This is a genomic window from Vibrio sp. LB10LO1, from assembly GCF_010092875.1.
GTDB lineage: Bacteria > Pseudomonadota > Gammaproteobacteria > Enterobacterales > Vibrionaceae > Vibrio > Vibrio campbellii.
This window is the reverse complement of sequence record NZ_JAADJW010000012.1, coordinates 115,344-161,983: the sequence shown is the minus strand read 5'-3', so window position 1 is coordinate 161,983 and position 46,640 is coordinate 115,344. Positions and strand designations below refer to the sequence as shown.

General features: G+C 45.3%; 41 protein-coding genes and 2 pseudogenes (1 of these 43 only partly in view). 16 read left to right on the top strand and 27 right to left on the bottom strand.

The window, feature by feature from the left end; translation table 11 throughout:
* Positions 1 to 217 precede the first annotated feature (217 nt).
* Together GXP65_RS11350 and GXP65_RS11345 are read left to right on the top strand one after the other, a co-directional pair.
* Entirely contained in the window at positions 218 to 862 is a 645-nt protein-coding gene (locus GXP65_RS11350) for an alanyl-tRNA editing protein (RefSeq protein WP_162092826.1), read from the top strand.
* Positions 863 to 1,006: 144 nt separating this feature from the next.
* Complete coding sequence (locus GXP65_RS11345) at positions 1,007 to 1,426, top strand: cupin domain-containing protein (protein WP_005427570.1); 420 nt, start codon at positions 1,007 to 1,009, stop codon at positions 1,424 to 1,426.
* Between the two features lie 63 nt (positions 1,427 to 1,489).
* Here the strand turns inward: GXP65_RS11345 and GXP65_RS11340 are convergent, their stop codons facing one another.
* Positions 1,490 to 2,392, bottom strand: a complete 903-nt coding sequence (locus tag GXP65_RS11340) for a DMT family transporter (protein WP_162092825.1) — start codon at positions 2,390 to 2,392, stop codon at positions 1,490 to 1,492.
* 120 nt (positions 2,393 to 2,512) lie between these two features.
* Between GXP65_RS11340 and GXP65_RS11335 the strand changes: the two genes are divergently transcribed.
* A complete protein-coding gene (locus tag GXP65_RS11335) occupies positions 2,513 to 2,995 on the top strand; it encodes a MarR family transcriptional regulator (RefSeq protein WP_162092824.1) in 483 nt (160 codons plus the stop codon).
* Positions 2,996 to 3,077: 82 nt separating this feature from the next.
* Here the strand turns inward: GXP65_RS11335 and GXP65_RS11330 are convergent, their stop codons facing one another.
* Positions 3,078 to 3,548 carry a hypothetical protein gene (locus tag GXP65_RS11330; protein ID WP_050557392.1) on the bottom strand — a complete coding sequence of 157 codons (471 nt, stop codon included), beginning with the start codon at positions 3,546 to 3,548 and terminating at the stop codon, positions 3,078 to 3,080.
* 366 nt (positions 3,549 to 3,914) lie between these two features.
* Between GXP65_RS11330 and GXP65_RS11325 the strand changes: the two genes are divergently transcribed.
* From GXP65_RS11325 to GXP65_RS11300, 6 genes and pseudogenes are all read left to right on the top strand, one after another.
* The gene (locus GXP65_RS11325; RefSeq protein WP_005427632.1) at positions 3,915 to 4,349 is read left to right on the top strand and encodes an Mpo1-like protein; all 435 of its coding nucleotides are present in this window, start codon (positions 3,915 to 3,917) and stop codon (positions 4,347 to 4,349) included.
* A 74-nt stretch (positions 4,350 to 4,423) separates the two neighbouring features.
* A complete protein-coding gene (locus GXP65_RS11320) occupies positions 4,424 to 4,810 on the top strand; it encodes an MAPEG family protein (RefSeq protein WP_162092823.1) in 387 nt (128 codons plus the stop codon).
* 144 nt (positions 4,811 to 4,954) lie between these two features.
* Positions 4,955 to 5,502 (top strand): annotated as a pseudogene (gene cyaB, locus GXP65_RS11315) (class IV adenylate cyclase).
* Between the two features lie 138 nt (positions 5,503 to 5,640).
* Positions 5,641 to 5,970, top strand: a complete 330-nt coding sequence (locus tag GXP65_RS11310) for a hypothetical protein (RefSeq protein WP_038889788.1) — start codon at positions 5,641 to 5,643, stop codon at positions 5,968 to 5,970.
* Positions 5,971 to 6,185: 215 nt separating this feature from the next.
* A complete protein-coding gene (locus GXP65_RS11305) occupies positions 6,186 to 6,800 on the top strand; it encodes a sugar O-acetyltransferase (protein ID WP_162092822.1) in 615 nt (204 codons plus the stop codon).
* Between the two features lie 183 nt (positions 6,801 to 6,983).
* Positions 6,984 to 7,925: a DMT family transporter gene (locus tag GXP65_RS11300; protein WP_162092821.1), complete on the top strand. Its 942-nt coding sequence runs from the start codon at positions 6,984 to 6,986 to the stop codon at positions 7,923 to 7,925.
* Positions 7,926 to 8,003: 78 nt separating this feature from the next.
* Here the strand turns inward: GXP65_RS11300 and GXP65_RS11295 are convergent, their stop codons facing one another.
* The 3 genes from GXP65_RS11295 to GXP65_RS11285 are packed head-to-tail and all read right to left on the bottom strand — an operon-like array spanning position 8,004 to position 12,764.
* Positions 8,004 to 9,107, bottom strand: a complete 1,104-nt coding sequence (locus tag GXP65_RS11295) for a porin (protein ID WP_162092820.1) — start codon at positions 9,105 to 9,107, stop codon at positions 8,004 to 8,006.
* A gap of 1 nt (position 9,108) precedes the next feature.
* Positions 9,109 to 9,582, bottom strand: coding sequence for a hypothetical protein (locus tag GXP65_RS11290; protein WP_162092819.1), 474 nt, complete (start codon positions 9,580 to 9,582; stop codon positions 9,109 to 9,111).
* A 17-nt stretch (positions 9,583 to 9,599) separates the two neighbouring features.
* Positions 9,600 to 12,764, bottom strand: a complete 3,165-nt coding sequence (locus GXP65_RS11285; RefSeq protein WP_162860259.1) for a response regulator — start codon at positions 12,762 to 12,764, stop codon at positions 9,600 to 9,602.
* A 448-nt stretch (positions 12,765 to 13,212) separates the two neighbouring features.
* On the opposite strand from GXP65_RS11285, the gene GXP65_RS11280 reads away from it, so the two are divergent.
* Positions 13,213 to 14,751, top strand: a complete 1,539-nt coding sequence (locus GXP65_RS11280; protein WP_162092818.1) for a sensor domain-containing diguanylate cyclase — start codon at positions 13,213 to 13,215, stop codon at positions 14,749 to 14,751.
* Between the two features lie 52 nt (positions 14,752 to 14,803).
* Here the strand turns inward: GXP65_RS11280 and GXP65_RS11275 are convergent, their stop codons facing one another.
* Entirely contained in the window at positions 14,804 to 15,235 is a 432-nt protein-coding gene (locus tag GXP65_RS11275; protein ID WP_162092817.1) for a hypothetical protein, read from the bottom strand.
* Positions 15,236 to 15,519: 284 nt separating this feature from the next.
* On the opposite strand from GXP65_RS11275, the pseudogene GXP65_RS25255 reads away from it, so the two are divergent.
* The 3 genes and pseudogenes from GXP65_RS25255 (at position 15,520) to GXP65_RS11265 (ending at position 17,131) form a co-directional block, all read left to right on the top strand.
* Positions 15,520 to 15,704 (top strand): annotated as a pseudogene (locus GXP65_RS25255) (DUF6434 domain-containing protein).
* 3 nt (positions 15,705 to 15,707) lie between these two features.
* Positions 15,708 to 16,457: a class I SAM-dependent methyltransferase gene (locus GXP65_RS11270; protein ID WP_162092816.1), complete on the top strand. Its 750-nt coding sequence runs from the start codon at positions 15,708 to 15,710 to the stop codon at positions 16,455 to 16,457.
* 11 nt (positions 16,458 to 16,468) lie between these two features.
* Positions 16,469 to 17,131 (top strand): DNA alkylation repair protein, encoded by a 663-nt coding sequence (locus tag GXP65_RS11265; RefSeq protein WP_162092815.1) that lies wholly within the window; start codon positions 16,469 to 16,471, stop codon positions 17,129 to 17,131.
* 89 nt (positions 17,132 to 17,220) lie between these two features.
* Here GXP65_RS11265 and GXP65_RS11260 read toward each other — a convergent pair whose 3' ends face one another.
* Positions 17,221 to 21,621 (bottom strand): SslE/AcfD family lipoprotein zinc metalloprotease, encoded by a 4,401-nt coding sequence (locus tag GXP65_RS11260; RefSeq protein WP_162092814.1) that lies wholly within the window; start codon positions 21,619 to 21,621, stop codon positions 17,221 to 17,223.
* A gap of 313 nt (positions 21,622 to 21,934) precedes the next feature.
* Here GXP65_RS11260 and GXP65_RS11255 point away from each other — a divergent pair, with 313 nt between their 5' ends.
* Positions 21,935 to 22,324 carry an ATP-binding protein gene (locus GXP65_RS11255; RefSeq protein ID WP_162092813.1) on the top strand — a complete coding sequence of 130 codons (390 nt, stop codon included), beginning with the start codon at positions 21,935 to 21,937 and terminating at the stop codon, positions 22,322 to 22,324.
* A gap of 48 nt (positions 22,325 to 22,372) precedes the next feature.
* Here GXP65_RS11255 and GXP65_RS11250 read toward each other — a convergent pair whose 3' ends face one another.
* From GXP65_RS11250 to GXP65_RS11175, 16 genes are all read right to left on the bottom strand, one after another.
* The gene (locus GXP65_RS11250; RefSeq protein WP_045373919.1) at positions 22,373 to 23,011 is read right to left on the bottom strand and encodes a sugar transferase; all 639 of its coding nucleotides are present in this window, start codon (positions 23,009 to 23,011) and stop codon (positions 22,373 to 22,375) included.
* Positions 23,012 to 23,021: 10 nt separating this feature from the next.
* The gene (locus tag GXP65_RS11245; RefSeq protein WP_162092812.1) at positions 23,022 to 24,218 is read right to left on the bottom strand and encodes a glycosyltransferase family 2 protein; all 1,197 of its coding nucleotides are present in this window, start codon (positions 24,216 to 24,218) and stop codon (positions 23,022 to 23,024) included.
* The gene (locus GXP65_RS11240) at positions 24,215 to 25,327 is read right to left on the bottom strand and encodes a glycosyltransferase (RefSeq protein ID WP_162092811.1); all 1,113 of its coding nucleotides are present in this window, start codon (positions 25,325 to 25,327) and stop codon (positions 24,215 to 24,217) included. The genes GXP65_RS11245 and GXP65_RS11240 overlap by 4 nt, the downstream gene beginning before the upstream one ends.
* A 227-nt stretch (positions 25,328 to 25,554) precedes the next feature.
* Positions 25,555 to 26,982 carry a GNVR domain-containing protein gene (locus GXP65_RS11235; RefSeq protein ID WP_162092810.1) on the bottom strand — a complete coding sequence of 476 codons (1,428 nt, stop codon included), beginning with the start codon at positions 26,980 to 26,982 and terminating at the stop codon, positions 25,555 to 25,557.
* Positions 26,979 to 28,106, bottom strand: a complete 1,128-nt coding sequence (locus GXP65_RS11230) for a glycosyltransferase (RefSeq protein ID WP_162092809.1) — start codon at positions 28,104 to 28,106, stop codon at positions 26,979 to 26,981. The genes GXP65_RS11235 and GXP65_RS11230 overlap by 4 nt, the downstream gene beginning before the upstream one ends.
* Before the next feature lie 95 nt (positions 28,107 to 28,201).
* Positions 28,202 to 29,587 (bottom strand): O-antigen ligase family protein, encoded by a 1,386-nt coding sequence (locus GXP65_RS11225; RefSeq protein WP_045373932.1) that lies wholly within the window; start codon positions 29,585 to 29,587, stop codon positions 28,202 to 28,204.
* On the bottom strand, positions 29,584 to 31,005 hold the full coding sequence (locus GXP65_RS11220) for a lipopolysaccharide biosynthesis protein (protein ID WP_162092827.1): 1,422 nt from the start codon (positions 31,003 to 31,005) through the stop codon (positions 29,584 to 29,586). The genes GXP65_RS11225 and GXP65_RS11220 overlap by 4 nt, the downstream gene beginning before the upstream one ends.
* Complete coding sequence (locus tag GXP65_RS11215) at positions 30,998 to 32,170, bottom strand: glycosyltransferase family 4 protein (protein WP_162092808.1); 1,173 nt, start codon at positions 32,168 to 32,170, stop codon at positions 30,998 to 31,000. Before GXP65_RS11215 ends, GXP65_RS11220 begins: the two co-directional genes overlap by 8 nt.
* 10 nt (positions 32,171 to 32,180) lie before the next feature.
* Complete coding sequence (locus GXP65_RS11210; RefSeq protein ID WP_162092807.1) at positions 32,181 to 33,365, bottom strand: glycosyltransferase; 1,185 nt, start codon at positions 33,363 to 33,365, stop codon at positions 32,181 to 32,183.
* A 151-nt stretch (positions 33,366 to 33,516) separates the two neighbouring features.
* Positions 33,517 to 34,593, bottom strand: coding sequence for a glycosyltransferase (locus tag GXP65_RS11205; RefSeq protein ID WP_162092806.1), 1,077 nt, complete (start codon positions 34,591 to 34,593; stop codon positions 33,517 to 33,519).
* On the bottom strand, positions 34,568 to 36,109 hold the full coding sequence (locus tag GXP65_RS11200; RefSeq protein ID WP_162092805.1) for a sigma-54 dependent transcriptional regulator: 1,542 nt from the start codon (positions 36,107 to 36,109) through the stop codon (positions 34,568 to 34,570). The genes GXP65_RS11205 and GXP65_RS11200 overlap by 26 nt, the downstream gene beginning before the upstream one ends.
* 210 nt (positions 36,110 to 36,319) lie before the next feature.
* A complete protein-coding gene (locus GXP65_RS11195) occupies positions 36,320 to 36,703 on the bottom strand; it encodes an Hpt domain-containing protein (protein WP_045398545.1) in 384 nt (127 codons plus the stop codon).
* 12 nt (positions 36,704 to 36,715) lie between these two features.
* On the bottom strand, positions 36,716 to 37,405 hold the full coding sequence (locus GXP65_RS11190) for an AAA family ATPase (protein WP_162092804.1): 690 nt from the start codon (positions 37,403 to 37,405) through the stop codon (positions 36,716 to 36,718).
* A complete protein-coding gene (locus tag GXP65_RS11185) occupies positions 37,405 to 39,507 on the bottom strand; it encodes an SLBB domain-containing protein (protein ID WP_162092803.1) in 2,103 nt (700 codons plus the stop codon). Before GXP65_RS11185 ends, GXP65_RS11190 begins: the two co-directional genes overlap by 1 nt.
* The gene (locus GXP65_RS11180; protein ID WP_005427695.1) at positions 39,504 to 40,358 is read right to left on the bottom strand and encodes an OmpA family protein; all 855 of its coding nucleotides are present in this window, start codon (positions 40,356 to 40,358) and stop codon (positions 39,504 to 39,506) included. The genes GXP65_RS11185 and GXP65_RS11180 overlap by 4 nt, the downstream gene beginning before the upstream one ends.
* A gap of 25 nt (positions 40,359 to 40,383) precedes the next feature.
* The gene (locus GXP65_RS11175) at positions 40,384 to 40,704 is read right to left on the bottom strand and encodes an STAS domain-containing protein (protein WP_162092802.1); all 321 of its coding nucleotides are present in this window, start codon (positions 40,702 to 40,704) and stop codon (positions 40,384 to 40,386) included.
* A 314-nt stretch (positions 40,705 to 41,018) separates the two neighbouring features.
* Here GXP65_RS11175 and GXP65_RS11170 point away from each other — a divergent pair, with 314 nt between their 5' ends.
* Positions 41,019 to 41,861, top strand: coding sequence for a DNA ligase (locus GXP65_RS11170; RefSeq protein ID WP_162092801.1), 843 nt, complete (start codon positions 41,019 to 41,021; stop codon positions 41,859 to 41,861).
* 24 nt (positions 41,862 to 41,885) lie between these two features.
* On the opposite strand, the gene GXP65_RS11165 is transcribed toward GXP65_RS11170, so the two are convergent.
* Complete coding sequence (locus GXP65_RS11165) at positions 41,886 to 42,902, bottom strand: DUF3080 domain-containing protein (protein ID WP_162092800.1); 1,017 nt, start codon at positions 42,900 to 42,902, stop codon at positions 41,886 to 41,888.
* 120 nt (positions 42,903 to 43,022) lie between these two features.
* The gene (locus tag GXP65_RS11160; RefSeq protein ID WP_162092799.1) at positions 43,023 to 44,393 is read right to left on the bottom strand and encodes an MATE family efflux transporter; all 1,371 of its coding nucleotides are present in this window, start codon (positions 44,391 to 44,393) and stop codon (positions 43,023 to 43,025) included.
* Positions 44,394 to 44,674: 281 nt separating this feature from the next.
* Between GXP65_RS11160 and GXP65_RS11155 the strand changes: the two genes are divergently transcribed.
* Positions 44,675 to 45,286, top strand: coding sequence for a riboflavin synthase subunit alpha (locus tag GXP65_RS11155; protein WP_162092798.1), 612 nt, complete (start codon positions 44,675 to 44,677; stop codon positions 45,284 to 45,286).
* 108 nt (positions 45,287 to 45,394) lie between these two features.
* Here GXP65_RS11155 and GXP65_RS11150 read toward each other — a convergent pair whose 3' ends face one another.
* Together GXP65_RS11150 and GXP65_RS11145 are read right to left on the bottom strand one after the other, a co-directional pair.
* Complete coding sequence (locus tag GXP65_RS11150) at positions 45,395 to 45,589, bottom strand: CPXCG motif-containing cysteine-rich protein (RefSeq protein WP_005427574.1); 195 nt, start codon at positions 45,587 to 45,589, stop codon at positions 45,395 to 45,397.
* Positions 45,590 to 45,841: 252 nt separating this feature from the next.
* Positions 45,842 to 46,640, bottom strand: the 3' portion of a protein-coding gene (locus GXP65_RS11145; RefSeq protein ID WP_081233532.1) for a fructosamine kinase family protein. It continues 68 nt past the right edge of the window; 799 of the gene's 867 nt are visible here — the last part of the coding sequence; its start codon lies beyond the right edge, outside the window; the stop codon is at positions 45,842 to 45,844.

Here is a 46,640-nt window from a genome sequence, read left to right as displayed (position 1 = left end):
TCAGTAAGGATTGCTAAGTGATCAGATCACACACACTTGAAAGAGTTCAAAAAAAATCCCCAAGCTACAAGCTTGGGGATTTGTGTATAAGAGACAGGCCGATTCGGTGGGCATTTTTTATGGATGAAATCGGGCAGAGAATCACATAGGTGCGCTATGCATTGATATAAAACTCACCTAAAGTAGGGCATCACCACGATAAATTGCAGGGAAGGCAATGACGCACAAAGTATTTTGGGATGACCCGTATCGAGTTGAGTTGGAATCTACCGTATCTCTTGTGAACGGACCTTGTATCGAGTTAGAAGAAACCATCTTTTACGCCGAGTCTGGCGGTCAAGAAAGCGATGCAGGCACCATCGGTGGTATCCAAGTGATAAAGGCAGAGAAGCAAGGTCTATCCATTGTTTATACACTGGAACATGAGCCGAACTTTCAAGCTGGCGCAGTTGTGACCACGCAGATTGATTGGGCGCGTCGCTATGCTTTGATGAAACTGCACTTTGCAGCGGAAGTGATTCTTGAAGTCGTGACTCACCGTTTTCCTAAGATGACCAAAGTCGGTGCACACATTTCTGCCGACAAAAGCCGGATTGATTTTGAGTGGCACGAGAGCGTCAAACCACTGCTGCCAGAGCTGCAACAACAAGCTCAAAGTGTGATAGATTCTCACGCTGACATTATTAGTGAATTTTCTGATACCAGCGAACAGCGTCGCTACTGGAAAGTTGAGGGCTTTGCGCAAGTTCCGTGTGGCGGTACCCATTTAAAGAACACGTCGGAAGTTGGGCGTATTCAACTAAAACGAAAGAACATCGGCAAAGGCAAAGAGCGGATCGAAATCAGCCTAGAAGAAGAGTGATGCTCAGCTCAACAACAGAGTCGGCTGTTGCATCATGGGAGTAGGCTTCGCTGTTTCGCTCACACTTCTTCTCATCCGCTCGTCATCATCTTCCATCCTCTCTTACTGTTTAAGTAAAGGTTATTAATAAACAAGGAGAGAACTTTGAAACCGATTCAAACTGCAGTGATTGCACTTTCATTGGTGTTTAGCTTTGCATGGGCAGACACCCATTTGCCAGATTCAGTGGAGGCCGACGTAGTCCTCAAGACGACAACCAGCTGGGATGGCACTACCTTGCCTGAATACCCCAAAGGCCAACCTGAAGTCACTATTGTGAAAATTACCGTCCCGAAGGGCGTGCAGCTTCCAATGCACCAACATCCTGTCATTAATGCGGGCATAGTGCTGAAAGGGGAAATCACAGTCACGAAAAAGGATGAAGAGAAGATCGTACTGAAAGCCGGAGACGCAATTGCAGAAGTCGTCGACCAATGGCACTTTGGTGCAAATACGGGTGATGAGCCGGTAGAGATTTTGGTGTTTTACGCTGGTGTGAAAGATAAGCCGATAACGGTGAAATGAAGAATATAGAACCAAAAAGCCCGAGCACAAACTCGGGCTTTTTGTTTTTCGCTTTGTAGAGTGTTACAACTCACAAGGTTTTGCGTGATTGATGCTGCGTTTTTGTTTAAAGGACATCACCAGTTGTGGAACCAGCGACATCAGGATCATGCCTAGCATCAGGCTGTATTGAAGGGGAGTGAAGCTTTCGCCCATCAAGACTAAGCCAGAAACAATGCCAGCGACTGGGTTTGCGATACCACCGAAGGTAAAGTCCACCACCGACATGCGTTGCAATAGCCACACGTACATGCTGTAACCAAGCGCAGTGTTGAGTACGATAACCCACAATAAACCACCGACGTTTCCTAATGATGTGTTTTGTAGGGCGCTCACATACGGCTCTGGATCAAAGCTTGCGAAGATGGCTGCGGCGATAGAAAGAATGATACCGCCTAAGATGAGCTGCCATGTTAGCACCGTCCACCAGTGCATTCTTGCTCCAAGAGACTTAGTAACGCTACTGCCAATAACGATACACATAATTGCCGAGAGCATTGCAATTAAGCCAATGGGGTTAAGTGTGATCGAGCTAGGATCAAACAGGAACCATGCTAGTGCAATCAGCGCTGCGCCGCTTATCCCTTGAATCAAACTTGGTTGTCGTTTGTATACAACCCAGCCAAATAGCATCGCAAACACAGGGACAGAAATCATACCCACGCCAGAAATGGCAGAAGGCAAGGTCAACGCCATAACAAAGATGAGTCCGAAGAAGAGGGCGATATTGATTGTGCCTAGTACCAGTAAGATCTTCCAATCTTGTTTCTTTGGTAGTGATGGTTTGATAGCAAGCAACAAAAGTCCAGCCGGCAAAGCTCGCAGTGCGCCAAGCAACACTGGCGGCCAGTCTGGCAGAGTAAATTGTGTTACGGCGTAAGTGGTGCCCCAAAAGAACGCCGGAATCATCGCGAGTAAAATGTTCACATTAAATATCTTTACGTTGAGATAATTTATTGTAACGATACGTTTGAAATGACTTTTTGTAAAGTATCTTTATGTTAAGATTAATTTGTAAGTCAGAATGTCTTTGGAGATGAAAGGGTAATGGACGCAATTGACAGAGTGGTAAGCCAATGGGCTAAGGAAAAGCCGGAGCTCGACACTGAACCGATGGCGATCATGGGGCGCTTGATGAGAATCGCAAAGCACATGGAAAACCACGTCGCCGAACTGCACAAACGTTACGATCTCAAAATGGGCGAGTTTGATGTTTTAGCAACGCTGCGACGCAGTGGTCAGCCATATCGTTTAACGCCATCAGAGCTGATTTCATCCATGATGCTGACATCCGGTGCCATGACAAATAGGCTTGATAAGCTAGAGAAGAAAGGTCTAATCGCGCGTGAGCACAGTAAAGAAGATCGCCGTAGCGTCACTGTTGAACTCACAGCAAAAGGTTTCGAGCTCATTGACTCGCTGATAGAGCAGCACCTTCAAGCGCAACATGAGTTGATGGGGTCTTTGAGCGGTGCAGAAAAAGGGCAGGTTAATCAGGCGTTAAAACTTCTATTACCGCAGTATGAGTAAGCTGACGTTCGGAAAATTTAGCCCCTGAGGAGGGGCTAAATAGTATTGATGCAACAAGTAACTAAAGTCTTGAACAGCAGAACTATTTAACCTTAACTGCATCTGCCATCATTTTGTCTGTCGCATTTTCTAGAAGTACAACATTCAAGTTCTCAATATCTTGTCCATTCTTGGCCTCGATTGCCCACATTCCGCCTGTTGCAGGGTCAACAATCAACCAGCCGATCAGGCCACCCAAAAGAATATTGCCACCAATGTACCAACCACTTGCTGAAGAAGTTAATGGGATTATTTGGTTCTCGTAGCCAGCAGAAGAAACCTCAAGGTTGTAATTCGCTCCGTCGAAGAAACCATCAGAGCGTTCTAGATTGTAGAAAAGAGAGCCTTTTGACTGTGCAATGATGGAGCCGTTTGAGGAGAGCAGTTTGATGTCAGCTGACGAAGGAGTCGCTTTAACTGTCATGTTTTGAGTTGTACCGTTGATGATAGAACCACAGCCTGTTAACAACAAAGCGCTTAAGGTAGCGCTCAATAACATTTTGTTTTTGTTCAAAATATAACCTTGATCTAGTGGCGTGAAAATTGAGTGCAGATTCTAGACCAATGGATTGGTAATTTCTAATATGTTTTATATATATAAAATTAAATTATAAATACTTCGCGCCTATATTGGGAAAAGTGAGATTTGTCTCATTTGAAATCTATAGGAAACCATGGTGTTATTTCGTTGAGAAATTATATTGGATTGTCGAGTCTTTATAAGCGATTGTTTATCCCAAAATATTGCATTTTGAAATCAGAAACATAGTTTGTGCTTGGTCACAGATACTTTGTTTATTATCAATATCTTCAGGCAAAAACTCGCACCTTTAACTCGCACCGACTATATAAATGTTATAGCGATGTTAAAGGTGAAGTTATGCGTGCACTTTCTGAATGGTTAGAAGCCTACGGTGAAAGCCATCAAAACCCAATCAACCAAAAGATTCACAAGGTGGCGGTACCCGGCATCTTTTTATCCGTGGTTGGCTTGATTTGGTCCATTCCGCAGATTCCTTTATTTGGGTTCAATCTCAACTGGGTATGGGTTGTTGCGCTACCCGCGTGGATCTTTTACTACCGCCTTTCTCTAAGCGTATTTATTATGATGATTGGCTACACCGTTGCGTGTATCGGCCTGATCTGGTCGATGGACATACTCGGTTGGCCAGTCTTACAGATTTCGATGCTACTTTTTGGTGTGCTTTGGATTTTCCAGTTTATCGGGCACAAAATCGAAGGGAAGAAACCATCGTTTTTTGAAGACGTTCAGTTTTTACTGATTGGTCCTATTTGGGTGTTTCGTAAGCATTAATGAGATGAGCAAGAAGTTATGGGAATAAGGAGTTGCTAGACTTTAGGTAGTTCCCATTTTTATCGAGATCTATTATGCCTACCGCTCTGTTTGTTTTAGTTTTTGTTAGCGTCATTCCTTATGTACTTGCAGGTCTTGGTGGATATGCCAAGGTTCAGCAACTCGGTCATCTTGATAATCATCATCCACGCTTGCAGGAGAGGAAACTTAGTGGGCGTGCGGCGAGAATTATTGCTGCTCAATCCAATGCTTGGGAAGCGCTGGCTTTCTACACAGCTACAATTTTAACGGTGAGCTTGAGTGGCGTTCCTTGGTCTGACTTATCTATGCCAGCCATCATATTTGCTATAACGCGAATGGCGCATCCGGTTATGTACATCGCAGATATCGCTATTGGCCGAACCCTTGTCGTTATTGTGGGCGTGACAAGCTGTATTTATATGCTTTCTCTTGCGTTTTGATTTTAACGACGCGTTTGCACAAAGTTATCTTGTGCAGCATTTCGAATTACTAACCTATGTTACCATCTCGCTGGTTTTAGAAGTCCTTTAACGTTGCAAAGAACAACAAAAAGTCGAAGCGAACAGTTGTAGTGAGGTAGTCGCGTGAGTGCACAAGATCATTTTCTGGGGCAGTTTGAAGTTGAATTGAAATACAGAGTGAAAGACAAGCGAGCGTTTTTAACCGCGCTGAGCAGCCTACAGCACGAGGTGATGTTCGAAGATAACCAAGAATCAGATTGGTTTTACGATACCCCCGAGCGCAAACTAACCAACGAAAACAAAGCTTGGTGATTCGTGAAATTGAACCGTCTGGGATTAAGCTTTGGATTGTGAAAGGACCGGAAGAAGATCGTTGCGAAGCGACAGACATCACCAAGTCCCACGCAGCCAAAAGCATGTTGGAGAACATGGGGTATGAGGTGATTCTTCATACTAAGAAGGTTCGCAGCATCTACTTTGTCGGTGAATTCCATATCACGCTTGATCACCTTGAAGGTATTGGTTATTTCGCAGAATTCGCGATCATGACTGATGATGAAAGCGCACTAGGGCGTTACAAGCTAAAACTAGAGGCTCTAGCAGGCATGTTTGGTTTGGATGAGTCCAACCGAGAACTGCGCTCTTACAAACAAATATGGACCGCTCAGTAAAATCCCCGTCATTTCTTATTGGTCTAATAAGCAACTCCCTCCAATCGCACTATGATTAAAGTAGTGCGAGCTTGCCGTCTCGCATTAACATTCCATTTCGAAAATGATGGTGACAATGTCACTTAAGCGGAGGGGGAAATGTACAACCGCGAGCACAAATACGTGTATTGGCGAGAAGAGCGCAAGAAAGGCAAATGGAACTACATTATGAAGTCTTTCTTGATGATTTGCTGTGCGTTGTTGGTTGGCAAGGTAATCGGTTTATTTGTTTTTGGTGAACTGCATTCATTGAAAGACATTACGGAGCAGTTTCCCGCCGATATTTTTATCATGATGCTGGTGGGGTTTCCTGTCAGTGTTATTGGTTGGTATCACGAAGAATCGAAGTTTTTTCGAGCATTAAAGCGTCGAGATAAGAAATTTAAAGCGCGTCTGGAGGCTCGTAAAAAAAGAAATAAGCCTACTTAGAACAAATGCCGCAAGATTCGAAATTTGCGGCATTTTTGATTTCTGTTCAAATTTCAACTTTGGGCACGATACCTTCACCTTCGCCCATTTTTCTTCGCTAATAATTGCTTACTTTCTTTTTAGGGCGACAGGTGAATTTCATGACTTTTGGCAAGCCATTGTTACCGCTACTTTGCTAAATTCCAACCAAGAACATCCCCTAAACAGGAATAAAAATGGATAAGAAAACCATGCTGCACTGCCAAAAAGTGTACTTCTGCAATGATGAAGGGCTGGCGGCAATGCAAATCGAATGTCTTGAAACTTTATACGATTACAATCACACCCGTCCTTCAGAGTCAGAAAAGCGGGGCGAGATACTCGGGCGTCTTCTCGCGTCTGTAGGTGAGAATTGCTACATCGAACCGCCTTTAAGGGCGAACTGGGGATGCCACACGTACCTCGGTGATAATGTTTACGCAAACTTCAATCTCACTTTGGTTGACGATACTTACATCTACATTGGGAATAGCGTAATGATTGGACCGAATGTGACTATAGCGACGGCAGGGCACCCAATCGATCCTGATTTGAGACGAGATGTCGCTCAGTTCAACATACCAGTTCGAATCGGAGATAACGTGTGGATTGGCGCAAACTCGGTGGTATTACCGGGTGTGACGATTGGAGAAAATTCAGTGATTGGCGCTGGCAGCATAGTAACCAAGGACATTCCTGCCAACGTTGTTGCGGTTGGTAATCCGTGTCGTGTGCTGAGAGAGGTCGGACAACACGACAAAGAGTACTATTTTAAAGACCGTAAGCTTGAACAAAATATGTTCAATGGTTAGTCTGAACCTTCTACCCGAATAGGAAAGTAAAATGATCATCCGCGCAACCAACCTCTGGTGGCTCCTCCTTCCAATGCCAAGCAGTCGGTAGGTTGAGTTGTGCCTGGCTGCGAGTAGATGCAGCCAGAGTCGTATTCTATCTCGTAGCCTTGTTTGAAAGTCATCAATCATCAAGGAGACAAAATGAATACGGCATCCGATTCCAACGACCAATCAGAAAGCCAGACCAAAAAGAAGCCAGTGAGTGCAGTGACAATAGGTGTCATGCTTGCACTTGCTGGAACACTGCTGTTTTCGATTAAACCTGTCTTTGTCAAACTCGCTTACCAGTATGGTGGTGATGCGGTCAGTATCATGACGCTACGAGCGATGAGTTCATTACCAGTTTACCTTGGCATTTTGTTTTGGACGTTGCGTAACTCTGAATATCGCGGGAAAGTGAGAAAGCATGGACTTAAAGCGGCGTCCATTGGTGTGTTGGGCTATTACTTAGCTAGCTATTTAGACATTACGGCACTTAACTATATTTCCGCTCAATTGGAGCGCTTGCTGCTTTTCCTATTTCCAACGTTTGTTGTGTTGATCATGTGGTTTAAAGAGGGGCAATCACCCAAGCGTTCAGTATTATTTGCCGTTTTGGTTGGGTATCTTGGGGTTGGTCTCATTGTGGCGCACGATCTTTCTCACTATGGAGAGAAGATTTGGCTCGGTGGTGGATTAGCGATTGCGTCGGCATTTGTATTTGCCGTGTATTTGGTCATGAGTAAAGCCAGTATCGCAAAACTCGGAAGTAAGCTGTTCACCAGTATTGGAATGGGGAGTGCTGGGATTGCAATTCATATTCATCTGTCTTTTAGCTCGCTACAGTTAAATACTATGAGTGAAGAACTCATCACCATTGGGATATTGCTTGGCATCTTCTGCACGGTTATTCCCTCGTATTTGATAGCAGCCGCAATGGCGCGGCTCGACCCTGCACACCTGAGTTTGGTGAGCAATATTGGTCCTGCGATGACGGCGTTGTGCGCCATTTTTATATTGAATGAATCATTTACTTGGTTTCATGCCTTGGGGATGATGCTGACCGTTGTTTCGGTTGTGATGATCAACCGGTTTAAGTCATGAGTACCCTATTACAGAAGATGAAGAACGGAGACGGTGATAGAGGGGAGGCAGGTCGATAAGCATTGACCTGCCAAAGGCTTAGAACACAAAGTTAGCCATAATTGTGTACATATCTGCGCTGTCATCTGAAGGGGGAGAAACAAATGCACCTGAGGCGTCTCGATAAGCTTTAAAGTGTTGCCATTCCGCATTGAGTGACACGTTATAGTGCAGATCGTACCTCACACCCAATAGATAGCTATCGCCCACTTTATGTTCATGGTCATCAAACTGTTGGCCATAAATAGCATACGGTGTGAACTTGTTTAAGTTATAGCTGCCTTGTGCATACCATGCAGATGCAATGTCGTTGGTTTGACCTTCCAAAGTTAAAGTCAGGGCATCAAACTCATATTCTGCGCCCAGCGAGATAAGCTGAATATCTTGGCCTTTTGCTTTGATGGTTTGATCTGGAATGGGAACAACACCAACACCAGGAATAGTGGTAGTGAGGTTGCGCAGTTTCGTTTCTTGGTCGTAATTCGAATCTAAATAGGTCAAGTTCCAACGATAATAATCACCACTCAAGATGAAGTTCACGCCATACATATCGTTAGTTTTAAACGTCAGCTCGGTATTGGCGTTAAAGTCGACGGTACTTTCATCATGAAAACCAATGAAAGGTGTCGTGGTTAACGTCATGCTGTCGTTGATGTCATAGTTCCATAGAAATGAAACCCCATTGAACGCGGTAATTCCCAGAATACTGTCATAGACTTCGTTTGGTGGCCTTGCTGGCGTAAAGGCGTGCCCGACATAGTAATACTCGGAGGCGAGGAATACAGGCATTCGTAGGCGACCAGCGCGAAACTCAATACTGCCATAGCTGTAGGCAAGGTAGGCCCATTCTAGCTGAGGATCGCTCCAGTGGTCCTGTGGTCTTTTGACCATTTGAGCAGAAGCTTTAAAAGCGTCGTAATAGAAGTCGAGTTGAACACCAAAGGTGGTATCACAGTCGTAGCAGTTTTCATCGTTGATGAATCGATTAACGAGCACTGGTGTTTCGTTGTCAGTTGTTGCCCATGAGGTAGAGCCAAAGCCGCTCAACGATAAATTATCGGTGATCTCTATTGCCGCTAAGCTCGGTAAGGCCACACTGCTAAGCGCTGTTGCTATCACTGATGCGATGAGTGTTTTCTTCATATTATTTCTCCGAGCTTACTACGTAGAGGATCTGTGCATTTGACGGAAGGCTACTCACCGGTGCATAGCCAATGCGATTTGGCTTTTCTTTCATCCATGTCAAAAGGGCATCCATATCGGAATTGTCGATAACTTTGGGCGGGCGCGCTTTCCCCGAGAATGACAAACTTGCCCAATGCGCATTCATTTGCGCGACATTTTTGTTGAGGAGGTATCGGTAGAACTCAGAGCGTTCCGATGAGGTATCAGGCCAATCAGAAAGCTCAATTCGTTTACCCTGCAGTCGTTTGGTTTTCCCTCGATAGAGCTTTCGTGCTTTGGTGATGTTGAGTTCATCAAAATCTGAATCGAGAGAAAAAATAGCATAGCTATCTGCTGCCAAGGCTTTACTATCGAAGGAGAGCAGCAATGCAAAAGCAATCATTGCGGTAGAGACAACGCTCAGCACCTTGTTTTTTAAGAAATGGGTATCCATGACCATTACCTTGCTCTTTAAATCACACTTTCAATTTGATGGAGAAGTTTTTCTTTTCTCACTGGTTTTGGTACATAGGCATCCATGCCAGAGTCATAACAGCGCTGAATATCGTCGTCTACAACACTTGCTGTGAGCGCGATGATAGGGGTCTTAGGCAGACCAGAAACTTTTTCGTATGCACGAATCTCTTTAGTTGCTTCAAAGCCATCCATCACCGGCATCATGCAATCCATTAAGATGATGTCGAAGCTATTATCTTGTTGGAACATGTCCAAGGCGATCTGACCATTTTCAGCGATTTCAAATTGATATCCTGCCTTACTTAGAAGTAGAGAGGCGACTTTTTGGTTGACCGTATTGTCTTCAACCAAAAGAATACGCTCAGATCGGCTGGGTAATGGCGTTGTCATCGGTTCTTCCGGCCTTTCTTTTGGTTGAGTGTTGATTCGGCTGCGTATAGTTGAAGATACCGCGGGAGTTATTGCTACGTTCGATTTGCTCGCCTCAACGGCTTTTGACAATTTATCTTTTAATACCGCTGCTTTGAATGGTTTAGGCACGTAGTCATCCATACCGACATCGAAACATTTCTGTATGTCGTCATCCACTACGCTTGCTGTTAAGGCAATGATTGGGATTCGATAGTTTCTATTGATCTCTTTTTCCAATTGGCGAATTCTTGTTGTTGCTTCAAACCCATCCATCACGGGCATCATGCAATCCATCAGAATCAATGCGTATTGATTTTTAGCGAACATCTCGACCGCTTCTTGGCCATTGGCCGCTAAGTCAAATTCATAGCCAGCCTTTGTCACATGTAACCCTGCGATTTTTTGGTTTACCGTGTTGTCATCGACCACCAAGATTTTATTGTTCGCATTAGATGTTTCGCTTGCAGCTGCCTCTAGAGCGGTTTGACTGAATCTTGCCTGACAGCTTTCAATCGCCTTGACTAGGCGTTGACCCAGAAGTGGCTGAGTAATAATCGCACTGACATTTTCACCAAAGTCAAACTGGTCGCTATGAAGGTGTCTAACGAGACAAATATGCACATTTTGAGCTGCTAATCGTTGGAATGTCGCTTCGTTTTTCATCGCTGAATTTGGTCGTGTCTCGTTGTAAATCACGATGACGGGCTCCTTATTGCTAATCCAAGCAGGAAGGGCGTCTAAGTGTGTTATCGATTGATGAACCGTAATCTGGTAGAAGCTCAGTTCATCGCGCAGTATCCGTTCCATGTCTGCATCTTCACAAACTACCCAAATTTGGCTGTCGCTGGCAGCATGCTTGGGATCAAAGCCCAAATGAACGATTGCAGGGGATATTTGGAAGAAAAATCGACTGCCGTGTCCTTTTTCAGATTCTAGTTGGATCTTGCCTCCCATTAACTCGACGAGCTGTGTACTTATTGCTAAGCCAAGACCAGTACCACCAAACTGGCGGGTTGTAGAGTTATCTTCTTGCGCGAATGGTTCGAAGATGTTCTTTTGTTGTTGCTCGTCGATCCCAATACCTGAATCCTGAACAGAAAACTCCATGACAGCGTTGGCGCCTGAGACTCCGTATGTGGTAACAGAGAGATGCACGCTCCCTTTTTCGGTGAACTTCACCGCATTAGACATAAAGTTCATGATAACTTGGCGTAGACGGTGATCATCAATCATCAACCGATAAGGGGTATTACGGCTAATGCTCACTTTAAGGTCGATGCCTTTTTCTTTTGCTTTCGGCGAGACAATAGATGCGATGTCGTAAATGGATTCGCGCACGCATGTGGAATGAGGGCTGATAAGTAGCATGCCAGATTCAATCTTGGAAAAGTCCAAAATGTCATTAATCAAGCTCAGTAGTAGCTGTGATGACGTCTCAATGGTGTCGACGTAGTCTTTTTGTGTAGCGGTAAGAGAGGTATCGGACAGCACTTCTGAAATACCGATAACACCATTCAACGGGGTACGTATTTCATGTGACATATTGGCAAGGAAACTGCTTTTTGCTTTACTGGCTTTAATCGCATCATCTTTTGCTTGTTCCGCGTCTTCCTTAGCTTGGGTGAGTTTGACCTTGGCTTGCTCGCGTTCGTAACTCAACCGCTCAACTTCTTGCGCAAATTTACTTAACTCATCTTTGCCTTTGATTAACTCTCTTAGTGGAGATTCTTCGCTGTAGCTATCACGACGGAGAAATTCGAGAACCAATTGAAGGTTGTTGGTTACTTTACGTACGAGGCGTAGCGCTAAGCTAATCACCGCGATGGTAATGAAAGACATAACGGCAATGAACATCAAACGCTGCTGATTGGCTATGGTGATCGCTTGACCAACATCCGTTTTGAGTTGATTGGATATGTCGTTATCGACGTTTTTGAGCAAGGCTAAGCGTCCATTTAGGGCGGTTAATCCTGCTGCAACTTCAGCTTCTGGCAGGGTGCTGAGCGCTTCTTCGTTGAACAGAAAGCTTCTGAACTCTTGGCTAAGGACGAACACTTCATTGGTGAATGTGTCGATTAACAGTTCAACTTGTTGTTGGTTGGCGTTGAGAGTGACGAAGCGTTCAAGGAACAATTGTTGGTTTTTGACCAGAGACTCAATCTCGCTGCTGATGTCGGCATCATAAAATTGGTTGTGCTCAACGGAGTAAATCAGATATTGGCTCAGGCGGTTCTCTTCTTTAGACCAAAACATCAACCACTCGATTTGTATTAGCGCAGAGAGGTGCGCTTGGATTTCGTGGGTGGCGTTATTAAACGGCACTTTTTCTAATGCGAGTAGGATCTGCTTATAGGTGTCTGCTCGCCATTCTGCAATGTCTAGACGCTCATTCATGTCTGTTGTGGTCGTCAGAGATAAGCTCGCTTCTTCTAAGCTGGAAAGCAGATCGGTCATTTCTAAACCTTTGTCTGCAAAGATGCGCCTTGCTTCGTTGTTAAGTGATTGGGTGATGGATTTGATCGCTAATTCCCTGTCTGAAACGTCACCGTTGTTTGGCAAGTTATACAGAAAAGAAACGTTATCCATATAGTCAGAAAATAACTGAGCCTTCTCTAGATCTTGCGCTTGTGTAGAGAGTCGATGAACTTGTTGTCCCGCGAGAAAGAGGAGCAGGACAATGGGTAAAACAACTAAGCTAAATAACTTGTGCTTAACAGATAGGTTATTCCATGAAAGCGATCTGACCACAGTACACACCCATATCCAATTGGTTGATATAAAAGTGTAGGCTAACTATCTCAATTGTTAGAAATGGGGTAGAAAAATTCATACTTGTACTGCGTGGAAACTGTGACTCCTACGACAAAAGTTAGATGATTTAAGGATATATGTTTTCTAATCTATCAGTATAAGTCAGTCTTTATGCATAATTACGGTTTATTTAACATGATGATATTTATAAACAAATGCCTTTTGTTGAGTAAGTAAAATATTTTGTCGAATAAGGCCTGAAAATGGCTGTTTAGATACCAAGGCATGGGTATAATTGCCGGATTTTCTTGTGATTGAGACTATGTGCAGAACGTACTTGAAATTTTTGTGATTTGAACTTCATAAGGTCACAAGCTCAGGGCGGGGAAATCATTATTATGCAAACGAAAAATTTTGTACGGCTATTAATAACAATAACTAAATCATGAACGTATCCAGAAGTCTTCAATCGGTCACACTGCGGTATACAGTCCCGATATTCCTCATTGCATTATTCACTAACTTTACTTACTGGGCGTATCAGCAAGTCGGTGAAGCTCAAAACCTTTCCAAATATCACGTCAAATCGGCAGAAATTAATCTCGGTACGATCATTGGTGGCTACCGTGATTTATTGCGAGCAATGAGTACCGACCAACATTTCACTGAACCCGATATCTCCTTACATGAGCGTGCACAGAGAGCAATGCCTTATAAACAAGCGTTTGACCTTGCGGGCATTGGTTTCAGTGATGGTGTAGGAAACATGGTGAGTACTCATAATGACAAAGTCCACTCTATTGCTCACCGAAAGTACTTCCATCAGGTTATTCGCACCAAAAAAACAGTCATGACCAATGTCCTCACCGATGTGTCTAACGGGCAAACGGTGTATGTATTGTGTCGCCCAATGTTTGATGAGGGGGGCGATTTACAAGGCACGATATCTGCGTCCATTCATTTCTCTGAGATTCAAAAAGCACTGGATACAGAGGGAGAGAGTGACATTTACAGCGTGCTATTAGATGAAGATCTTAACATCATTAGCCACTCTCGAGACGAGCATTACATTGGTGTCAACTTGTTCAACTACGGTTATGAAAAACTGTTTGACCGTGAAGAGAATTTAAAAGCACTAACGGGCTCCGAGAGAGGTGGCTTCTTTACTTACAGTTATCCTCTGGATTTATCATACGTTGAATTTAGTAGGGTAGAAGGTACGCCTTGGATTTTGCTTTCCAAAGCGAAATTTAGCGCGTTACTTGGCGAAGGCACATTGATGTTTGGTGCAAACGTGTTGTTGATTATCGCTATCTACATCGTGATCGCACGTTTAATGGGTAAGCAAGTGGTGGGTCTAACGCAGCCGCTTGACCGATTCTTGGAAGAGAGTAAGGTCGTGTTTAATGACGCTTCTATGGAATTAAAAGAGCATTTCGAGCAAGTTATTCAAGCCAGTCGCAATGGCGTCTTTTGTTCACGTAGTGGATTGCTAACACGCGAATACTTCTTGCGAGGTGCAGAGAAATCACTAGCCCTTGGCAATACGCCTAGAGCCTGTATTTTCTTTGATATGGATAACCTCAAATATATCAACGATACCTACGGTCACCTCGCGGGTGATAAAGTCCTCGCATTATTTGTGGCGGTATTGAGAGAGAGCTTTGGCCATAAACGTGACATTGTAGGTCGATTTGGCGGCGACGAATTTGTGGTATTGACGAAAGAGTTTAGAAACAAGCGGGATCTGGAACTCAAGCTAGATAGATTTCTTGAAAAGCTACAGAGCACCGCCGACCGTCTCGGTCTCGATATCAACTTAACCGCATCCATTGGTGTTGTCATGACAGATAATGCAGGAAGAGACATCGAGACCTTATTGCACTGTTCTGATATGGCAGTGTATCGAGCCAAGCAATTAGGCAAAGGGCGATATGCGTTTTATCACGCTTCGATGATAGAAGTACCGATATTCAATGAGTGAAGAGGGAGGCGATAAGCCTCCCTTTTTAATGCGCTTTGCTCTTGGAGGTGAGTTAAATAGAAACCGCTTGAGGCTGTTTTCTCAGTACATAAATGTCATGCTCACGCAACAGGTAGAGAGCGAAACATGCCGCAAGCATTGGCCATGCCGCGAAGAATAGTAGGTTGTTGAATGGATCTAGGTATTTCGCGAACGAAGAGAAAGTCGAGCCTGAGTGCAATACCAGAATTGCAAGATAAGTCAGATTCTTCCAAAGTCCAGCCACAAAAATCCCGATGAACACCAACTGGGCAATACCTAACGCGACAGAAAATCCACTCGAAATATCTAAGCCATAGAAGCCAGAAAATACTTTCATAGCATGTTTGGGCACTAGCACTTTATCCAGCGCCCACATGATAAACACCAGAGCGATACTGAGTCGTAATGCCAGTAAAGCTATTCCTAACTGCTGTTGAACTTTCGGGTGAAGCGTTTGTTTCATTTTCATTCCTTCTATAAATAGTGTGAGACCCTAATTGCAGACCGCCTTAGCGAAGCTCTGATTACAATGCGATCGGTAAATATTTGAGTCTCGTCCCCATTTTGTTTTCCCCGTGCAACCCATAAATGGTTGGAATATGAGCCTATCGGCAAAAATGAAGTATTCAGTAGCACCAAGTAGATGTGGGTAATAAAAGATGTCACTCTCTCTTTTGAGCAAGGCGTTGCGTATTAAGGTCAGGCAAGGAACGAGAGAAGAGTAACGTGGATTAGCATAAAGAACATATAGAAGACAACACGTTAGTGACTTCCTCATATAAGAGCACTCAGAATGTACGTCGTTTCTTCAAATCTAAGTGAGGAAATAATTCGCGTTTGATCGCGGCTTCATGCAATGGATGAACCAAGCAGAGGGCATAACCATGGGGGAAGCCGCACAAGAATGGTTACGCAGACAGGAAGCAAAGTAATTTATGGATAGCTATCAATACCGTTTAAACAACGATTTCTTTAATTCATTATGGACAAAAGCGGCAGGTGAGATCTACCCCTCGAACTTGCAGCCTTACAGCAGTTGTACTGTCGAGTTACTCGAGCAAATTCAAGGTAAACTCATTAACAAAAAACCTAAGGCTGTATTGGATTTAGGTTGTGGAGCTGGTGGCTTTAGTCGCTGGCTTAACCAAGCGTTAGATTGCGACGTGTTAGGCGTAGATCGTTCTGAATTCGCAATTGAGTACGCTAAGCACCATACACAAGAGGGCTCAAGCGTCGAGTTTTCTGTGGTGGAATTTGAAAATTTATCCCGTCTTTACAATAGGTTTGACTGTGTTGTCAGCATCGACGCTTTACCATTTGCAAAAGACGAAGACCAATTGCTGTCAGATGTTCATCGCTTACTAAATAAGGATGGCCAACTGATTTTCACAACACGGGAGCTACTAGAGGGCTCGCCTAAATCGAAAAAGCTGGGCTTTGCATGGCGTTCGGCTCTAGAAAGAAACGGATTTGAATTAGTTGAAGCGATTGAGAGAAAGGGTGTTTCTGAATTTTGGCATACCATTTATCAAGAATGGGTGAGTAATGAAGTTCAATTAAGGGAAGTATTGCCTAGCGAAGTTGTCGACGGCTTGATGTTGGAAGTTGAACAAGTTGGCTCTCGTTTGTTTGACGGGCGACCTTGGTGGTTGATTCACGCCAAACGTATCACCAACGAAGTGTAGAAAGAAGAAAAATGAATATTGTAGAAACGTTATCTGAACAGTTGAGTGAGATTGGATACCCCAACGAGCGAGTTCGGACAGGTTTGGTTAGAAGCTTGTCCTCCAAGAGCTTTCGTCAATTGGATAGCAAACAGCCAGACTTAGTTTTCGAACAATGTGAGAGATTATTAGCTGAGCGCGATTGGGCTTTGAGTGTGATTGCGTTTGATTGGGCCTACAGAATGAGAAAGCATTATGATGAGGTGACGTATGCTCGGTTTGAGTCTTGGCTTTATCAGTACATTACCGACTGGAATGATTGTGATGATTTCTGCACCCACGCTTTTGGTGCTCTCATTGCTCAAGATAACCCGTTGTTGCAGCGAACACTCAGTTGGTGTAAGAGTGACAACTTTGCCGTCAGGCGTGCCGCAGCAGTTGTACTTATTTATCCGATAAATAAAGGTCTGTATGGAGGCACTGAGCCTTTTCAAATAGTGGACTTATTGTTAGAAGATGACCATTACTTAGTGCAAAAGGGCTATGGCTGGATGCTCAAAGTATTGGCACAAAAAGAACCGGAACGTGTGATAGATTATTTGAAATGCAGCCACAGCAGAATGCCGAGAACGGCGTTTCGATATGCGATAGAAAAACTGGATAAGCAAACTCAGCGAGAGTTGATGGCCTTGTAGTTTGCCTCTTCGGCATTTCGCCAAAGCAAACAGAGTGACACAAAAAAGCCGACAGAATCGAATTCTGTCGGCTTTTATCGTCTTACGGGTTACTTAACAGACAAATACTCAAATGGAGATTTCTCTGGCTTAGGTAAGCCCATTGCTGCAACCGCGTTGAAACCGGCAGGCGTTAAACCACCGGAGTAATCAACAGTGCCATTTGGCAGGTTGGCTTTGGTTTCTGATGGGTTCCACATACGGAAGTAATCTGTTAGATCGTATCCGGTCAGATATGAGGTACATGCCATCATGAGATCCCCTTGGCTTAACTGGCTGCTTTGCGTTGAACAGTAGTTAATGCCTTGGTCGCCAATGCTGTCACCTCGCGCTTTACGGTGTGCGAGTTTGAAGAAGTTCCAGCCCTGATCTTTGCCAAAGATGCTTGGTTTCTCTGCTTGGTTCGAATACCAGTCATCAATGTTGAAATGATCTTCTGCCCACAGTTTTAACTGACCGAACATGGCTAAACGCATGCCAACATCCGCTTCACTCCAAGCATGACCTTCAAAACGATCAAGCCATAGCTGCGATTTAGATAGGTCGCTTGCGATGCGGTCCATATACGGTTTCTCTTCACGCTGCTCTTGCATGTAAAGGGCAAGAATGTTGTTAGTAACCTCAGTCGAACCTGCCATCATAAACGGCGCTGAAGCCAGGTTGTGGCCAACTTCATGCCATAACAACCAGTCATTGATTGGGTTCGTTGGTATCACTGTCCATGTTGGCCAGTAGCCGTTGCTTTGTACTGGGTAGCCTGAGTGCGCCGCACCAATCGAGATTTGCACGTCATTCACAAAGCGGTGACGGTTAGCGAGTAGGGCATCATAAGTAAATCGACGATGTTGACCTTGGTCAATAACCTGGTCACGTCCGTAAAAATCACTGGCATGATTCGCGAACGCATTCAGTTCATCGACAAACTTAGGCACGTCTGTATCCAGCAAGTTATTCGTTGGCGTGGTGTAGATGAAATGACCTGAGTCGATTTCTGCCAGTGGTACGTCTGTGTTGATTGGGTTTAGCCAAGATCCGTTTTTCCACCAAGATGCACGAAGCACGCCAGTGAAGTTAAACGTCACAACGTCACGAGAATCCACTTCTAACGGTTGAATGTAAATCAAACCACCGTAAGGTACTTTGAAGCTCAAAGAGGAACCGTCATATTGGAAGGTCTTTTGCACGCGTGGTGGGCGTTTCAAACTCAGCTCGTGGTTTGCACGGCCCGTTAGATCATCAACCAAAGCAACGTTGATAGATGCTTTCACGCCCCCTGAAATGGTGACTTCTTCAAGTTGTGGCGCCCACAAACCTGTCGACTGCAGGCTGCCTGCCGTACCTATCACGGTTTTGTTGTCAGTATGAATCGCAACACTCGCTGCACTGCCTGATTGGCTTGGTCGACCTGGGTAGCTCGTCGTGTCGACACTGATATCCAAATCCCAATAAGAGCGACCCAGCATCATGCGTGTCAGCGGTTTTTCCATCCAGTTCAGAGGGTAAGACGGATTCAGCTCCCCTGATTCGGTAATCATTGACCATTTAGCAAGCTGCTCTTGCGTCTCTTGAACACAAACATTGCCACCTTGGTGTGCATTGTCGGTGTAACAGTTCAGCATTTCGACGGCGCGTTCAAAACCAAGTTCATCTTGAACGTTTGGATTGAATTCGTACTGTTCATCATTCCACAGCCAAACCGATAGGTTATCGTAGGTTGATGTCAGCTCGGCTTGTGATAAGCGCTCTCCAATTTCCCCTTTGCTGCGGTAGTAAAGCTCGTGCGAAAGCAGGCGATCAATATTTGCACCTAAGTTCGCTGCTTTTACCATGCTATCGACGACTTCTGGGCTCATTTCGTAACGAGTAAAGTCTGGGCGATGGTGGTTACCGCGGCTTGGGATGCCATGACCTTCGCGCACTTCAATACAGTTTACTTCGTATTGGTAATCATCTTTACAAACCGGCACGCCAGGAAACTCGCGTTGAAGCTCTGCGACGGCTGCTTGCTTCTCTTGTTCCGACTTCACCATGTGGAAGGCATAACGTTGATGCTCTTGTCCATCAATTGAGACTTTGTACAACGGAATTTCTAGCGTTGGCATGTCGATATTGCCCGGCCATGTCACCGTACCGTTGTCGTTAATCTCAATCTTAGTCGTGTCTGCATATCGCTCATAAACCACGAGATCGTACTCTGCGACAGTATGCAGGTTAGGTACGTTCGGGCCAGATGTGCTGTGGCACCAATAGCTATCAGTACACAGAGATTGGAATGTCTTCGCAACGTTCGCACCACCAACAGAAACCCCAGCGGCATCAGCTAAACGAGCAATCGGTTCTGGGTTACTCTCTTCTAACGCGTCAAAGAAGATGATGTTGCCGCCGTTGTTTACGTATTCGATCAGAGCAGTAACGTCATCAGCATCTAGCTTAGGTTGGTTGATGTCAGAGACGACAGATTTCGTATCATAACCGTCGGTTTTGATTTCGTACGATTGAAGCAGGAGCAGTGGTGTAGAAGCCGCTTCTAATGAAGCAAACTGGCCGCTGCTTAATACGTCCATTTCACCCAATTTATAGCTTGGGTTAACAAAGAAATCGTAGATTTGACCTTCTTTACGATCCCAGCGGAATGCATGACCTTTATTGATGTTAGTCGCTATCGCGACAGAGGTTTGCGTCGCATTAGGAACTAACCAATCAATCAAGTTGCCGAGCATGACCTGCATGCTGCCGTTGTCAGTACGGGTATCCGCATCTTGGGCTTCTTGGTTGTGAGGCGTGCTGTAACGACATTGTTGTACTTCGCTATCGATACCTAAATCTGTACCTGCCCAGTAGTTTTCTGGACAAGAGAAGATCGAGGTGTACATTGCGTTGCCCAAGAAAACGACTTTACCCGAGCCAATCATACCTGCCGTCATGGTTGGTAGATTAAAGGTCGCGGTTTGTTTGGAAATCACTTCTGGGCGCTGCATTACGACCGTTGAGTTCTCATCAATGGTTTTAGCATCCACTATGTATGCTTTTTGATCTTTGCCGGATCCACGTGTCCACGCTGCTTCTTCACCAAATCCAAGCCAGTAACTGTTGTCGTTACGTGGCATAAGAACAGGGAAGGCTTCATTCGTCAGGTTGAAGTTACGCATCGCACGTGTGTAGCCAGAGCCGCCCCAACCATGGTTATCATGGAAGATGTGGACGCTATCCACGCCAGCATAAATCTGGTGCAGAGACTGTGTGACATAATTGCTACCAGAAGCACGAACTGTACGTAGCATCGGTGCAGCAAAGCCCGACCATTGAGGCGTTTGTTTTAGTTGCCCATCAATGATTTGTGTTAAACCTTGACTGAATTGTGCTTCGAACTCATTTGGTGTGGTGAAGTTCGTGCCTTCAATTTTTGCACCGTTTGGTAGGCTCAGGTTGATCAGTTCATTAATCACGTTCGGGTACTGTGCGAACACCTGTCGAACGTTGTCGCTGATTTCGATGTTATTGCCAGACGACACGCCATAGCGATGAACGAACGCATCAAGGTTCTGCTTCACCAATGGGTTGTCGCTTAAATCCGTAAGTTGGTAATTGACCTTATTGCCTTTCACTTGACCTAGAGTAAAGGTATCAATACCAAAGATCAGGTTTTCACCCCATAGGTATTCGAACTCACCGTTGGCATCCGTGATTCCACGTGCGGATTGGCTGAAGAACTCGACACCAGCAAGTGCGTTGCCTTGCGAGTCGGTTAATCGGCTCTTGGTAAGTGGTTTGTTGGCGGCACTTGGTTTGTATTCGTAGGCGGCTTCTGCATTGGCAGACACAAACGACCCTGTTAGGTTGTTGCTTGTACCTGGGGTGACTTCTGGTTGAAGTTCTGGATCTACGTGAGCGCTAGGTTGCTCGCCTTCATTCACTACGCTAGGGTTGAGAAACGCATCAATCGCAGCTTGATCGTCGCTTTCGTATAGGTCTTGGATGTCGTAACTGTTTATTTCATCCAAGCAAACTTGCGTGTCTTGCGAAGGACACGTATCGATTTTATGCAATAGCTTAGCGGCATTGTTGGCATGCGTACCGAGCACATCTTTAAGATCGTAGTTTTGAGTTAACTCAGCAGGCTGTGAGCCCGTGCGGGTTTGCACTGGGATCTGATAGCTGAATTCACCTAAAGAGACAGCGCCAAATTCACAACTGAAATTACCCTCTGAAGCCGCATAGGTAAAGTAGCCAGATTCACTGATGTTTTGTCCATCGCACTGAATATCGCCAGTCAGTTGTTTGCCATTGATGAACAACTTACCTTGATAGGTAGTTACGCCAATATCCGGCTGATCTGGCGGTAAATCAGGTTCTACCGTTGGTGGCGTAGTGCTTGTTGAGTGATTGTTTTCATCGCCACCGCAGCCAAAAAGCAGCGATGCGACAAGGATTGAAAGAAGAGTTCTTTTCAAGGACTAAACCCTTATAAAATGCCATCAGATTAAGAATGGCGAATTGGTTGAGAGTAACTTTATTTAAAAGCTCAGGCCTATTGAGTGTTGTATTGTAAATCATTCACTTTAAGTGATTTTTTGAGGCTCAATAAATGCGCGCGCATTCTAGTTTTAAATGCGGCAGGAGGGAACAAAAATTAACGCTGCGGGGTAATTATTTACGTAACTGAGAGCAAGATCGAGAGAGTAGATGAAGCTTCTGTTTGCTTTGGCTTTCTTTTCTATAAAAATCGCGTACAGTTTGCTGGTTTTCCACTAAAATCACACCATTATGCCCAACGCAAAACTTATCCTAATTCGTGGCTTACCGGGCTCTGGTAAGACGACGCTTGCCAAGAAGTTGTCCAAGCAGCTCATAGCAAAACATTTGGAAGCTGACATGTACTTTGAGAATGAAAGTGGTGAATACGTTTTTGATGGTACAAAGCTGACTGATGCCCATGAATGGTGTTTTCAACAAACGCGCAAGTGGTTAAGTAAGGGAAACACAGTGATTGTTAGTAACACGTTTGTACGTCACTGGGAGATGAAGCGTTATCTACAGTATTGCGAAAAAAAGGGCATTGAAGTGGAAATAAAGGTGTGTCGCGAAGAATATCAAAGTATTCATGATGTGCCACTGGCGACGATTGAAAACATGCGTCGGCAGTGGCAAGAGTAACGTTTCATCTATATTTTCCCTTTTGGCTTCCATTCTATCTCGCTAACCTTACTGACCTCGACCATCGATCATGACGACGAGCGTTTTGCTCATGATCGAAATATCCATCGAAATCCAAGAATTAAAAGAACTTAGACTCAATGCATAGCTGTGGTCGAAGCCCACTTTGCGGCGAACGTCCTCAATACAAGAGTCATAACCTTGGTTGACTTGCGCTAGGCCAGTGATACCTGGTAATACGCCGTAGGTACGTTCAACAAAATAAGGAATTTCATCTTCTAGTTTTTGATAGAAAGCAGGGCGCTCTGGACGAGGACCAATCAAAGACATTTCCCCTTTAAGAACATTGAACAGTTGCGGTAGTTCATCCAGACGCGTCTTGCGTAGGAATCGGCCAACGGGAGTTATTCGAGGGTCATTTTCGCTAGCCCACACCGCCCCTGAGCGCTGTTCTGCATCGATGTACATGGTGCGAAACTTCATAATTTCAAATAAGTCCATCTTCTCTGGTGTACAGCGACCAACACGAAGTTGACGATAAATGACTGGGCCTTTCGAATTGACCACAATGACTAGTGCGATCATCGGCATAATTGGCATCGTCGCCAGCAAGATGAGTAGCGAGATAACGACGTCGAAAGCGCGTTTTGCTAAATGAATATTTGAGTCGTAGCGTGAAATTTTCATTGTGTTTTCCTTATTGATTAACGCGCTTCCAGCGACCATTTTCCATACCAAGTAGGTAACGTAGTCCGCCTGCAAAGTTTGCTATGTGTCCAACCACCATGTAGTTGATCAACTTGAACGGCTTAAACAAATTGAATGCTGGTATTAAGTAAGTGATAAACGCCACTAAGTAGACGGCCAACTGTCCGGCCAATAGAAGTTGAAAAGCGGGATGCTCAATGAGCAAAATAGAACTCGTCAGGCACATGATCATTAAGTAGGGGGTCGCGAGGCGCAGAACCTTTCCTGACAAAAATGCAAATGCGGTGCCACGGTAACGAGGTAGCAGCAACCTTTTCAGCTTCAAGAACTGCTGCATATTGCCTGCGGAGATACGTAGGCGACGTTTGAAGTCAGAATCATCGGAGCTCTCCTCTAACTCAATCGCGAGCATCTTCGGTTCATAGACAGAGGCATAGCCTTGAAGCACGATACGCATTGGTAAGATAAAGTCATCGTTGATGATCTCTGGCTCTAAAGGTGTGAATAGGTTAGTTCTAAATGTGTAAAACGCGCCGTGAGAACCAATGGTCGAGCCGATTAATGACTCTTTGAATTTCACTTTGGATTGATAACGCCAGTAGGCCGCTTCACCTTGATTTTGGGTAGACATAATTTGGTAAGTGGCATTGACCACACCAACGTTCTCGTTTTGATAGTGCTGGCTGGCAAGCAAGAGCGAATCGCAAGACACAAGGGCAGATACATCACTTAGGGCAGTGATCTCAGAGGTAACATTTTCCATCTCTGTGTTGATCAAGCTTACTTTACCACGGTTATTTTTATGGTCGTGCACGATGAACAAGGTATCTGCGCAAATCGCTTCTTGGATGGTGCCTTGTGCGATCTCTGCGGTGTTATCGGTACAACCATCACAGGCGACGATGATGGTCAGCTTATCTCTGGGGTAGTCTAAGCTCGCGAGGTTACGAATCTTTTCTGCAATCCATTGTTCTTCATTGTACGCTGGGACGATCACCGTCATCGTTGGAAGCGTGCAATCGGCTTTTGAAGCTCTATAACAACGTTCTTTCCCCATGTTTTTTGACGTTTGGCGTTGTTTGCGACGAGCGGATAACCAATTCAAAACCAACGGGTAACCGACGTGATGATAGATGATCAGTAGCGCAGACAAAACGAAGCCGATTGTCCAAAGTAGATCGATCATAAGTTCTCTCCTTGAGCCAGAGTCGCATAGCGATTAACCATAGTTCTAATGTCAAAGTGCTTAAGAATGTGTTCTCTAGGAGAGCGAGGTGGTGACGCGAGTTGTTGCGATAGGGCGTCGGTCAACATTGGCACTTGGTTTGGTTCTACGAGTGTTCCTGTGTGAGGAGAAAGGGTTTCTCTAACCGCACCAACATCACTGGCTATACAAGGCACGCCACACGCCTGCGCTTCTAATGTAGAGAGAGGAAAGCCCTCTTGAAGTGACGGCAAGCAAAAGAGGTTAAGACTCTGGTAAAAACGCGGCATATCGTCAACCAAGCCAAGAAAAGTTACCCTGTCTCGGATGCCCAAGTACTGTGCTTGGGCTTCAAGCAACGACTTTTGGCTTCCGCAACCTGCAATTGCAAGGTGGGTATTTTTGGGGAGATGGGAAAAAGCTTTGATTAGTATTTCTTGGCCTTTTACCGCTTCTAAGCGCCCAGCCGTGCCGATGATAACTTTGTCTTTGGGTAGAGAGAAAAATGCTCGAGCGGCACTTCTATCGCCATCAGTAAATTTGTTGCAATCTATGCCATTGTGGATGGTGTTTACATTGCGATAGCCTAATTTATTGATGATTTGTTTTGCAACAAAGTCGGCATCGGCTGCCACTTGCGGCTTAAGCGCATTCAACAGAATCGACTGTAATCGTGCTGCTTTTTTATTGTTTAAGTGCCAGGCATCGTGTTCCGTATGGATTAAGGTTTTCACACCATTAAGCCGTGCGGCGATGCCTCCGTATAAAAGTGGGCCAATGTGATGCGTGTGGACGACATTCGCATTTAATGCCTTCAACTTGGCGCTCAAAGTTCGAATCGTAGTGAGATTGAAACCAGCAGGCTTGTTCAAAAAGTGGAGTTGGGCTTCGAAGCTCTCTAGTTTCTCCCAATGGTTTAGTGCTGTTGTTTTACTTCCCTCTAAGCTAATAACAAAAACCGAATCTTCGGGTTTCGCAAAGCGAAGCATCTCCAAAACCAACGTTTCTAAACCTCCGGGAGCTAGGTGTTGAACGACGTGAACAATCACGTTGCCGTGTACTGGTGATTCTTGTGTGCCTGAGTGTTCCATTCCTGAGCCCTCGACGTATCGCTATCGCTTAAACGTTGCAGGGGGCATGCCAGAATTTAAGTCTCCACTAAACAATGGTTTATGTTGAGTTTTTTTAGAGGTTCAAATTGAGAAATCGATATTCCCAATTTGAGATTCAAAATTGATGGAAGTGAGTTTGAGGTGAAATGACTCAATAAAAAAACACTCTGAAGAGAGTGTCTTAGGATTAGTCAAAAACGACAAGGTCAGAATACGATTTTAGGGATGGTGGTGATGACGGGAACGCCAAGGTGTTTCTCTAATGCTTTGCGAGAGCGAATAGAGTTATCTGCCAGTTCTGCAATGGTGGCAAGGCCAATGCCTAAACCTGCCCCCCCAATTAATCCAAGAAGAACAAAGATAATAGCAGGTAAGTTAACTGGCAAGGTTGGCGTGTAAGGCTCATCGATGACTTTCACGCGTTTGTTTTCTTCAAAAACACCTAAAGATCCTGTCAATTGCGCCATCTCATAACGTTCAACCAGTTCATCATAAAGTTCACGCTTTACAGCTACATCACGAGCAAGTCGATTGATTTCTGTTGCTGTGCTACCAAATCGGTTGGCGTCGCTTTCCAGCTCTTTGATCATGTTTCTTAGGCTAACCGTCTCTTCTTCCAAAGACTCGTAACGGCCGCGCATGATTTGCAGTTGGTGGAGTTGAGATACAAGCAGCGGTTGAGCATCACCAATCGTGCTTATGGTTGCTGTACTTGCAATATCCCAAAGTTGGTCACTGTTCATTTCCGGCTGTTTTGAGTTGAGCAGCACCGAGCGCTCTTGTTCCAGACGATTCAACTCACGTAGCTTACCTTGCACTGAACTGTGTGCTTCTGTGTATCGTGCACGCAATAGAGTGAGTTCACTTCGAATCTCGATAATTTGCTCTTCAATCTTACCAATCACTGGATTGGTCTTTGAAAGTTGCTGGTCTAAGCTACCAAGGCTACGTTTGACACCCGCTAACTCGGCTTCTTTCTCTGCCAATGTTTGTTTTAAGCTGGCGAGACGTGTCAAGCTCTGTGCTTGCATCGCTGGTGTTGCATGAGAATAAGCGTTTTTGTATTCAGCAAAAGCTTGTTCCGCTTTGTCCAACTCTTCACGGCGCTTGTCAATGTGAATGGTCAAGAAGTGGCTAGAATCCTTTATTGATGAGCGTTCTGGCGCTAAGAGCTGTTCGACAAAGTGATTGCTGACAGAGCCCAACACTTCTTCCATCCCTTCTGGTTGACTGCTCGTGAGTTGGATTTGAATGAAGTCCTTACCGAGTTGTTGAACCGTTAAGCGATTGGCAAGGTCTTTTATGATGAACTCTTGTTCGTTCGCGTCCATAGTATCGTTGATCAAGCCTTGCTCTTTGGCAACGGAATACAGCACATGGCGGCTTTTGAGTAAGGTACTCAAAGCACTCAAGCGGTCTTTCAACATGGTTGAAACTGCAAGGTCTTCAAGGAATGGGTTCATTTTGGCCGTTTCTTGGATCAGCATGCTGGTGTGAGCTACATACTTAGTCGGCACTGCTTTACTGACAAGAAAGCCCAAAATAGGCAGCACTATCATAGGGATGACGATCAGGTAACGGCGTCGCCATGCCCCGTGCAGTAAAAGAGTGAGGTTGTCCCTTAAATTGCTCATAACGCCCTCACTAATAGCTCAATTTGGTGCGCTCTTGATTCCCAGCTTTGTTGTTGAATGAGCGAGAGCGATCCTTCAGGTGGTGGAAGAAGGTGATTCAAGCTCGCACACACATCCTCAACATCCGTCACGACATGCAGCATGTGTTGGTATGGCTTAAGGGCAGGGAAAGGTGTGCTGATCACAGGAGTACAAGTCGCAAGGTATTCCAGTAGTTTGAGTGGGTTACAAGCTTGAATTTGGGCGTTATCTACAAAAGGTAACCAGCTTGCATCCCAATGCTGAGAATAACGTGGTAAGTCCTGATGTGCTCTCGCCCCTAGGTAATGAACATTGCTTCGTTGTGGTAAAAGGTTGTGAGGAAGCTCATTAGGGCCAATGAATACCAAATCCCAATCTTGCGCTTGTTCCGCCACTTGCTCAATCAATTGATAATCTAACCACTCCGACAAGCTGCCGTAAAAGCCAAGCACTTTTCGGCCGTTATTGGGCATGTCTTCTGCTTTGTCTACCGATTCTGAGAATAGGCTGAAATCGACACCATGAGGTATGGTGACGGTTTTTTCGTAAGGAAAGTTAGCCGCCAACTTTTCACTGGCCGCTAGAATAAGGTCTGCACAATCAATGAGCTCTGTTTCATGCTCCAATACAGTCTGATGGTCTACTCCTGCCAATGCACCAAAATCATCACCGCAGTAGTAGACAATGCCTTTCGCACTCATTTCTTTGCAAATATCTACGGCAGTCGGAAGTGACGTCCAGAAAACGGTGTGTTGAAAGCCAAGCTCATGGAGTTTTTTGCTTAGTTGGTATTTCATCATTTGAGTTGCAACTTTACGTGCCCATGCAGAACGTGGAGCGGGGATGGTAAGCAAGGTTATGGTATGAATATCTGATTCATTGTGGTGACTAAACGAGGTTTGTGCTTTGTCGTCTTTTTGCTTTACTGAGCCAGTCAGTTTAGCAACTAAACGTTTGGCGTCTTTTGTGGTCAGCGTAGGTTGTCGTAGGCCAATAGAATTAACCCAAAGAATACGATGGTTCTTTGCTAGGTGCTTTATCAGATGTTGAGTGGAAGAGGGTAAGCCACCGAAATCTTCTCCAAATACTACGATATCTGTCATCGTTCTCTCCTTGAGCCAATTATGTCGTTGTTGTTACCCAAGACGTATCACGATGTATGCCAATGGTTTAAATCTATAAAAACCAATCGGTTATGTTATTTTTGAATTTGAGAATATTCCGCTTTCTCATTTTGACAGTCAGTTTGAACGATGCGATTTATCACTATGGTGAGCGCTGCAAGGATGTAAATTGGCCAAACAAAGCCTTGAGTGAGGAAAGTGCCGGATACGATGGTACCGATAAGGCCGCTTAATACGGCATTTGCGCCAACTGAAAGAGTAATGTCTGACTGTTTAGTTAGAAGCGAGATAGAGCGCAAAGATGTTTTAACTAAAGACACGATCAAAGCAATGAAAACAATTAGACCAACAAACCCCGTTTCCGCCAGTACACCAAACCAAGTGCTATGGACTGCGTGGTTAATGCCGTCCCAATGGGAGCTATAGAAGAAGTAGTTATAGTAGAAATTATCTAAACCTACGCCGGTTAATGGGTTGTCGAGTGCCATTTTGAACGCCGCTTCCCATGCGTACAAACGCCCCATTGCAGAGGCATCAATACCAGCTTCTGCTGCACCACCAGATGCACGACCATTAATACCAGCGACTACATACAGTGATATTGCCGCCACTACCGCGAGAATAAGCACTAATGTTTTGCACCTAATATGCTTGGAAGCAAAGTAACCAAAAACAGAAAGGGCACCTAGCAGGCCCCCTCGACTCTGTGTTTCGAGAATCGACAGAAATAGAACAAGACAAGTCAGTAACGCAAACCCTCTTATCCAGATTGATGAGCGTTTCTCTACTAGCTGGCTAACCGTAAAGGCGAGAGGAAACATTAACACTAAAGCTAAGTCATTTGGATCGCCAAGCATAGAACCGAATGAACGACCAATCGACACGCGGGTGCCCTCGACCAGATCGATGCCATTACTCGCATTATGTAGCGCGACCAGCCCCACTAATAAGCCTGCAACCATGATGGCTTTGGACATTTGTGCCAGTTGTTTAGGGGTTGTGATAAGCCAAGTAATCGCCAAGGTCATCACTATTATCTTCCAATAGGTATTCTTGAATACGGTGATTGCGATATCCCGGGCTGAGGCGAACACAATGCCGATAATGACGAGAGCCCAAAAGATAAATAGCCATTTTAATGAAGGATGCCAGAACACGGTAAGCTGGCGACTGATCAATAGGTGAAAAGAGAGCGCTCCCAGCGCCCCCAATGACAGTAGCAAAGGGATTTTGAAGTTGTAGATAACGGGGAAGGCTTCGTGAATTCGAAAGAAGGAAAAGATCACGAACAAGGTGACCAGCCAAAAGGTTTGGTTGAGAACAAACAAGATAGCTAGCGGAGCAAAGCAGATGGCGACGATGAATATTGGATGGGGCATCACTAACCATGCCGCTGCAATAACCACAGTGATGGTGGTTGCAGCGGCGATTTGTGTGGGTCTTACATCCTTGGTATTCATAAGGTCACTCTTTTTGCTTCAGCCCTTAGTTTATTTACAATGTTGTTGCGTGTACCCCTGCGGATGAATCTGAAGGCGATGCCTGCAAACAGTACGCACGTCAAAATGCAAATGGCGATTGCGCCTCCGATGGATTGAGTAGAGTGAAGCAGGAACAGTGCCAAACCAGAGATGATCTGTAACGCGACCATCAAACTGAGTTGGAATGGTAAGTGTATGCATTGCTGCCCAATGACGAACGTCATGACCAGCTTGGCCAATTGAGCGTAGTAAAGCGCAATAAATACGCCATAAATACCTAGGGAAGAGAGCACAAAGAGTAGCGTTATAGCAATACCAGCGGCGGTAACATTGATGCCTAATAACCAACGCGTTCTGCGTTTATAAAGAATGGCGATATTCAGTAGTTCACTCCATTCTTTAAGCATTGCTATCGGCAAGAGGAATAGGGTGTAAAGTGCAGCTTGCTGATACGTATCAGGCAAAAAATGATTGATCACAATAAAGGCAAGTGTCGCGACAAGCACACTCAGTGCTGCAATGTAAATCATACCGAAATGGGAAATTCTTACCGCTTCCAAACCTCGGCTCCGCTCTAAGTAAGCGAAGCGTCGCGGCATCCACCACATGCCAAAAGGTTGGACCAAAATACACATGCCAATCGCAAACTTCACGGCGATCGCATAAACACCAAGTGTAGCCAGTGATGCATTAGCACCAATAAACCAACGCTCAGCACCGTTCATGCAGAAAGCGACTAGCGCCGACATCATGACCGGAATGCAGTAATGCAGGTGTTGTTTCGCCAACGTCAGGTCCGGCATAACGACTTTGTACTTATTGACGATGTGTAACCAGATGAATTGAATCACGGCCGCCAATAAGCCACCGAGCAAGACAGAAATGACGTGAGGATAAATCATCAAAGCGGTAACAATGAACACCACTTGAAGAACAGTGGTTGTTACCATCACATACAATAATGTTTTCGCTTTGTCATCTTGCATGCGCAGCCAAGCAGTACCGATACCAATGGCGCCTTCCAGAATAATTGTAAGCATCAGCACAATGAACTCGAACTGAGAAAATGGGCTAGGGATCGGCGCGACTAAGATGATAAACAGCAATATCAAACCAATCACTGCAGCAATCGTGATGGACAATGAATAAAGGTGGTTAAGCATGGCCACTTGTTTTTCTTTGTCTTTTTCCACTCCGGCGAAACGATACAACGCTTCATGCATTGCCATGCTCGCAAGTAGGGCGGTAACCACGCCGAAAGAAGTAAGCAACTCCAGCTTGCCCATTTGCTCAGGTGTCAAAAACTGAGGAAGTACAGGCAGCATAATGAGGCTAATACTTTTGTTGATCACCAACGCAATGGCAAAGAGTGACATGTTCGTCATGGCTTTAGGCATGGTCGTACCCTTTAGCTTTGTCACGCTTCTTTGTACTTTGTGGATCTCTACCGGAAGGGTCTTTGCAAAGCTGTTGAGTGATCGAGAAATAGCAACGTTCAGCGGTATATAGGCTCGCAACATTCAAGGCTTCTAGTCCCATGGTGACTTTCAACCATGGCGATTCATTCAAAAGAACGATCGCGTTGTGCAGCGACGCCGCATCATTCGGTATATATTTAATGCAGTTTTTACCGTGTGTGAGCACGCGATCCCAGTAACTGTCATCCTGAGGAATCACGACGCACATGCCAGCAGCTAAGGCTTCTAAAATAGATAGACCAAACGGTTCATTGATGCTGGTTGATACAAACACGCCGCACTGTGCACGAAGCTCATCTAAGTTGTTTGGTGACTCATGCCACTCGACATTCGGTTGACTAAAATCAGGCTCAGAGCAATCCACTCCTGCTATGTTGGGTTTGATATAGCAAATGATCGCATTAAGGTTGGTCGTTTCGTCTTGCTGCATTGCATCGAGCAGTAAATCAACATTCTTCCATTTCAACAAACTTGCCGCCCAAAAAACACGCTTGGAAATTGGATTTGCTTGCTTCGGTGTACGCTGAGAAGAAAGCCCATTCACGAAGGAGCTTGCATTTAAGGTTGTCCAGTAGCGCTCTACGGCAGGTTTCGGCATTTTTAGGTAAGCCACAAGCGCATTAATCATTGAATCGCGGGTATTGGCTAGGTAATGAATCGCATGGGCTTTCACCAAACAATAGCCTGATGCACGTGAAATGCCGACTGGTCCGTGGACCATTTGAACGATAGGTTTGCGAGAAAATAAACGAAGCAGGTACAAAGGCATGTCGTTGTTTGGCGAAGATAGGCCCATAAACCAATCAAGCTTGGGTAGCTTCAGCGTGACCAATAAGAGCTGAATTAAGTAGAAACTGTTCATCAACCAATAGGCGATACCATGATGTGACGTGATGGGGGAACGTTTGATCTTAAGCACCTGAACGCGAGGGTTGGAACGAAAGATAGCGCTCCAATGCTCTGGGTGCGTTGTTGCGATATAGCTAATGACGTCACGTTGGTCGCACTGTTTAATCAATTCAGCGTTGGCAATTTTAGAGCCGCCTTGCATTGGAATTGCGTCAAACATCAAAACACGTTTCATGGCTAGCTCCTTAGTTGATGTTTAACCAACGTGATAGCGGCTTCATACAGTGGATCATAGGCATTCGCGTACGCTCTTTTTGTTGGAGCACGTCGTGGTAGATGCCTTCAATCGCTTTTACAGAAGCTTCGACTGTGAGATGTTGACTCGCATGTTTATAAGCATTTTCTGCGAGCTTGTTGCGCAGCAGAGCATCTTGCAGCATTTGTTGGATCGCATTGAGAAGGCTTGCCATCCCTTGATTAACATAAAACAGAGCGCTGTGGTTGTGCTCAAATAGCTCGGGAATGCCCCCCGTTTTTGGCGCAATGATAGGTAGTTTCGCTAAAGCGGCTTCCCCAATAGCCAGACCAAAGGCTTCTTCGTAAGTACCACTGATAAAGGCATCCACATTGCCTGACATCCAAGCTCCTACATCTTGCTGTTCCCCAACAAAATGCACTCGGTCTTCCACATTCAAATCAACGGCCAATTGTTTTAGTGCGTTGCGCTCTTCACCGTCACCTACAATCACCAAATGTGGGTTATGTTGGTGGTAGTTGTGCATGTACATGGCTCGGATTAGGCGGTCAAAGCCTTTGCGTTTAATGAGAGAGCCAACAGAAATAAAGGTAAAGGCCTGTTGAGGAATACTGAGGCGATCTCTTACATTGATAGGACTCTCGTAATTTCCAAGCGATACACCATTATGTACGACATGTAGACGATCCTTCGGATAGCCATCTTTTAGGAGTTCTTGCCCAACGTCTTTACTCACACAAATCAGCTTTGGTGAGAGATGTAGACCAAGAGAGAGGCGGTCGCGCAATGTGTAGTGACAATGAAGTTGAGTAACCAAAGGAATGTGGCTCATTCGAGCGGCAACACACATCCATTGACAAGGACCTCCATTATTTACGTTTACGAGGTCGATGTTGTGTTCTTCTATGAGTGTCGTACCTTGCTTGATCAATTCGTTCCAGCCACTGATATCCCATCGGGGCGTGTTCCATCCGCCAACGAGGCTGAAATCGGAATACTTTGTCTCAATGCCTAATGATTGGCATCTCTCGATGAGTGGCGCGCAGTTTGACCAAACAAAAGGCTGGTACTGGTTGCGGTCGATGTTTGAGACAAGGTCTAGCAGCACTCTTTCGCTGCCGCGAATCCAGTTGTCCCCATAATGCACATAGAGAATGCGTTTTGGATTAGTCATAGGTATTACCTCGGTCAGCCAATCTGTTTTAATTAACCATTGCAACCGAGATGCCAAAATATGCTATTGGTTTAAACCTCTGTTTTTGTGTGGGAAATGGAGAAAAAGAGAATCTAAGGCGAAGACTTCTCAATTTGAGAATGGATATGCATCAAGTGGGATTCGCAATTTGGTAGCGTTCAATCAGAATAGGAATGATGCTGCTAGAGGAGTAATGTGCTTTGATGGTCTCAATTGCGTTATGACGCAGTGGATACTGTTCGCTGTGACTCATGCCTAACCATTGATTGATTTTGTCGATAAGTGAGACGATGTTGTGAGCGAGGAATCCATTTCTTCCATCTTCGATGAGATCAGGCAGTCGACCAACTTCTAGGCTTATCACGATAATGCCACGAGCCATGGCCTCCAATGCTGCCATTGGTAACCCTTCATAACGGGATGAAATCACGAGGACGCTGATGTTGCTCCAAACAGCATCCATGTCGCTTTGATGTCCGTGAAATATGACATTAGAAGGGGTATTTTCAACCAATGAGCTCTTTTCAGGACCATCTCCGTAGATAGAAAAAGGGTGGTCGGGAATGTGTCGCGCGACTTCGATAAAACGGTCTGCGCCTTTCTCGTGACTCAAGCGTCCTACAAAAGCGATTTCTTTATAGCGGCAGTGGTGGTTGGGAATGGAGACAAAATTATTAAGCAATTCTGATTGAGTAGGGAGCTTGTGCTGTATCGCTTGGCTAACCGCAAAGCAATGATCAGAAAGACGAGCTGAGTATCGGTCAATCCAGTCGTACAGCCAGACTCTCCCTTTGGGCGTCTCACCGGCATGAAAAGTAGAGATAAGGCGAGGGAAGGTACGCGTAAAGAGCTTCGCACTTCTGGCTAATAAGGCTGCTTTGTATCCGTGAGTGTGTATAACGCTAGGTTGATGTTCGGCTACCGCACTGGTCATTTGTTTAATTGGGATGTTCTTGGAACGTTCCGACTTTGGGCAGAGGTGCCAGAGATAACTGACGGGAATGTCGGCATGTTCGAGTTTTCCAACCAGTGGTGCGGGTGGTGAGTATTCTGACACCAACACCACTCTTACATGAACATGCGCCGCCTGTAGCCCTTTGCTGAGTTCGATAACGTGACTTTCAATCCCTCCAAACACACCACTATCCAATAGTATCCAGACTTCACCTGCAATGGGGATCTCAAGATTGTTTGAGATTAGCTTCATCTGCTTCCCACGCTTGTTTTTTGCGGTAGACCGTTGAAGGGCTGAGTTCCAACATCACCGCAGCGTTAAGTACGTTACCATCACAGTAAGCAATTGCGTTTTGAATCGCCTCTCGCTCGACTTTCCACATCGGACGAATGGTGCCGTCTGAATTAAAATAGACTGAAGCCCTTTGTGCTCCAGAGATAGTTGGTTGGTTTTCAGGATCAGAGAAAGAATAGGTGGCGCTTGCTGGCTCCGAGGTTGGGAAGGCTTCATTCTGCACGGAGTCGGTTTGTTCGGTAATGAAGCTCGTTTCTTTTACGCTCACAGCATTCGCAGGCGATACAGAAGGCGTCTTTTTCGGCTTACGAGTCAGTTGAACAGGCAAGTGCGGTAGCGTGACCTTATCTTCATCATTTAATACAACAATGTTACGAATGATGTTTTGTAGCTGGCGAACATTCCCTGGCCAGTCGTAGTTTTTAATGACATGCTGAACGTCGTTACCGATGTGTTTGAACTTCTTCTTATCTTGTTTGGCATAAGTGAGCAAAAAGTGCTTCGCTAGCGTGACAATGTCACTGCCTCTTTCTCTTAGCGGCGGCATGTCGATGGGAACGACATGAACGCGATAATACAAGTCTTCACGAAAACGACCTTCTTCTACCTCTTTCAGAGGGTCTCGGTTGGTTGCACAGATAATACGAACATCGACCTTCATCTCTTTGGTGCCCCCGAGAGGCGTGTAGGTTCCCGTTTGCAGAAAGCGTAATAACTTTTTCTGCATCTCTAGCTCCATTTCACACAGTTCGTCCAAGAATAGTGTGCCGCCATGAGCAAGGGTCGCTGCACCTTTACGATCGGTGGTAGCGCCAGTGAAAGCCCCCTTTACATGGCCAAATATTTCGCTTTCCATCAAATCACGAGGGATAGCGCCGCAGTTAATTGCAATGAATGGCTTGTCTCTGCGATCACTTTGTCGGTGAACCGCTTCGGCACACACTTCTTTACCCGTTCCACTTTCACCAACGATAAACACGCTAGCTGAGGTCGGGGCAACTGCATCAATGGTTTTGTAAACCGCCTGCATTGGAAGACTAGAGCCAATAAATCCGTGATAGTTGTGACGATCGAAAGTCGATTGAATGTTCTCGACGAGATTTTCTAGTTTGGCGCGTTTTAAATGCAAGGCAACGGAGGTTTTCAAACGATCGGCATTGATGGGTTTTTCTAGGAAATCTTCTGCGCCTTTCTGGATCAGGTTGACGGCTAGATCAACGCTACCATGCGCCGTTGCTATGATGACAGAGGTTGGAACCTCATTCTCATTAATCCAATCAAGAACGTCTTCACCGGACATGTCTGGAAGTTTTAGGTCGAGAATAATAAGTTGTGGTTTGTTGCGCTCAATGAATTGAATCGCCTCACGTCCAGTTTCAACGTGGAAGATGTCGTAAGGTTCATCCTTGACGTACTGCTTATAAAGTATGGCTAGTGAAGTAGAGTCCTCTACCAGTAACACCCTTGGTCTCATAATCCTTTCCCAACTTGTATAAATTGTTGTTTTAATCCGTTAAGTCGGCTTGAGATTCATGCAGTGATGATGAATTCAATTAATTACCTCAAGCAAATGGCTTGTTCGCGTTTCTCATTTTGAGAATCTTTATATTTAAGTATTAGCACACACAGTGAGGATTGCAGAAAGTTCTCTATTTTTAGTGGATTAAATTCGTTCTCTTCCTGCTTAGTCTTCAAAACCTTGCTCTTTTCTTTGGCTTAACGCGAGAAATGATTGTTCTGCAAGTTCTGGTAATGATTGGCAGAGCTCAAAAGCAAGATTGGTGTCGCCTTCGACACAATGTTTTTCGATGGTACGAGCGTGTCGTGACAGAGTGCGGTTACCCAGCGCGAGGGCAGAGCTGCCTAACGTATGCACCTCGAACTCCATCATTTCTTTATCTTGGTTGCTTAATGCTTGCTGGATCTTTTCAACGCGCTCTCGGGACTCTTCAATGTAGTGTTCTATCAAGGTGGGCATTATCTCCGCACACGTGTCTTTGATCATTTGTTGAAGAATCAACTCGTCGACCAACTCTGGCTCTAACGCAGTGTCTGTTTGAGTATTCATAGTGTGCACTCCCTATAGGGTAAACAATTCACTGTTTTTGATTTGTTCAGATATTTTTGCTTTGAGCTTTTCTGGCAAAAATCGTAGCTTTTTGATCTGGCGAACGAGCTCGTCTTTGAGGTCAGAGTTGTGTTTCATGTTAAGCACCGAGCCCAAGAGGTTGGCATTACTTGTCTCTAATAGCGCTTTGGCTTGATCAATTTGGCTGGTGGTAGTCGAGCCATAGCAAGCAACCAATACACATGCATTACAGACACCTGCAACTACTTGTGCCGGAATATTGCTTCGGTTCATGCTAAGCAGAGGAGAGGTGTCAATCACCACTCGATCGTATTGTTCGAGCCAAGTCTCGACGGCGTTACGTAGCATCGTCGGATCTCGGTAGGCAAGTTGTGTACTTGCTAGAGCTGGGACGGTTAATCCTACTAATGTTTGATGATTCTCTTTACGAGCGATCAATTGTCCCACTTCCTCACTGTTTTCATCGAAGGCATGTACCGTGCTATAAGCGGGTTTAAATAGGTTCAAGTCTACATACAGGGTTCTATGTCCGGCTAGAATCAAACGTTCCGCCAATGCGGAAGCGACAGAGGTAACGCCGTCTTCAGATTGGCAAGCAACCACACAAATAGATTTATAACCTTTGAGCTCACTTTGTAGATAGATTTGCTCAATCTCGGCATGTGTTGCAGGAATGGTCATTACAGCGCTCCTATCAGCACGATGGTGGTGGTGATTTGCAGTAAATCACGCAAGCCAGCACGAGCTTTTTCGGCAAAGCTTTCGTCTTTATGCGGAACGTAAATTGTGTCCCCGGCTCGTATCACAGGTAGATCGTAGATGTTGGCAGTTTTGCTGAATTCGGCCAAGTTAAAGACTCGAGCCTGACCTTGGCAGCATGACATGTTGACGATACTGATCTTTTCAACATAAGCCCCGTTACTTGGGCCACCAGCTTCGGCAAGTAGGTCGAGGATGGTCATGTTGTCATTAAAAACATAACGACCCGGTGAATGAACTTCCCCTAATACGCGAACGGTGGATTCTTTCGAACGGTCTAACCAGTTCCTATCTTTTTCTGGAATGTAAATCGTATCGCCTGGGCGCACATCTGGGAGAATGGATTCATCACCTGTTTCAAAATAAAGCGATAAGTTGAGTTTGCTTACTTTGGCGTAGCCCAATCCACGGTGCGTCACTCTAATATTGTGAATGTCAGCATCCTTTGTTGGTCCATCCGCTGCTGAGAGAATGTCAAGGAAGTGCATCTCAGTCGTAAAGCGGTATCGACCTGGTGCATTGATCTGGCCAAAGACGTAGATTGAAGCATCAGAACTTTGACTCACCCATTGCGATTTGTTGTCGGATGGATCGTCGGGAAGCGCGTGAACACGAACCACAGTACCAGCGGACACCCTTGGTAGTTTAGAATGCGGTGAACCCTGAAGGATGTATTTGTCTAAATCGAATTTGGTGACTTTGCCGTTGTTGGATACTTCCACTTTGCTGGTGTCTGCACGGCGAGTAGGGCCACCAACATGAGCGATCAGGTCGATTAAATCCATTTCGTCCGACCATTCGATGCGACCGGGACGAACCACTTCACCCATCACCGCGACGGCGCGACTCGGCGCGACTTTGAGCCAAGATTTTTCGTTCATATCGGTCTTCTCTGGGACAAATATCGCATCGCCCGGACCCACTGCGGGCACGCGCTGATTCGACAATCCTTCGGTATGCGCAGTTAGGTCGAAATTGATCACGCCGCCGTCGGCTTTAATGACACGGATTTGGCGAGATTCAGCAAAGCGTGTCGGACCGCCTGCATTGGCGAGAATATCCATAAAACTCGCGCCTTTTTTACCTTCATAAGCGCCTGGGTGAGCAACTTCACCCATGACATAAACCACGTTTGCACCGGCTTTAATTTCTTCTTCTTGTTTTGGTACAAAAATGGTTGTGCCAGGCAGAACTTCAGGCAGTAAGCTCTGGTCGCCCGAGTCTAAATAGCGCTTAAGATTAAACATCACGGGCGTGTTATTCGTGATCACGCGGATCTGTTCCACACTGGCGTAACGAGTAACACCGCCGGCACGCATGACCACGTCAACGAGCGTCGTATTGGGTTTGTAAGTGAATGAACCAGGCGCATTCACCTCACCAAACACTTTAATGGCACGGGCGGAATCGGCACTGTCACCAGAGTTTGCGAGTTTCGCGGCATCGAATTCTTGCTCGATATTCCCAACCAAAGGGGACGCAGGGACGAAAAGCACATCTAAAGATTCTAAAGCCGGTAGTTTTGAGTCATCACCAGTATCGAGAAAAAGTTTATAGTCGAATTCTAAGTTCTTGTTACCGCGCTTGACGATGATTTTGTCCAATTGAGCCCCGGCCCGTAGACCTCCTGCTTCATAGAGGAACATTTGAATGTTGGAGCCAGAAGGGAGTGTGTATTCTCCCGGTTTGACCACATAACCCTGCACGGATATGAGTAACTGTTGCTCCTTAACGAATACACGCACATTGTCCACATCCCTAAAAGCGGTTTTGAGGTTATCGGTAATCACACTTTGCAGCTGGGCTTCGTTGTAACCAGCTACAAATACCGGCCCAATCTCCGGCAAATTGATTCGGCCACGTTTGTCGACTTGGAAACCTTTGTTAAGAGAAGCTTCACCGGGCAGGTTGATTTGTACTAAATCACCGACTCTAACCACGTCATCTTCATCAGCCCATGCAGAGCTCATAGTGGTGATGATACACAGCATAATCAGGGAGATGGTCGCTTTGAGGATTCTCATAATGTGCCTCCCATGTCCATTTCTGCGCTGGTGTCAGATTTCGCATTGAGAACTTCAATGCTGACGCGGCGATTGGTTAAGCGCACTGCGGGTGTTTGTCCGTCATACAGAGGCAGCGTTTCACCCACGGATTTTGTTTGCACACGGTCTGATGTAATGCCAAATACGTTTAAATAGCGTTTCACTTGTTCTGCTCGATCTTGAGCTAGCTTTTGATTGTATTCTGGCGTGCCGGTTGCGTCAGCGTGCCCGGTGACAACCAATGAAAGAGAAGGGTGGTCACGTAGGATGTAAGCAGCTTCCGCAAGGTGCCCCATGTATTTAGGGTTAATCTCTGCAGAGTCGACGGCGAACTGGTTATCCACGTTCAGAAGGTCATAGATGTTGGCGACGATGTTGAGGTCGCTGCGTAGCGCTTCGATGTCTTGTGGTGGCTTACAAGTGGTTTGAGATAGCACGTAGTCCAATTGGAGCTCAAGTTGGTTGAGACGACGACGTTGAATTACGATGTCGTTGGCGGCATCCAATAACAATCCACCTTCAAGTTCACGAGCAATGCGATTTTGTTTCTCAAGTGCTTGAACGACCGCTGCGGGGAAGCACCAGCGAGCACCTTCTTGGATCAAAGCATCCAAATGCAACTTGGTTAGTTGCCAGTCGAAACGCAAACCATGTTCAGGGCCAAGAGGTTCGTCTGGCATCACAGGTGAAAACTGATAGTTCTCGATAGAGATGTCTTGGTAATTTTCCGCCATGCCACCCTTGCCATTATCAGGGTAGTCAAACGTCGAGCAACCAAACATGCCGACAACGAGACTGCACAACACGCTTTGTCGTAAGAGTTTCACCATGCCAACCTCCGTATTAACCGGTTTTTTAGTGACCTTTTGAATTGACCGGAATCGCGTGATTGATACGTAGCAGGCTCATAATTTCCAATGGTTGTCCCGATACGTTTTCGATGCTCATTCTGCGTTCACGTTCAACTAGGCGCTTATATAAATAAACAATGGCACCAATCCCTGAAGAATCAAGAAATTGGACGTGTTGCAGGTTGATTTCTACTTCCTTGTGATGATCACTGTGAATCACCTCATCAATTTGATGCTGTGCTTGACGGCAGCCTTTCGCGTCTAAATCGCCAAAAAACTCAATGGTTAAGGTATTTGGTGCCGTTTCTTGCTTGCGTAATTCCATGGTTCATTCTCCGTTTGAAGATTCCTTGGGTTTAATAGAGCAGAGAGTGTGCCAATTGTGAATGTGTTTAAAAACAGAGGTTTAACCTAATAGCGAGAAGGGTTTCATTTTGAGAATACGTGTGTTCTCAATTTGAGAATCAAATAAACGTAAAAATCCCCCTGTTTTAAAGTGCCAGATCTGTCCGAACTTTATGTACGCGGTTGCACTTAATTGCGAGTTGGAGTTGCGATTGATCGTAGATCGTCAATTGTGGTTAGGCGTTTATGAATAGATGCGGTTCAATAGATAGGATCTATTAAAAAGGTTTCCTCATGCCATTAAGAATGACATTGATTGCACTTGCCGTGATTGCGTCCGCACAGCCGCAAGCGGATCCAAATTTACATCCTCCGGTTTCACTCGCGGATTCTTATCAAGACGGAATCGATGTGTCCCAGTATTGGTACAGCGAGAAGTTGGACGGCATTAGAGCTTATTGGACAGGTCAGCATCTGGTTACTCGTAATGGTAATCGCATATACGCACCGGAATGGTTCATTCGAGTATTGCCCGATTACCCATTGGATGGGGAGTTGTGGGCAGGGCGAGGTAACTTTCATCTTGTGCAGCAAACGGTATTGGATAAGACGCCAATAGAAAGCGCTTGGCAGCGTATCGACTTTATGGTGTTTGACATGCCTTATTCGGCAGGAGACTACAGAAAGCGATACTACAACATTCAGCATTTAGTGTTTGCAATGGATGCACCGCATATCAAGTACGTTGAGCATCGTGCCATTCAAGATGAGAAACATTTGTTTGAACAGTTAGATCAAATTTCGCAATCTGATGGTGAAGGCGTGATGCTTAGAAAAGTGTCAAGCCGTTATCAAGCAGGCAGAGGCAGTGATTTACTCAAATTAAAACGTTTTGCAGATGCAGAAGCGACGGTGATTGGGTACAAGCCCGGCACGGGACGGCTACTGGGAATGATGGGAGCGGTGCTAGTTCGATTGACGGATGGGACTGAGTTTTATATAGGCAGTGGTTTTACCGATGATGTGAGGAAATCACCGCCAAAGATTGGCTCGACAATCACGTTTCGATACAACGGATATACCCATAACGGGAAGCCTCGGTTCGCGCGATTCTTACGAGAACGAGTTTCTCAATGACAAAGTTTTTGGGGTGTTGTCTCTTCACTGATTACCAACCGTTACCCCGCAACGTTTGAATAAGCCTTTCCAGAATTGAACGTGCTCTAAAGTCTCTCTGCGAAATTGTTCATGTGCTTCTTCAATACCGTAACTCGCACCGTGCGCTGCCATTCTACGCTCAACTAAGTTAATCCCACCCTCTAACTGCTGATAAGTGCCATCAACAAAGGCCATGTAGGGTTGCACTTCTGCCACATAGATGGATTGAAACACACTTCTTAAATACCGAAACTGAGTGGTATCACGGTTAGCACCGCAAATAATTTTGTCTTGGTTTGCTTCGAGCATCTGTGTGGTGTGATTTAACCAGTGAGTCGCATCAATTAATGTGTAGTAAAGTCGGCCAATGAGACGCGTTTTTTCTAGCTCTTCTTGGTAGTTCACGATGGTGGTTTCAGGTAGTCGAGAAAGCGTGCGATAAGGGGTTTGGTACATGGCATTCAACACGAGGAAAGCATCCCGTACGTGAGCGACCTGGTCTTTGCTTTCCAAGGGGAGCCACGCGGAGCCAGTAAGTTGTTTGCGCATTGCGTCACTGGTGAGCAGCATGTTGTCGAGGTGTACTGTCAGGTGATGCCATTTCTGATCGTACAATCCGCTTAGCTTTGTGCTTTCTTCATCACTCAATGGGTACTCACTCAAGCAGCCATTCAATGTTCTAAGTAAACTGGTTTGATAATCAAAATCGTAAAAAGCGTCTTGCACTTTCCCGAGCTGCGAGTTTTTTTCCGCAATCAAATTGAACAGTCCACATTGACGCAGTTGATAGCTTTCTAGCAACCCAAGTGACAGGCGAGGGAGCTCTTGGAACAGCTCCCGTTTATCAGGAATGGTAATCGCAGGTGAAGGTTCAAGCGCAGATTCCGACACGTCTAATACATTCGCCAGGCGTTGGTTGTATTTCTCAAACACTGCTTTCTCTGGGTTGAACCACTCGTTACACCCACTTAGCAAGGTTATTGATAGCGAAAGCGTTGTTGCGATAAGTGAAGTTCTCACAGCATTTCCTTTTTAATCACTTAGATAAGTATACCTTCAGACGGCTGTGAGAGATCAAAAAAGCCAGCGGATGCTGGCTTTAAAATGATGCGTTCAAATCGAGTCACGCTTTGATTTGAATTATTGCTCAGAGAAGTTTAACTGTACTTCTGGCTCTTGGCGATGCATCCAACGCAGGCGGATACCCAATAGGAATGCAGCAGAAGAAAGACCAATGATGAAACCTAGCCAGAAACCCTGTGCACCCATAGGCTCAACAATCCAATCTGTACGACCAAGCACGTAGCCGATAGGCAAACCAAGCAACCAGTAGGCAATGAAAGTACGGTTGAAGATCGCGCGCATGTCTTTGTAACCGCGCAGAGCACCTGCCGCAATAACTTGAACCGCATCTGTACATTGGTAGATTGCAGCGAACAACAATAGCACCATCGCAAGTTCAACTACTTCTGGGTTATTAGTGTAGAGCAGGGCAATTTGTTCACGGAACAACACCGTTAGGATAGCGGTCATCATTGCAAGCGCGAGACCGACCATGACGCCCACGCGAGAAGCGACTCGTGCACCATCTACGTTTTCTTCACCCAAGCGGTGACCTACACGAATACTTACTGCCGCGCCCACACTCATTGGTAGCATGAACACAAGCGAAGAGAAGTTAATCGCAACTTGGTGCGCGGCAACAATAATCGACCCTAGTGGAGACACCAAAAGTGCTACCACAGCAAACAGGGTAACTTCAAAGAACAACGCCGCGGCCACAGGAAAGCCCAGTTTGAACAGACGAATTTGCGCTTTAAGTTGAGGTTTGTGGAACTCACCAAATAGATTGATGCTCTTTAGGCGAGCTGAAGTTGTCACGTAAAGTAGTAGTAAGCCAAACATCACCCAGTACACGATGGCTGTTGCAACGCCACAGCCAACACCACCGAGTGCTGGAGCACCGAATTTGCCGTAAACGAAAATCCAGTTAAGTGGAATGTTCAGCATCAAACCAATAAAGCCGATAAACATTGCAGGCTTAGTGAGAGACATACCATCAGTAAAGCTGCGCAAGGTTTGGAACAACAAGAAGGCTGGAACCGCGAAAATAACCGCATGGATATAGCCAATGGTCTTCTCTGTCATTGCTGTTTCGACATCCATTAACCCAAGAATGAATTGGGTCTGGAATAACACTCCGATGATTGGAATGCTGATCAGTAGCGCAAGGACAATGCCTTGTTGGATCTCAAATGGAATCTTAACGCGACGACCTGAGCCATTAAGCTGAGCGACTACCGGCACAAGTGCCATTAATAAGCCCACACCAAATAAAATTGATGGAAGCCAAATACTTGCTGCCACAGAAACCGCTGCCATGTCGGTCGCACTTACGCCACCTGCCATTACGGTATCTACAAAGCCCATCCCCGTTTGCGCGACAGAAGCGATCAACACAGGGGTTGCTAATTTTATAAGACTCGATGCTTCTTCTTTATAGCGATGCACGAAATACTCCAGAGCGGAACAATAGGTTGTAAAAGAAATTATTTGAAAAGATAGGGAGTACTTGAGGACAAAAGATGTGATGAACTGATCTGATGGTTGATTTTAGTCACTATAAGGTGAAAAAATGCCTCGAAGGAACTCCGCGCAGATGATAAACAATTGTATGCTCCGATGCCATACCTACAACATGTGGAATTTTGGTTAATTGGTAGACGATTGTAAAAATCAGCTGTGGACGTTTGTCTTGGCTATCAATTGCGTCTAACAAATAGGTAAAAAGAATGTTTACAGGAATTGTTCAAGGTACGGCTAAAGTCGTTCATATCGACAAGAAAGATCGTTTTCAAACTCACGTTTTAGTGCTTGAAGGAGCATTAAATGAAGGGCTAGAAATTGGCGCATCTGTCGCGCACAACGGCTGTTGTCTCACTGTAACCAAAATCGAAGGGACTCAAATCAGCTTTGACCTAATGCAAGCGACGTTAGTGTTGACCAACCTTGGTGAGTTAGAGGAAGGCGACAGCGTAAATATTGAGCGCGCGGCTAAGTTTGGCGATGAGATTGGTGGTCATAGCATGTCGGGCCACATCAGTTTGATGGCTGAAATCTCGGAAGTGATTGATACACCAAACAACCGTACGATTTGGTTTACGCTACCGCAAGAATCCATGAAGTATGTACTTGCTAAAGGTTATATCGGCCTCGACGGATGTTCACTGACGATTGGTGAAGTTGAAGACAATCGTTTCTCTGTTCATTTAATTCCGGAAACACTAGAAAGAACACTATTTGGTCGTCGCCAAGCCGGAGAAAAGATCAATGTTGAATTCGATCCACAAACACAAGCGATTGTTGATACGGTAGAACGTGTATTGGCCGCGAAGCAGCTTTAGATCTTCGAGCAATAGTTGGCTTTGCTTAACTAGGTAAAAGTAACAGAGTAAAAATAACAAAGGAGCACTTGAGGCTCCTTTTCTTATTTCTATTGGGGGGATAAGTTGTTACTCGTAGTTGTCGTCGATGAACAATTCGACTTTCTGCTGCAACTCATCAACTTTCATGTTGAGGTGAATCGCATGACAACAGGCCGGACAGTCATCATAGAACTCTTGGTTACCATTACTTGCATCGAGAGTGATGCCGATTGAGTGCCCGCAGTGGGGACATTTCACATGTCTTTCAGTGTAATTTTGCATACAAAAACTCCTAGTATTGCAGGGCTTTTAATACTTTGTTGTAGAGAAAATACAGCCCTTAGTTACTCGCTTGTCTCTTAGAGTTAGAGATACAACGTAAGCCGAGTTACTTTGAATATTAGGTGCTCTTGTTGCTAATTGAGTCGAAATAAGTGCAAAAGTTGACCCCAAACCCAACGTTGGGCTTGGGGTCATTATCTTGGGTGATGTGCGTCGAAGTTTTACACTCAGTAATGATCTTTCCCTTCCAAATCAATAAGAAATTACCTTCTTAATTATCGATTGTGCCTGCTCGAGGTAATGCCCTCCAAACAGGTTACAGTGGTTGAGAACATGGTAAAGATTATAAATGTCTTTCCGTTCTTCATATCCAGCAGGAAGTGGTGCAACTGATTCATATCCTTGATAAAATTCAGGTTGGAAACCCCCAAATAACTCAGTCATGGCGAGGTCGCACTCACGGTCTCCCCAGTAACAGGATGGGTCATAACAGATAGGGCCAGCAGGTGTTAGCGCAACATTCCCGTTCCATAGGTCTCCATGCAATAGAGAAGGTTGCGGGGCGTGATGAGACAAAAGCTGTTTCACGACGTCAATAAAGTCATCGATATCGACCAAAGAAACGCCTTTTTCTTTCAGCAATTGAAGCTGCCAGCCTATACGTTGTTCAGCAAAGAACACACACCATTTTTTATGCCACTGGTTAGGCTGCAGCGTCGAACCAATATAATTATCGGTATCGAAACCAAATTCTTTCTGTTCTCCCCACAAATGGAGACGCGCTAATTGTTCGCCAAATTTAAAGCTGTTATCGGCATCTTCAAGCGGTTTCGTTGGCAGATAATTGAGAATAATAAAGGAGTGCGTCTTGGTTTTACCGACCAAAACAACCTCTGGGACAAATAGAGTAGAGGTTTCGCGTAATAAGTGCAGGCTTTCCGCCTCGACTTCGAAGTTGGCTAAGAAATCCCGATCGTTGAGTTTGACGAAATAGCGCTGCTCTCCGTCATTGATCATATAGCTTTCACTGATGTCCCCACCCGAGAGTTTT

Excerpts from the sequence above, each read along its gene's own strand:
- GXP65_RS11280 (WP_162092818.1), top strand. The coding sequence starts at position 13,213 with ATGAACGTATCCAGAAGTCTTCAATCGGTCACACTGCGGTATACAGTC.
- GXP65_RS11210 (WP_162092807.1), bottom strand. The coding sequence starts at position 33,365 with ATGACTAATCCAAAACGCATTCTCTATGTGCATTATGGGGACAACTGG.
- GXP65_RS11230 (WP_162092809.1), bottom strand. The coding sequence starts at position 28,106 with ATGACAGATATCGTAGTATTTGGAGAAGATTTCGGTGGCTTACCCTCT.
- GXP65_RS11180 (WP_005427695.1), bottom strand. The coding sequence starts at position 40,358 with ATGGTGAAACTCTTACGACAAAGCGTGTTGTGCAGTCTCGTTGTCGGC.
- GXP65_RS11250 (WP_045373919.1), bottom strand. The coding sequence starts at position 23,011 with ATGAAAATTTCACGCTACGACTCAAATATTCATTTAGCAAAACGCGCT.
- GXP65_RS11295 (WP_162092820.1), bottom strand. The coding sequence starts at position 9,107 with ATGAAGAAAACACTCATCGCATCAGTGATAGCAACAGCGCTTAGCAGT.
- GXP65_RS11320 (WP_162092823.1), top strand. The coding sequence starts at position 4,424 with ATGCCTACCGCTCTGTTTGTTTTAGTTTTTGTTAGCGTCATTCCTTAT.
- GXP65_RS11150 (WP_005427574.1), bottom strand. The coding sequence starts at position 45,589 with ATGCAAAATTACACTGAAAGACATGTGAAATGTCCCCACTGCGGGCAC.
- GXP65_RS11245 (WP_162092812.1), bottom strand. The coding sequence starts at position 24,218 with ATGATCGATCTACTTTGGACAATCGGCTTCGTTTTGTCTGCGCTACTG.
- GXP65_RS11310 (WP_038889788.1), top strand. The coding sequence starts at position 5,641 with ATGTACAACCGCGAGCACAAATACGTGTATTGGCGAGAAGAGCGCAAG.
- GXP65_RS11235 (WP_162092810.1), bottom strand. The coding sequence starts at position 26,982 with ATGAGCAATTTAAGGGACAACCTCACTCTTTTACTGCACGGGGCATGG.
- GXP65_RS11170 (WP_162092801.1), top strand. The coding sequence starts at position 41,019 with ATGCCATTAAGAATGACATTGATTGCACTTGCCGTGATTGCGTCCGCA.
- GXP65_RS11205 (WP_162092806.1), bottom strand. The coding sequence starts at position 34,593 with ATGAAGCTAATCTCAAACAATCTTGAGATCCCCATTGCAGGTGAAGTC.
- GXP65_RS11190 (WP_162092804.1), bottom strand. The coding sequence starts at position 37,405 with ATGACCATTCCTGCAACACATGCCGAGATTGAGCAAATCTATCTACAA.
- GXP65_RS11335 (WP_162092824.1), top strand. The coding sequence starts at position 2,513 with ATGGACGCAATTGACAGAGTGGTAAGCCAATGGGCTAAGGAAAAGCCG.
- GXP65_RS11175 (WP_162092802.1), bottom strand. The coding sequence starts at position 40,704 with ATGGAATTACGCAAGCAAGAAACGGCACCAAATACCTTAACCATTGAG.
- GXP65_RS11270 (WP_162092816.1), top strand. The coding sequence starts at position 15,708 with ATGGATAGCTATCAATACCGTTTAAACAACGATTTCTTTAATTCATTA.
- GXP65_RS11195 (WP_045398545.1), bottom strand. The coding sequence starts at position 36,703 with ATGAATACTCAAACAGACACTGCGTTAGAGCCAGAGTTGGTCGACGAG.
- GXP65_RS11300 (WP_162092821.1), top strand. The coding sequence starts at position 6,984 with ATGAATACGGCATCCGATTCCAACGACCAATCAGAAAGCCAGACCAAA.
- GXP65_RS11200 (WP_162092805.1), bottom strand. The coding sequence starts at position 36,109 with ATGAGACCAAGGGTGTTACTGGTAGAGGACTCTACTTCACTAGCCATA.
- GXP65_RS11305 (WP_162092822.1), top strand. The coding sequence starts at position 6,186 with ATGGATAAGAAAACCATGCTGCACTGCCAAAAAGTGTACTTCTGCAAT.
- GXP65_RS11350 (WP_162092826.1), top strand. The coding sequence starts at position 218 with ATGACGCACAAAGTATTTTGGGATGACCCGTATCGAGTTGAGTTGGAA.
- GXP65_RS11215 (WP_162092808.1), bottom strand. The coding sequence starts at position 32,170 with ATGAAACGTGTTTTGATGTTTGACGCAATTCCAATGCAAGGCGGCTCT.
- GXP65_RS11275 (WP_162092817.1), bottom strand. The coding sequence starts at position 15,235 with ATGAAACAAACGCTTCACCCGAAAGTTCAACAGCAGTTAGGAATAGCT.
- GXP65_RS11290 (WP_162092819.1), bottom strand. The coding sequence starts at position 9,582 with ATGGATACCCATTTCTTAAAAAACAAGGTGCTGAGCGTTGTCTCTACC.
- GXP65_RS11220 (WP_162092827.1), bottom strand. The coding sequence starts at position 31,005 with ATGCCTAAAGCCATGACGAACATGTCACTCTTTGCCATTGCGTTGGTG.
- GXP65_RS11185 (WP_162092803.1), bottom strand. The coding sequence starts at position 39,507 with ATGAGAATCCTCAAAGCGACCATCTCCCTGATTATGCTGTGTATCATC.
- GXP65_RS11255 (WP_162092813.1), top strand. The coding sequence starts at position 21,935 with ATGCCCAACGCAAAACTTATCCTAATTCGTGGCTTACCGGGCTCTGGT.
- GXP65_RS11265 (WP_162092815.1), top strand. The coding sequence starts at position 16,469 with ATGAATATTGTAGAAACGTTATCTGAACAGTTGAGTGAGATTGGATAC.
- GXP65_RS11225 (WP_045373932.1), bottom strand. The coding sequence starts at position 29,587 with ATGAATACCAAGGATGTAAGACCCACACAAATCGCCGCTGCAACCACC.
- GXP65_RS11155 (WP_162092798.1), top strand. The coding sequence starts at position 44,675 with ATGTTTACAGGAATTGTTCAAGGTACGGCTAAAGTCGTTCATATCGAC.
- GXP65_RS11240 (WP_162092811.1), bottom strand. The coding sequence starts at position 25,327 with ATGGAACACTCAGGCACACAAGAATCACCAGTACACGGCAACGTGATT.
- GXP65_RS11325 (WP_005427632.1), top strand. The coding sequence starts at position 3,915 with ATGCGTGCACTTTCTGAATGGTTAGAAGCCTACGGTGAAAGCCATCAA.